At 40.7% G+C, this 57,671-nt stretch carries 55 protein-coding genes and 2 pseudogenes (1 of these 57 running past the window's edge); 34 read left to right on the plus strand and 23 right to left on the minus strand.

Annotation, left to right across the window (positions count from 1 at the left end):
- Window positions 1-144: 144 nt before the first annotated feature.
- Window positions 145-2,466: a CocE/NonD family hydrolase gene (locus tag ABJK37_RS16210; protein ID WP_348356177.1), complete on the minus strand. Its 2,322-nt coding sequence runs from the start codon at window positions 2,464-2,466 to the stop codon at window positions 145-147.
- A gap of 158 nt (window positions 2,467-2,624) precedes the next feature.
- Here ABJK37_RS16210 and ABJK37_RS16215 point away from each other — a divergent pair, with 158 nt between their 5' ends.
- A complete protein-coding gene (locus tag ABJK37_RS16215; RefSeq protein WP_348356179.1) occupies window positions 2,625-4,715 on the plus strand; it encodes a winged helix-turn-helix domain-containing protein in 2,091 nt (696 codons plus the stop codon).
- A gap of 154 nt (window positions 4,716-4,869) precedes the next feature.
- Window positions 4,870-5,772 (plus strand): DNA ligase, encoded by a 903-nt coding sequence (locus tag ABJK37_RS16220; RefSeq protein WP_348356181.1) that lies wholly within the window; start codon window positions 4,870-4,872, stop codon window positions 5,770-5,772.
- A 368-nt stretch (window positions 5,773-6,140) separates the two neighbouring features.
- Here ABJK37_RS16220 and ABJK37_RS16225 read toward each other — a convergent pair whose 3' ends face one another.
- From ABJK37_RS16225 to ABJK37_RS16250, 6 genes are all read right to left on the minus strand, one after another.
- Complete coding sequence (locus tag ABJK37_RS16225) at window positions 6,141-6,656, minus strand: ClbS/DfsB family four-helix bundle protein (protein WP_348356183.1); 516 nt, start codon at window positions 6,654-6,656, stop codon at window positions 6,141-6,143.
- 92 nt (window positions 6,657-6,748) lie between these two features.
- A complete protein-coding gene (locus tag ABJK37_RS16230; RefSeq protein WP_348356184.1) occupies window positions 6,749-7,522 on the minus strand; it encodes a class I SAM-dependent methyltransferase in 774 nt (257 codons plus the stop codon).
- Between the two features lie 43 nt (window positions 7,523-7,565).
- Window positions 7,566-7,766: a hypothetical protein gene (locus ABJK37_RS16235; RefSeq protein ID WP_348356186.1), complete on the minus strand. Its 201-nt coding sequence runs from the start codon at window positions 7,764-7,766 to the stop codon at window positions 7,566-7,568.
- A gap of 471 nt (window positions 7,767-8,237) precedes the next feature.
- Window positions 8,238-10,493 carry a molybdopterin cofactor-binding domain-containing protein gene (locus ABJK37_RS16240; RefSeq protein ID WP_348356188.1) on the minus strand — a complete coding sequence of 752 codons (2,256 nt, stop codon included), beginning with the start codon at window positions 10,491-10,493 and terminating at the stop codon, window positions 8,238-8,240.
- Entirely contained in the window at window positions 10,490-10,987 is a 498-nt protein-coding gene (locus ABJK37_RS16245) for a (2Fe-2S)-binding protein (protein WP_348356190.1), read from the minus strand. The genes ABJK37_RS16240 and ABJK37_RS16245 overlap by 4 nt, the downstream gene beginning before the upstream one ends.
- Window positions 10,988-11,208: 221 nt before the next feature.
- A complete protein-coding gene (locus tag ABJK37_RS16250) occupies window positions 11,209-11,994 on the minus strand; it encodes a Crp/Fnr family transcriptional regulator (protein WP_348356192.1) in 786 nt (261 codons plus the stop codon).
- A gap of 333 nt (window positions 11,995-12,327) precedes the next feature.
- On the opposite strand from ABJK37_RS16250, the gene dnaK reads away from it, so the two are divergent.
- The 7 genes from dnaK (at window position 12,328) to ABJK37_RS16285 (ending at window position 20,174) form a co-directional block, all read left to right on the plus strand.
- The gene (gene dnaK, locus ABJK37_RS16255; protein WP_348356194.1) at window positions 12,328-14,229 is read left to right on the plus strand and encodes a molecular chaperone DnaK; all 1,902 of its coding nucleotides are present in this window, start codon (window positions 12,328-12,330) and stop codon (window positions 14,227-14,229) included.
- A 263-nt stretch (window positions 14,230-14,492) separates the two neighbouring features.
- The gene (locus ABJK37_RS16260; protein ID WP_348356196.1) at window positions 14,493-15,317 is read left to right on the plus strand and encodes a hypothetical protein; all 825 of its coding nucleotides are present in this window, start codon (window positions 14,493-14,495) and stop codon (window positions 15,315-15,317) included.
- A 152-nt stretch (window positions 15,318-15,469) separates the two neighbouring features.
- The gene (locus ABJK37_RS16265) at window positions 15,470-17,995 is read left to right on the plus strand and encodes a YdbH domain-containing protein (RefSeq protein ID WP_348356198.1); all 2,526 of its coding nucleotides are present in this window, start codon (window positions 15,470-15,472) and stop codon (window positions 17,993-17,995) included.
- 14 nt (window positions 17,996-18,009) lie between these two features.
- Window positions 18,010-18,174, plus strand: a complete 165-nt coding sequence (locus ABJK37_RS16270) for a YnbE family lipoprotein (RefSeq protein WP_348356297.1) — start codon at window positions 18,010-18,012, stop codon at window positions 18,172-18,174.
- Window positions 18,175-18,194: 20 nt separating this feature from the next.
- Complete coding sequence (locus ABJK37_RS16275) at window positions 18,195-18,518, plus strand: YdbL family protein (RefSeq protein WP_348356200.1); 324 nt, start codon at window positions 18,195-18,197, stop codon at window positions 18,516-18,518.
- Between the two features lie 47 nt (window positions 18,519-18,565).
- The gene (locus ABJK37_RS16280; RefSeq protein WP_348356201.1) at window positions 18,566-19,627 is read left to right on the plus strand and encodes a diguanylate cyclase; all 1,062 of its coding nucleotides are present in this window, start codon (window positions 18,566-18,568) and stop codon (window positions 19,625-19,627) included.
- Window positions 19,628-19,667: 40 nt separating this feature from the next.
- Entirely contained in the window at window positions 19,668-20,174 is a 507-nt protein-coding gene (locus ABJK37_RS16285) for a GrpB family protein (RefSeq protein ID WP_348356203.1), read from the plus strand.
- Window positions 20,175-20,223: 49 nt separating this feature from the next.
- Here the strand turns inward: ABJK37_RS16285 and ABJK37_RS16290 are convergent, their stop codons facing one another.
- From ABJK37_RS16290 to ABJK37_RS16305, 4 genes are read right to left on the minus strand one after another with little or no spacing between them, the layout of a single operon-like run.
- Window positions 20,224-20,508: a cysteine-rich CWC family protein gene (locus ABJK37_RS16290; RefSeq protein WP_348356205.1), complete on the minus strand. Its 285-nt coding sequence runs from the start codon at window positions 20,506-20,508 to the stop codon at window positions 20,224-20,226.
- Window positions 20,509-20,526: 18 nt separating this feature from the next.
- Window positions 20,527-20,661, minus strand: coding sequence for a hypothetical protein (locus ABJK37_RS16295; protein ID WP_348356207.1), 135 nt, complete (start codon window positions 20,659-20,661; stop codon window positions 20,527-20,529).
- Complete coding sequence (locus tag ABJK37_RS16300) at window positions 20,661-21,590, minus strand: alpha/beta hydrolase-fold protein (RefSeq protein ID WP_348356209.1); 930 nt, start codon at window positions 21,588-21,590, stop codon at window positions 20,661-20,663. Before ABJK37_RS16300 ends, ABJK37_RS16295 begins: the two co-directional genes overlap by 1 nt.
- Window positions 21,583-22,077 carry an ATP-binding protein gene (locus ABJK37_RS16305; RefSeq protein ID WP_348356211.1) on the minus strand — a complete coding sequence of 165 codons (495 nt, stop codon included), beginning with the start codon at window positions 22,075-22,077 and terminating at the stop codon, window positions 21,583-21,585. The genes ABJK37_RS16300 and ABJK37_RS16305 overlap by 8 nt, the downstream gene beginning before the upstream one ends.
- A 319-nt stretch (window positions 22,078-22,396) precedes the next feature.
- Here ABJK37_RS16305 and ABJK37_RS16310 point away from each other — a divergent pair, with 319 nt between their 5' ends.
- The 13 genes and pseudogenes from ABJK37_RS16310 to ABJK37_RS16370 all read left to right on the plus strand — a co-directional run bounded on the left by ABJK37_RS16310 (window position 22,397) and on the right by ABJK37_RS16370 (window position 29,873).
- Entirely contained in the window at window positions 22,397-22,969 is a 573-nt protein-coding gene (locus tag ABJK37_RS16310) for a hypothetical protein (protein ID WP_348356213.1), read from the plus strand.
- Between the two features lie 14 nt (window positions 22,970-22,983).
- Entirely contained in the window at window positions 22,984-23,847 is an 864-nt protein-coding gene (locus tag ABJK37_RS16315) for a hypothetical protein (protein ID WP_348356215.1), read from the plus strand.
- A 25-nt stretch (window positions 23,848-23,872) separates the two neighbouring features.
- Entirely contained in the window at window positions 23,873-24,259 is a 387-nt protein-coding gene (locus tag ABJK37_RS16320) for a hypothetical protein (RefSeq protein WP_348356217.1), read from the plus strand.
- On the plus strand, window positions 24,259-24,741 hold the full coding sequence (locus ABJK37_RS16325; protein WP_348356219.1) for a hypothetical protein: 483 nt from the start codon (window positions 24,259-24,261) through the stop codon (window positions 24,739-24,741). The genes ABJK37_RS16320 and ABJK37_RS16325 overlap by 1 nt, the downstream gene beginning before the upstream one ends.
- A 3-nt stretch (window positions 24,742-24,744) precedes the next feature.
- On the plus strand, window positions 24,745-25,251 hold the full coding sequence (locus ABJK37_RS16330; RefSeq protein WP_348356221.1) for a DUF2730 domain-containing protein: 507 nt from the start codon (window positions 24,745-24,747) through the stop codon (window positions 25,249-25,251).
- 5 nt (window positions 25,252-25,256) lie between these two features.
- Complete coding sequence (locus ABJK37_RS16335) at window positions 25,257-26,009, plus strand: hypothetical protein (RefSeq protein ID WP_348356223.1); 753 nt, start codon at window positions 25,257-25,259, stop codon at window positions 26,007-26,009.
- A 478-nt stretch (window positions 26,010-26,487) separates the two neighbouring features.
- A complete protein-coding gene (locus ABJK37_RS16340; protein WP_348356225.1) occupies window positions 26,488-26,724 on the plus strand; it encodes a DUF4160 domain-containing protein in 237 nt (78 codons plus the stop codon).
- Window positions 26,705-26,950: a DUF2442 domain-containing protein gene (locus ABJK37_RS16345; protein WP_348356227.1), complete on the plus strand. Its 246-nt coding sequence runs from the start codon at window positions 26,705-26,707 to the stop codon at window positions 26,948-26,950. Before ABJK37_RS16340 ends, ABJK37_RS16345 begins: the two co-directional genes overlap by 20 nt.
- Before the next feature lie 193 nt (window positions 26,951-27,143).
- The gene (locus tag ABJK37_RS16350) at window positions 27,144-27,605 is read left to right on the plus strand and encodes a carboxymuconolactone decarboxylase family protein (protein ID WP_348356228.1); all 462 of its coding nucleotides are present in this window, start codon (window positions 27,144-27,146) and stop codon (window positions 27,603-27,605) included.
- Window positions 27,559-28,362 (plus strand): helix-turn-helix domain-containing protein, encoded by an 804-nt coding sequence (locus ABJK37_RS16355; RefSeq protein WP_348356230.1) that lies wholly within the window; start codon window positions 27,559-27,561, stop codon window positions 28,360-28,362. Before ABJK37_RS16350 ends, ABJK37_RS16355 begins: the two co-directional genes overlap by 47 nt.
- Window positions 28,363-28,529: 167 nt before the next feature.
- On the plus strand, window positions 28,530-28,994 hold the full coding sequence (locus ABJK37_RS16360; RefSeq protein ID WP_348356232.1) for a nuclear transport factor 2 family protein: 465 nt from the start codon (window positions 28,530-28,532) through the stop codon (window positions 28,992-28,994).
- A gap of 172 nt (window positions 28,995-29,166) precedes the next feature.
- A pseudogene (locus ABJK37_RS16365) lies at window positions 29,167-29,355 on the plus strand (type II toxin-antitoxin system mRNA interferase toxin, RelE/StbE family); the annotation flags it as partial.
- 119 nt (window positions 29,356-29,474) lie between these two features.
- Window positions 29,475-29,873, plus strand: a complete 399-nt coding sequence (locus ABJK37_RS16370) for a hypothetical protein (protein WP_348356234.1) — start codon at window positions 29,475-29,477, stop codon at window positions 29,871-29,873.
- 361 nt (window positions 29,874-30,234) lie between these two features.
- Here the strand turns inward: ABJK37_RS16370 and ABJK37_RS16375 are convergent, their stop codons facing one another.
- Window positions 30,235-30,813, minus strand: coding sequence for a porin family protein (locus ABJK37_RS16375; protein WP_348356236.1), 579 nt, complete (start codon window positions 30,811-30,813; stop codon window positions 30,235-30,237).
- A 282-nt stretch (window positions 30,814-31,095) separates the two neighbouring features.
- On the minus strand, window positions 31,096-32,052 hold the full coding sequence (locus ABJK37_RS16380; protein WP_348356238.1) for a helix-turn-helix domain-containing protein: 957 nt from the start codon (window positions 32,050-32,052) through the stop codon (window positions 31,096-31,098).
- 178 nt (window positions 32,053-32,230) lie between these two features.
- On the opposite strand from ABJK37_RS16380, the gene ABJK37_RS16385 reads away from it, so the two are divergent.
- Complete coding sequence (locus tag ABJK37_RS16385; protein ID WP_348356299.1) at window positions 32,231-34,135, plus strand: beta-ketoacyl synthase; 1,905 nt, start codon at window positions 32,231-32,233, stop codon at window positions 34,133-34,135.
- Between the two features lie 161 nt (window positions 34,136-34,296).
- Here the strand turns inward: ABJK37_RS16385 and ABJK37_RS16390 are convergent, their stop codons facing one another.
- On the minus strand, window positions 34,297-34,668 hold the full coding sequence (locus tag ABJK37_RS16390) for a hypothetical protein (RefSeq protein ID WP_348356240.1): 372 nt from the start codon (window positions 34,666-34,668) through the stop codon (window positions 34,297-34,299).
- Window positions 34,669-35,052: 384 nt separating this feature from the next.
- On the opposite strand from ABJK37_RS16390, the gene ABJK37_RS16395 reads away from it, so the two are divergent.
- Together ABJK37_RS16395 and ABJK37_RS16400 are read left to right on the plus strand one after the other, a co-directional pair.
- Window positions 35,053-35,880, plus strand: a complete 828-nt coding sequence (locus ABJK37_RS16395) for a transcriptional regulator (protein WP_348356242.1) — start codon at window positions 35,053-35,055, stop codon at window positions 35,878-35,880.
- Window positions 35,881-36,777, plus strand: coding sequence for a fatty acid desaturase family protein (locus ABJK37_RS16400; RefSeq protein ID WP_348356244.1), 897 nt, complete (start codon window positions 35,881-35,883; stop codon window positions 36,775-36,777). It abuts the gene before it with no gap.
- A gap of 87 nt (window positions 36,778-36,864) precedes the next feature.
- Here ABJK37_RS16400 and ABJK37_RS16405 read toward each other — a convergent pair whose 3' ends face one another.
- A complete protein-coding gene (locus ABJK37_RS16405) occupies window positions 36,865-38,772 on the minus strand; it encodes a S9 family peptidase (protein WP_348356246.1) in 1,908 nt (635 codons plus the stop codon).
- 200 nt (window positions 38,773-38,972) lie between these two features.
- On the opposite strand from ABJK37_RS16405, the gene ABJK37_RS16410 reads away from it, so the two are divergent.
- The 4 genes from ABJK37_RS16410 (at window position 38,973) to ABJK37_RS16425 (ending at window position 42,603) form a co-directional block, all read left to right on the plus strand.
- Window positions 38,973-39,398 carry a PaaI family thioesterase gene (locus ABJK37_RS16410; RefSeq protein WP_348356248.1) on the plus strand — a complete coding sequence of 142 codons (426 nt, stop codon included), beginning with the start codon at window positions 38,973-38,975 and terminating at the stop codon, window positions 39,396-39,398.
- 249 nt (window positions 39,399-39,647) lie between these two features.
- On the plus strand, window positions 39,648-40,040 hold the full coding sequence (locus ABJK37_RS16415) for a hypothetical protein (RefSeq protein ID WP_348356250.1): 393 nt from the start codon (window positions 39,648-39,650) through the stop codon (window positions 40,038-40,040).
- A 284-nt stretch (window positions 40,041-40,324) separates the two neighbouring features.
- The gene (locus tag ABJK37_RS16420) at window positions 40,325-41,218 is read left to right on the plus strand and encodes a DMT family transporter (RefSeq protein ID WP_348356252.1); all 894 of its coding nucleotides are present in this window, start codon (window positions 40,325-40,327) and stop codon (window positions 41,216-41,218) included.
- Window positions 41,219-41,388: 170 nt separating this feature from the next.
- Window positions 41,389-42,603 (plus strand): nucleoside phosphatase, encoded by a 1,215-nt coding sequence (locus tag ABJK37_RS16425; protein ID WP_348356254.1) that lies wholly within the window; start codon window positions 41,389-41,391, stop codon window positions 42,601-42,603.
- 229 nt (window positions 42,604-42,832) lie between these two features.
- Here the strand turns inward: ABJK37_RS16425 and ABJK37_RS16430 are convergent, their stop codons facing one another.
- Genes ABJK37_RS16430 through ABJK37_RS16440 form a run of 3 tightly spaced genes read right to left on the minus strand, consistent with a single transcriptional unit; the run spans window position 42,833 to window position 46,016 of the window.
- The gene (locus ABJK37_RS16430; RefSeq protein ID WP_348356256.1) at window positions 42,833-43,564 is read right to left on the minus strand and encodes a LytTR family DNA-binding domain-containing protein; all 732 of its coding nucleotides are present in this window, start codon (window positions 43,562-43,564) and stop codon (window positions 42,833-42,835) included.
- Window positions 43,549-44,592, minus strand: coding sequence for a histidine kinase (locus ABJK37_RS16435; RefSeq protein WP_348356258.1), 1,044 nt, complete (start codon window positions 44,590-44,592; stop codon window positions 43,549-43,551). The genes ABJK37_RS16430 and ABJK37_RS16435 overlap by 16 nt, the downstream gene beginning before the upstream one ends.
- Window positions 44,589-46,016 carry an alpha/beta fold hydrolase gene (locus tag ABJK37_RS16440; protein WP_348356260.1) on the minus strand — a complete coding sequence of 476 codons (1,428 nt, stop codon included), beginning with the start codon at window positions 46,014-46,016 and terminating at the stop codon, window positions 44,589-44,591. The genes ABJK37_RS16435 and ABJK37_RS16440 overlap by 4 nt, the downstream gene beginning before the upstream one ends.
- 509 nt (window positions 46,017-46,525) lie before the next feature.
- Here ABJK37_RS16440 and ABJK37_RS16445 point away from each other — a divergent pair.
- The 3 genes and pseudogenes from ABJK37_RS16445 to ABJK37_RS16455 all read left to right on the plus strand — a co-directional run.
- The gene (locus ABJK37_RS16445; RefSeq protein WP_348356262.1) at window positions 46,526-46,933 is read left to right on the plus strand and encodes a hypothetical protein; all 408 of its coding nucleotides are present in this window, start codon (window positions 46,526-46,528) and stop codon (window positions 46,931-46,933) included.
- A 257-nt stretch (window positions 46,934-47,190) separates the two neighbouring features.
- The gene (locus tag ABJK37_RS16450; RefSeq protein ID WP_348356264.1) at window positions 47,191-48,957 is read left to right on the plus strand and encodes a DEAD/DEAH box helicase; all 1,767 of its coding nucleotides are present in this window, start codon (window positions 47,191-47,193) and stop codon (window positions 48,955-48,957) included.
- 250 nt (window positions 48,958-49,207) lie between these two features.
- Window positions 49,208-49,330 (plus strand): annotated as a pseudogene (locus ABJK37_RS16455) (plasmid maintenance system killer); the annotation flags it as partial.
- A 553-nt stretch (window positions 49,331-49,883) separates the two neighbouring features.
- Here ABJK37_RS16455 and ABJK37_RS16460 read toward each other — a convergent pair.
- Together ABJK37_RS16460 and ABJK37_RS16465 are read right to left on the minus strand one after the other, a co-directional pair.
- Window positions 49,884-52,934 (minus strand): efflux RND transporter permease subunit, encoded by a 3,051-nt coding sequence (locus ABJK37_RS16460; protein WP_348356266.1) that lies wholly within the window; start codon window positions 52,932-52,934, stop codon window positions 49,884-49,886.
- Between the two features lies 1 nt (window position 52,935).
- Window positions 52,936-54,021: an efflux RND transporter periplasmic adaptor subunit gene (locus ABJK37_RS16465; RefSeq protein ID WP_348356267.1), complete on the minus strand. Its 1,086-nt coding sequence runs from the start codon at window positions 54,019-54,021 to the stop codon at window positions 52,936-52,938.
- A 97-nt stretch (window positions 54,022-54,118) separates the two neighbouring features.
- Between ABJK37_RS16465 and ABJK37_RS16470 the strand changes: the two genes are divergently transcribed.
- Window positions 54,119-55,030 carry a LysR family transcriptional regulator gene (locus ABJK37_RS16470; RefSeq protein WP_348356269.1) on the plus strand — a complete coding sequence of 304 codons (912 nt, stop codon included), beginning with the start codon at window positions 54,119-54,121 and terminating at the stop codon, window positions 55,028-55,030.
- A gap of 36 nt (window positions 55,031-55,066) precedes the next feature.
- On the opposite strand, the gene ABJK37_RS16475 is transcribed toward ABJK37_RS16470, so the two are convergent.
- Together ABJK37_RS16475 and ABJK37_RS16480 are read right to left on the minus strand one after the other, a co-directional pair.
- The gene (locus ABJK37_RS16475) at window positions 55,067-55,873 is read right to left on the minus strand and encodes a class III extradiol ring-cleavage dioxygenase (RefSeq protein ID WP_348356271.1); all 807 of its coding nucleotides are present in this window, start codon (window positions 55,871-55,873) and stop codon (window positions 55,067-55,069) included.
- Window positions 55,873-56,229, minus strand: a complete 357-nt coding sequence (locus ABJK37_RS16480) for a DoxX family protein (RefSeq protein ID WP_348356273.1) — start codon at window positions 56,227-56,229, stop codon at window positions 55,873-55,875. Before ABJK37_RS16480 ends, ABJK37_RS16475 begins: the two co-directional genes overlap by 1 nt.
- A gap of 137 nt (window positions 56,230-56,366) precedes the next feature.
- On the opposite strand from ABJK37_RS16480, the gene ABJK37_RS16485 reads away from it, so the two are divergent.
- Window positions 56,367-57,263 carry a LysR family transcriptional regulator gene (locus ABJK37_RS16485; RefSeq protein ID WP_348356275.1) on the plus strand — a complete coding sequence of 299 codons (897 nt, stop codon included), beginning with the start codon at window positions 56,367-56,369 and terminating at the stop codon, window positions 57,261-57,263.
- Window positions 57,264-57,427: 164 nt separating this feature from the next.
- Here ABJK37_RS16485 and ABJK37_RS16490 read toward each other — a convergent pair whose 3' ends face one another.
- Window positions 57,428-57,671, minus strand: the end of a protein-coding gene (locus tag ABJK37_RS16490) for a methyltransferase (protein ID WP_348356277.1). Its footprint extends 509 nt past the window's final position; the window shows 244 of its 753 coding nt (coding positions 510-753); the start codon falls outside the window, past its right edge — the gene reads right to left on this strand; its stop codon occupies window positions 57,428-57,430.

Consider the following 57,671-nt stretch of genomic DNA (forward strand, 5'->3'; position numbering starts at 1 on the left):
TCTCCCTTTGGGCGAGGTTTAAAAGCACCTACTCTGCGTTGCTCGAACTTACAATAGAATAACTATTGCTTCATTCGAACGCCTTGATTAGGTGATTTTAAACCTCGCTGAGCGATCAATTGTTAGGATGGATTGGTATAACTATCACATCTTCCAAGGTTTCAGTGGGATATGAATTTTGCTGTCGCTAAACCATTTAATTTCAAGAGGTTCGCCGGCATCAGCAATGGTTTCATCACTCACATCTTTGCCTGTGCCCATATTAACTTGAGCTCCGGGATTTTTATTCACGTTTAGAATCATCACCAAACGACTACCTTTTTTAATAAGTTTCGAGGTCATAGTACTATTAACAATGGGAATAATGGTTTTTTGATTGGCTGTGAGTAACTGTCGTTGACTCATATCTCGCGCATAACTAGCGCGGCTAATATATCGAGATAACGCAAATGTCTCACCATTTTCTTTTAGTTCGTAAAACTTAAAGCCGATATCCAAATCTTTCTTGTTGATTGCCAAAGCAAAATGCCCAGTAATTGAACCTGTTAATTCTTGGGAGCTTTGAAACTCTTCAGTTACAAAAACTAGACCATTGGGTTCGTTCAATTCCTTTTTAATAACTTGCCACTCTTGGGCATTGTGCTGGGTTTGTCGGTCACTCATATCAACCGATTGAGAAATATAATCGGTAGCCTCTTGCGGTTGTGTGGTCAGGAGATAATGTTTGTTGTCATCCTGTTTTGCCCCTAAATAATAGGTTACCCCTTGTTGATTGAGTTCAGTCAATGACGGTTTATGTTGCCAAGTATTACTCCCCATCAATTGATAATTAACCTTGTCTTTTACCAGTTTGGGTTTAGGTTTGTTGAATAACACGTGATCAAACCATTCAAAAGTCATTTCCTGCGTGTCTTTTTCTAACGCCACTTCATCTAATTTATAGTTACTATGATAAGAACGCGGAATACCTTGAGCTGTGCCGTGATTATAAGGACCAATCAGAAGGGCGTGATCTGCATTCTGATTGTACTGGTTATGCTGATTGAAAAAATACGCAGCAGAAATAGAAGCGCCAAAATAGCCAGTAATACTCAACACTGGAATATTGATGTTTTTAAAGTCTTGTTGATAAGGCAGCATGTTTTGATAATAACTATCGTAACTCGAATGACTTAACCATTTTTGAAACCAAGGGTTGGGAGTGCCTTCTACTTTATCAATGTCTCTAAAAGCACGGCCAGTTTCGAATAACTCATCATAGGTTTTTCGCCAGTGTTGCCAGTCGTTGTAAACTGAATGATCCATGGTTTTATTGTTAGTGACATGGAATGCCCATTGATAGTTAGGAGTGATAAAAATATTGTTTTCAACGGGCAAGCCAACAAAAGGATGGGCGGCTTCTATTGGAACAATAGTTTTTAGAGCCGGATGCATATGTTTTGCTGCGGCCCACTGGGTAAAACCCAAATAACTGCCACCATACATCACCACATTACCATCACTCCACGACTGTTTTGAAACCCAATCAATCACCGCAGTTGCATCTTCTCCGTCACGCTCCCAAGGAATGATCTTATCAGGACTTTTGGCTTTACCACGGGTATTAGCACTGACTCCAACATAGCCATGAGCGGCCGCATGCATTGCCTGTTTAATTTCCCATTTTTCGTCAGCATAAATTGTAAATTGCATGGCGCTTGCTCTTTTTTGCGTATCACCTCGTTTTCTTACCACTAGAGCAGAGATACTCGCGCCATCCGGGGTTTTGATTAACACATCAGTATCGACCACATAACGTTTGTTTTCTTCTGCAGCTATCATAGGCACCACAATTGGCAATACGCTTTGATAGGTTTTATAAAGTTGATAGTTAGAAATTAAGTCGATTGCTTGATAAACATTTAGGGTGTCGTTTTGCTGATAGTTTTTGAATAAGTGCAACATATAGTCCTGCCCCATAGGCAAGGACCAACCCATAGTCGAACTGGTTTTGTACAACTGTTCGTCTGAAATACTTTGCATCAAATGGGTAAATATTTTCGTTATTTGTTGTTCTAGGGTGGCGTTTGAAGACCCACTAGTTTGTTGTGCTTGGGTATAAAGTAAATGATGATAAAAGTTGATTGGATATTTCTGCGTCTCAATCAATTTTATAGTTTTATTATGCTGCTCGAGTATTGAACTTAGGGAAATACCCTCTTGTGCCGTCAATTCTGATGGATGGGTGGCGTCTATTTTTAGAGCAAGTGCCTTGAGTTGTTGTTTAAATTCATTTGATTGCAGTAAATCAATCGCCTGCTGTTTGCTCTGAACTTTGTGTGCTAGTAGCGCTTTTGGCGTCGCAAATTTGTGAGATTGCACGGGGTTTTCCTGTGCGCTAACAATCATAGGAATAAAAAGTACTATGCCCAAAATGTAATACTTGATCACTATGCTCACCCAAAGGCTGTATTTTGAAAATGCCATATAAAATTTTCCTGTAGTCATTGGTTAGTTTGTGCGGCTAACGATAGTTTGAAGGGGTAATGAAGTAGTGATAAATCCGTGATGAGTTGTGACTTTTGGTGACCGCTTTATATCAATGTGTTATTTTTCCGTGACTTAGCTAAATTTTTTGGAATCAGATGCGTTGGCAAATTGAAGGGTTTGTGTTTTGTGAAAAACAACAAACTTTAAAATTCGAGCAAGAAATATCGCAACTCGAGCCTATGGTGGTTGAGTTGCTCGCTTATTTTTGCCGACATACTGATGAAATAGTTAATCGAGAACAGCTCATTGAAAAGGTGTGGCGAGGACGTATCATTACCGATAATGCTGTCACTAAAGTCATCAATAAGTTGCGAAAAAATCTCAATGACGATCCAAGAAAGCCGCGCTTTATCGCCACATTTCCTAAAAAAGGTTACAGGTTTATAGCCTCTGTCTCTGAATTGCCTGAAGCTTCTTCTGGGGCGTTATTAAAAATTTCCTCACCACCGACAAATCCGGCCACACAACAAAACCATCCTCCTGTCATTTCAAAAGCTAGATTTGCTGTCGCGGCAACATTGTTGACAGTAATTATTGTGACAACAATGATCTGGATAACATTTGGGGCAATGCAAGAAAAGAAACAACGGCCGATTACCGCAGTTAAGGCGTTAACCCGCACCGCGGGAAATGATGCTTGGCCACAAGTTTCTCCCGACGGCAATTACCTTACTTATATGGAATTCACCGAAAAAAGAATTCACTTATGGATAAAGTCTTTAGTAGACGAAAAAACCATCGAAATTACGCATGATGATGATGATGATGATGAAGCCTTAGGCGTTGGTCCTGCTGCCTGGAATAGCGATGGTAGCAAACTGGTTTATCTAGTCGCATCATCCACTTCTTGCCAATACTATTTGCGTGAAATCAATGGGTTAACCCTTGGCGAAGCAAAATTGATCCACAATTGCCCCGCTGGAAGTTACGGTAGAATTAGCTTTACCCACGATGACAATAAGGTGATTTACACCGAATCAGATGGCACGCCTTATACTCTGTTCGAAATGAATTTAAGCACGGGTGCCAAACGTCGCCTAAATCAACCACAACAATTTGTTGCTGGCAATAACCAATTTGACCTTCACCCAACACAAAATAAACTGTTAATTTCTTCCCCTGATAAACAACAGTGGGAGGGCTATTACTCTCTAGACTTAGACACTGATGAATTAACCCTATTATTTAAACAAGATGCCTTCATTTGCTGCGGAATATGGGACCACAGCGGAGAACGAGTGGTGTTAATGGGAGAGCATCCTGCATATCAAATAGTCAGTTATGACCAAACAGGCAAAGACAGGCAGGTTGTCTATTCTGGAAGTCAACAACTGCGCACTCCACTAAGACACATTAACGGCAAAGACTACATGTTTATTGCCGGCTACGTGAATCAAAACGCCCTATTTTATGACATTGAAAAACAAACAGAGGTGTTTGTCGCCAACACCTCTGTAGACGATAGACTCGCGGTTTTTTCACACCACAACCAACAAATTGCCTTTGTTGGTTTAAGCACTGGAAGTGAAGAAATTTGGCTTACCGATACCCAAGGAAAGCACCTCACTAAACTCAGTAATTTTAATGATAGTCGCCATATCATCGACTTGTTATGGTCATACAACGGCAACTATTTGTTAGGCTTGGGCCTTAATCAGATTTATTTAATTGACACGAAAACTGGCCATTCAGAACCCCTAAAGATCCCACAAATAGAGATGCGTGGTGTATCTTGGAAAAATGATCACGTTTTTGCCTATAGCACTGAAACTGAAAAAGGTTGGCGGGTGAATTATTATGACATTAACACTCATCAGGTTAGCTATGAAGACGAAAAGTGGGCATTCATCCAATACTCTGCCGATCCAGATGACCTGTTATGGCAACATCAAAACGGCGAGCTATTCTTTTCATCTGAACAAGAACCAATAAACAATGAAGAACTGAAGCAATTGAGCCTAGTGGCTGGCCGCCACTTCAAGTTGAAAAAAAATGGGACTAAGTGGGCCTGGCAAAACGTTGTGAATGGAAAACGTTATTTAATGCTCAAAGAGAGTTTACAACAACCCGCTACAAAACTATTTGAGGTAGACAGTTATCATTTTGACTTCTCTAAACGAGGGTTACTTTATCATACCACTGATAGCTTGCAGGCCGATATATACCAAACAATTGCAGATGAGTAATCTTAGCTAACACCCAATTTGGTGCCCCGTAAAAACACCAAAACTCAGTGTTAGAGAACCCCTTCTAATCTCTGAGTTTTCACAAATAGATCTAACACCTCATAGTTTTTTGGACTAGGCTCAAGATTATTCAAAGACATGGACGGCAGCGAATATGGACACGACTATTTCTCGCTTGGCTTTAGTGATTTCTCACTTGGCTTTTGTAATATTTTTTACTGTTTCAGTTTTTTCCTCTGAAAAACAGCCCAATACTACTGCAAACGCAACGAACCATCTCAAACAGCAACTAGCAACCTCTTACCATAACGACATAGTAGTTAAACATTATTGGATCAGTGAAAAATTAGACGGCATTCGCGCTCGCTGGAATGGTTCGGCACTGGTTACTCGCAACAATAATGTTATTCACAGCCCTACTTGGTTTACTAAAGATTTTCCATCACAAGTTATAGACGGTGAGTTATGGTTGGCCCGCGATAGCTTTGAAAAAACAGCGTCTATTGTTTTACGCGACGCACCAACTGATGATTGGAAAAACATCAAATTCATGTTGTTCGATTTGCCTGAGCATAGCGGTACTTTTACCCAAAGATTAACTGCACTGTATGCGGTAGCCGATACTATTGCCAGCCCCAACGTAAAGGTGATCCCACAATTTAAACTAGACACTCATCAACAACTCACCGACAAGTTAGACTTTTTAGTGGCCAATGGCGCCGAAGGTCTGATGTTACATCATCAAAAAGCGTATTATGAAGACGGTAGAAGCAACAGTTTACTCAAACTAAAAAAACACCAAGACGCCGAAGCGACAGTGATTGCCCATCTTCCAGGGAAAGGTAAATATCAAGGTTTGTTAGGTTCTATGTTGGTAGAGCTAGACTCTGGCATACAATTTAAAATCGGCTCTGGCTTTTCTGACATACAACGACAAAACCCACCTCCAGTAGACTCAGTCATCACATTTAAATATTACGGACTGACCGCAAAAGGCATTCCGCGTTTTGCGAGCTTCTTGCGGGTTAAACCTGCAATGAATCCTCAATCACAGTGATAAAAATTGGCGGACTGATTAGCGCGACAAGTAACCTGAGGTCGGGTTAAGACGTGCCGCGTCCTATGAAGTAAATCCTATAAAAACAATAGGTTACAATCTTATCATTTATCTAGCCGCCAATTTAATGCATCCAGTGCTGGTATTATTGTGTTTATCAAGGCGAGCTTGTGAAGCAATAGCCAGCTATTGAGAGCAAGTTCAACAAAGATAGGCGCAATAATAGCGGTGCTGGACGGTATGGCTTATCCCGAGTTCAGGTTAAGTAAGGGATATGTTACTAAAAACACCGCTGGACTTAAACGTGCTATTTACCGAGATTGGCTGAAAAGCGCTGCCACTGTTGTTTCAGCCACAAAACACTAACGCTAGGTTACACCATGATTTTTCTTAAATTTTCTGACCTTAGCACGCATATTTTTCATTGGTGAAGAGGTATTAAATTGGATCATTTTTCCTAGTGTGTATTTTTCATACCAAGCTAGACCATACAGCTGGTAGTCGCTCAATGAGTCTATAAGAGATAAAACTTCATTGACTGTTCGTTTAAATTCGGATAGTAAATCGCCATAGCTCCAATCACGGTATTCGTAGTGAAAACTCTGCGCTAATTTACCTAATTCATTCCATTTATAACCGCTTTCTGGAAAGTCTACAGGCTGGTTTGTTGAGGATAGGCGGTACCACTTAATAACTAGCTTCCCCCAACCGATTAAATAAGCAAGTGTGTCACTCACACTGATTTCAGTTCCCTTAACGTTTCCTTCTATCCCCAGAGTTCTAGATAAATTGGTGGGAATATCTTCATAGTCTACAAGGATTTTGTCAAAGACCTGCTGAATAGCGAGTTGCAACTCGTGCTTATTAGTAGGGACTGATGCCACAAACCACTCCAATCAAATGCCGCTGACAATAACCGTAAATCATAAACGTGCTACCACTAATTGTGAATGGCCGGATATCGACGCTAAGCTTGTTAGGCAATTTTTCGAGCTTTAATGGCATAAACTAGTGGCACCTGCTGGCCTTTGTGTAACATTTGATATCCCTTGCCAGCAACATACTCAAGGTCTTCAAAGCAATCATAGGGGCTAAATGCATACTCGCCATAATGCTCGATACTTAAGCCTGCTAAAATTAACGCATTGATTACCTCATTTAATGAGTGCGCCCAAGTTAGTATGGTTGATTTAGTACCATCGCAGTTTTCTGTGTACGTCCCTTCTTCTTCAATATCAGGTTCATTTCGTGGGAAATAGCAGTAACCACTTAGTAAGTCGTTGAAGGGATGAAACTCCACAAGGTGGAACTCTCCGCCCAACACAAGTGATTTGGCAATAGTATTTGCCCATTTATTTAGATTGGGAAGCCAGCACAGTGCTCCATATGAGGTAAATACAATATCGAATGTTTGTGTATTTTGATGACCAAACTGATACACATCGTTGGCAATAAAATTAGCCTGCAATCCTAGCAGCGACTTCAGTTTATTTGCCTGTTCTATCGCCGCTGGAGATAAATCAACGCCAGTCACCTTAGCGCCTAGTCTAGCCCATGACAACGTATCCAAACCAAAGTGACATTGCAGGTGTAATAATTTTTTGCCCTCAACATTACCCACTTGCTCAAGTTCAATGGTATTAAGTGACGACTTTCCAGCTTTAAAGGCTTCAACATCATAAAACTTTGATCCCACATGAACCTGTGTTCGCTTATCCCAAGCTTCCTTGTTAATTTTCAAATAATCCATTTTGGCTCCTACTTATTAATAACGGTGACTTAGTAAACAAACCTTACCAAAGTTTTAAATTAGAGTTTTTAGGGAGTATTTTTAATAAACCTTGATTGCCTTTTACGCCATAAACTAAAAATACTATGCCCATAATGAAAATGGATATACACATGGCCGGCGATTCTACTTCGTTATATGCCATAACTGGCGACAAAACGACAAAGAGCAAACCTACAATAATTCCTAACAGTCTTATAACCATGATTTCCTTCTGTTTGTGTGTACCAATCTAAGCAGAAATTGGCGAAGTTTATATTTACGCTGCAGTGGTCACTTTAATTTACAGAGTTTAAACACGTCTTTATATACTGTTTCCACTATTTAGTATTAATGACGTGAGCTGCATAAAACTTGATATCTTGAATAAGGCCAACGTTATGACTCTAAACACTTTATCAGCCTAGCTGATTTTCTAATAAGCAATGGCAACAGCTGCCATCGATAGGCACTTTCATCACCTTTAATCCTTAGGACCTTACCCTAAAAGGTACTCCGCGTTTTATGAGTGTTCTACTGTTCGTACCCAAATCAAAATGACTAATACTAACCCGCTAAAAAACGTAACAAGCTCCTTGGGAGAAACCAAGGAGCTTGTTACATTGATGGTATCCAGTCTATCCCTAAACCATTTACTAGGCTTATTACTGGGCTTAGGCCACTAATCTAGTTGGCTCTACGCTTTAAGCTGATCACCAATGGGTAACTGCCTGATACGCTTGCCACATGCAGCAAAAATGGCGTTACACAAAGCCGGGGCATAAACAGGAGTGGCAGGCTCACCCACACCCGCCGGAGGTGCATCGCTGGGGATAATTTCCACCTCTATTTCTAATGGCGAATCACTCATGCGAGGAACACGGTAGTCGTGAAAGTTACTTTGCTGAACGCGACCTTTATCAAATGTAATGCCTTCGCTAATAGCGGCGGTAATGCCATAGATAGAGCCACCTTGTACTTGGTTAATCACGGTATCGGTATTAACAACTGTTCCGGCATCAATACTGACCCAAGACTTAATAATTTTCAGTTCGCCGCTATCTGACACTTCTACTTCAACCACAGTAGCCACATAGGTTAAAAAGCTTCTATGGGCTGCGATCCCCAAACCTCGCCCTTTAGGAAGTTTCCTACCCCATTGACTCATGTCGGCAACTTTTTCAATAACATGGCGCAGCCTGCCAATATCTAACGGGTAAGTGGCTTTATCGCCACCGTAGTTATCGTATTGTGCATGTTGCTCGGTCACATCCACAATACGATCAGGGCCAATGGTTTCCAGTAAATAGTCTTTTTGATCTCGGCCGGCTTTATGCGCGGCTTCAGCAATAAATGACTGAATAGCAAATGCGTGAAAAATATTGGATACCGAACGCATCCAGCCAATGCGGGTTTTTCCGGGCGCGGCACCGTTTTCCAACTTCATATTGGGGGTGTTAATGGGATTATCTGTAAAGCCTAAACGTAACTCGAAGCTACCAGGCACGGTCGCGCCTTCTTGAAAGGTTGAAGTAATGGGAGAAAACGCAGTGCGGTGCAAATAAGCTTCGATGGCGCCATTTTTATCTAGCGACGCTTCAATGTGTTGAGCCGATACCCCGTGGTAGAAACTATGCTGTATATCGTCTTCACGAGTCCATTGAACACGAATAGCCTGTCCGGTTTTCATTGAAATATAAGCCGCTTCTGCTGAGAAGTCGGGCTTTGACTTACGTCCAAAACCGCCACCTAACATAGTAACGTGAACGTTAATTTTCTCTTTTGGCATGCCTACCATCGCAGCCACAGTGTCCATATCGGCCTGAGGGTTTTGGGTTGCCGCCCACACGTCTACGCGATCTTTTTGATACATTGCGGTTGCGCAAGGTGGCTCCATAGGTGCTTGGGCTAAATGAGGAGCATAATAATCTGCCACCAGCTTATCACTGGCTTTGGCAAGGATACTCTTGGCATCTCCTATTTCACGCACCGACGACTGTGGTGATGAAACAGTGGCGAGTAAGCTCGCCTTAAACGTTTCTGAATTGTAATCAGCATTTTTTCCATCATCCCAAGTTACCGCCAATGCTCGGCGACCCTGTATGGCTGCCCAGGTATTTTTGGCAACAATAGCAATACCGCCTTTAGGCTGAAATAAAGGTGTGCCTTGTGATGCGGGGATCTCTATTACATCAATCACGCCATTTGTTGCTTTGGCGGCTTTTGCATCAAAACTTTTGACCTTTCCGCCCACTACAGGGGGGCGCACAATGACCGCAATAAGTGCTTTAGGTTCTAATACATCTGCAGCAAACGTCGCTTTCCCCTTCACTATGTCTTTGAGATCGATATGTTCCATGGCGGTATTGATATAACGCCATTCACTGCGTTTTTTAAGGGAAATTTTATCTAGCGCAGGCGGCGTAATGCTCAAGGCATCATTTACCAATTCGGCATAAGTCAGGGTTTTTCCTGAGCTATGGGTAACGAGGTGCTGCTCTGCAGAACAAGCGTCAATAGGCACATTCCAACGTGTCGCGGCGGCTTGTCGCATAAGGTAACGAACGCTGGCGCCCATCTCACGTAAACGTTGCATATTGTAGCGAATACTGCGGGAACCATCGGTGTTTTGATCTCCATACTTAGGATCACCCTTGCCCTGTATCACCACAATTTTGTCCCAACTGGCTTCCATTTCATCGGCCACAATTTGCGCCAGCGCGGTACGGATCTGTTGCCCCATTTCAGAGCGGTGACAGGTAATTTCAACTATGCCATCAGGGCGTAGGGCAACAAATAAATTGGCTGCTTTTGCGGTCTCTGATGATTTGGCAAGTACCCCTGCCATTGCTCTAGGGGCAGCGCCAGCAAAGTAGGTACCAAGCACTAAAGCGCCTGCCGCGGCGCTAGACTTTAAAAAACTACGACGAGTTAAATCAAAATATTGGCTCATGCTTTTTCTCCCTCAGTGTCAGGAATATAGTATTCAACACCAGCCATGGTTTTGGCCGCAGATTTAATCGCTTTATGGATCCGAGGGTAAGTGCCGCATCGACAAATATTGCCCGACATACCCTGCACAATTTCTTCATCAGAAGGAGTAGGATTACTTGCTAGTAAACTGGCGGCTTGCATCATTTGACCGCATTGGCAGTAGCCACATTGAGGCACTTTATGCTCTATCCATGCTTGCTGTACAGGATGATCACCGTCTTTACTTAAGCCTTCTATGGTGGTTATTTTACTGCCTGCTACCGCTGAAACCGGCAACACACAAGAACGCTGTGCTACACCGTTAACGTGAACAGTACATGCACCACACTGTGCCATACCACATCCGAATTTAGACCCAGTCAGTTGCAATTCGTCACGTAAATACCAAAGTACGGGGGTAGTAGGATCCCCCGAAAATTCGCGAGTTTCGCCGTTGACAGTAAACGTAATCATAGTTTTATCTCCATTGCCGTAAGTAAACGATAGTCGCACATTTGATTTACGTTGCTTGTTTAAGTTTATAAAAATGAAATGGTCGCTTTACATAAGCAGACTAATGACTCGATAACTACTAGTGACCCTAAAAACGAGTAAGTAGTTTCATTCATGTGAGTCAATAAAATAAAGGATCCGCCCACATTATTCAACACACCAGTCTTGCTGTTTAATCCTAATTAAGGTTTATGCTTTGACTGTGTTTGAGCAGGCAACAAAGGCACGTTGGGGAAAGTTTGCGGGGATTTAGCTTCTTTTTCTAACGCCTCTAAATCTTTAATGATCAGTTGATTACGTTTTTTATCTAGGGTCCCGTCTTTTTTCCATTGCTGTAATTGTTTGTTCACTATCTGTCGGACGGTTCCAGACATGCGTGCTAAAGTGTCGTCAGTTAAACCAGTCACTACATGTTGTTGCTCATCCTCTTTACCGCTGATAAAAAACTTAATTTTATTAATATGCTTTAGAATGATTCGACTTAAGCGCGTGGTGACATTGTGTAATATTAAGCTACTCGCCAACTCTTCTTTTTCGCGCATTTTTTGTGCTAAGTAGGGCATAAACTGTTGATTGAATTCAGGATAGCTCCACAACCACTGGCGCATAGTTTCCAATTTAACCGATAACAAGCGTATTTTTGTTAAAGGCGACACAATCACATCATGGGGCTGGCCATCTAAAAGCACAATCAAATCAAAACAATCACCGGCATAGAGCATATCTAACGTGGCTTCCCTACCCGTTTCGGGATTACATTGTTTAATCTCAACTTGTCCTTCAATGACCACAAAAAAGCGCTCTGTCAATAACGCAGAGTTGAAGTAGTCTCCTTTTTGCCATTCGTTAAGTTGAAATTCTTGTTGAAAATCTTCAATTAACTTTGCCGGTAAATCCGCAAAAAGGTTAGCTTGTTTAACCAGCACAGGGCTAGCTTTGTGAGGTAGATGAGAAATGTTTTTCTCCATTGTATCTGTGAATGTGCTCTGACCTAAGGGTGGTTATTCTAACGCTTTGAGGGCAGATAACCAAACCACTAGAAATCGTTAACATCCCTACTTCCTCTGCTAATCCATTGATTCTTATATTTATTAACGACTAAAAACAATTTAATCAATACTGTCATATTTGTGACAGAAGCATTTTTTTCTCTTGAGTATTATAGCGCCACTAACCAAACATCCTAAGTTAAACCAAGACATATTGCTCGGTTTCAACAAGGTTGTTTTTGTAGTCAAACTGCTTATTGGGAGACTGCCATAAAGCTTCAGACTTTTTTTATTAACTGATAGGTGATTATTATGACTAAGATTATTGGAATTGATTTAGGTACAACAAACTCATGTGTAGCTGTAATGGAAAGCGGCAAATCTAAAATTATTGAAAATGCCGAAGGTAACCGCACCACGCCTTCTATTGTGGCATACGCAAACAACGAAACTCTAGTGGGGCAACCAGCAAAAAGACAAGCGATAACCAACTCCAACAATACCTTATTTGCGATTAAGCGTTTGATTGGCCGTAAGTTTGACGACAAAGAAGTGCAAAAAGATATTGCTTTAGCACCCTATAAAATAGTCAAAGCAAAAAATGGCGATGCTTGGGTTGAAGTTAATGGTAAAGCATTGTCGCCGCAAGAAGTGTCTGCACAAATTTTGCGTAAATTGAAAAAAGATGCAGAAGCCTATTTAGGCGAAACCGTTACCGATGCAGTCATCACAGTTCCGGCTTATTTTAATGACTCACAACGTCAAGCAACCAAAGATGCAGGTAAGATTGCAGGGTTAAACGTCAAACGAATCATAAACGAGCCAACCGCGGCGGCGTTAGCTTATGGTGTAGGTAATACCAATAAGGGTGAACAAAAAGTGGTCGTTTACGATTTAGGTGGCGGTACCTTTGATGTGTCGATAATTGAAATATCTAACGAAGACGGTGAAAAACAATTTGAAGTGTTAGCCACCAATGGTGATACCTTTTTAGGAGGGGAAGATTTTGATTTACGCCTTATCAACTACCTAGTTGAAGAATTCAAAAATGATACTGGTATTGATATTCAGCAAGACTCCTTGGCACTACAACGTGTAAAAGAGGCCGCTGAGAAAGCTAAAATTGAATTATCATCGGCATTACAAACTGAAGTGAATTTACCTTACATAACAGCTGATGCTAGTGGCCCTAAACATTTAAATGTGAAGGTGACTCGCTCTAAATTAGAATCATTAGTCGACGATTTAGTGAAAAGTACCATTGCTCCATGCGAACAAGCGCTAAAAGATGCCGGTTTAAGTAAAGGTGAGATTAGCGAGGTCATTTTGGTAGGCGGACAAACACGCATGCCAAAAGTACAGGAAGCAGTTAACGCGTTTTTTGGAAAAGAACCTCGCAAAGATGTCAACCCTGATGAAGCCGTTGCTATGGGTGCATCAATTCAGTCCGGTGTGTTATCCGGGGTAGTAGATGATGTTTTACTACTGGATGTTACGCCTCTGTCATTAGGAATTGAAACCTTGGGTGGTGTCATGACCAAGCTTATTGAGAAAAACACCACCATACCATCACGTGCTTCTGAAACCTTTTCTACAGCAGAAGATAACCAAAGTGCCGTGACAGTACATGTATTGCAAGGCCAGCGCGAAATGGCAGCAGACAACAAGTCCTTAGGCCAATTTAACCTTACGGATATTAGCCAAGGCCCCCGAGGTTCAGTGCAAGTTGATGTGACCTTTGATATTGATGCAAATGGTATTTTGAAAGTATCAGCCAAAGACAAAGCAACGGGCAAGGAGCAAAGCATTGAAATTACTGCTTCGAGTGGTTTGACGGAAGATGAAATTAATCGCTTGGTAAAAGAAGGTGAACAGCACGCTGGAGAAGACAAACTTAAGCGTGAACTTGTTGAGCAACGTAATCAGGCCGATCATTTGATTCATACGGTACAAACCTCGATGGAGTCTTTAGCTGAAGAGCAACAAACCCAGCTTAAAACTTTAATCGAACAGTTGAAAATGGCGGTGAATGGAGATGATAAAGCTGCGATTGAAATGCGCCAAAAAGCGTTGCAAGACGCTTACAGCGGCATAATGCAATCACAACAGTCACAGCAACAATCGCAAACTAGTCAGCAGCAAGGACATGCAGACAAAAACAGCGCAAACGACGATATTATTGATGCGGACTTTGAAGATGTCAGCAACGGTTAATAATTGAAGCAAATATGATAAGTATTCATGATTGAAAGCACTTATCAAGTCTGTGTAAACGCCCCTAGCATTTGATGTTAGGGGCGTTTTTTGCATAAAAAATAATGCACTGTGTGAACAATCACAAAACCTACTCACTGTATATACGCCTGTCATTCGAATTTCGTTGAATCATTGCGTTGAAAAAAATGTAATATACGAATTGTTATTTTATTTGTTAGCCATTTTTCTACTCCAAGTAGAACCGATCCAAAGGAAGGACAATGAGTTCACATACATATAATTCTGAATTTTGTGGTTATCTACACTTTATTACTCTTATAGCTAGCATATGCATAGTTTGTATCACCTGTTTTGTTCTTTTAGGTACGTTTGTGGAAATCCCAGACTTTTATAGACCCATAAGCAGCGGCGAAGCAACACACCCATTGACCGCACTGTTATTTATGCTGATGAGTATTGTCATCATTGGTTTTTTGAAACGTGAAGATACTCACCCATTGGTACCAAAAATTAACGTCCTGATATTTATGTTGGCTTCAATTGCTTTAATAGATAATTGGCAAGAAATGTTCTTTTTTGATGGTTTAAACTCTTACATTGGAGCCTTTGAATATGAAAAATCGATTGGATTAGATATTCAAATTGGCGCCAACACATCCTTGACGTTTTTGCTAATTACAGCCAGTTATTTCTGCTCTTCATACGATTACAAAGGTCTAGCTCTTAGTCTAGGGCTTAGTGCGCTGTTGATAGTAGGGTTATCTTTAGTGGGATATCTGTTTAACGAGCCAAACCTCTACGGACATATGTCACTCACTACAGTCTCGTTGGGATTACTAATATGTATAATGACGACACTCAAAAATTTGAGTAACACTTTCCTATCTGACGTATTCACCTCACTTTCAAAATTTAAGATATTTGTGCTGTTTAGTATCTTATTACTAGTTCCTGTTACCGCCCAAGTATTTGTAATTTATCAATCTATTTTAGATGCACGATTATTTAGCTGGTTGCTAATCACAACACCTTGGGTAATCACGTATTTAGCGAGTCTTTATATTCTAGCTTTGGATGACGTTTAAAGGATTATTCGAGCTGGCATCGTTTTGTACTTACCTTGCTGACTTCAATGTATAATGATTCAAGGTATTTGAATTTTGTTAAGCTGAGATAAACTAACAATTCATTATGTAGTCTGAAGGTAAACGACTATGTAAATAACAACAGGAAAGTGATGGCAACTTTGTTTTGGCAAAAACGTCCCAGTAAAAAATTGTTAGCTGTTATTTTGTTGGTTGTTGCGCTGATTACAATAATTGTTTTTCGTCGCCCAATTGCCATCAAAAGTATTGAACACTTTACCCGCGCGCAGAATTTAGAGGTCTCATGTTTAGATTTTTCATTAGATTGGCAGCTAAATCTCAAGATTGAACAAGTGTGTGTGTCTTCGCCTCTAGGCAATGTATTGGTTCGTGATGCTGTTTGGTATCCCTGGTCCAACACAGTAAATATCGAAAAAATAAAGGTGACGCATCTTGAACCTTCTAGCCAGTTTGAAACAGATCCAGAGCCGAAACAATCACCAGAACCAATAACGCTACCAAACGTTCTACCCAAACTAAGGATTTCAAAAGTTGAAATCGACTCGGCGGCGTTGCTTCACCCACTCAATATAAGTGTGAATTCAGTTTCAAGCGACGAACTTCGTATCACCGGCGATATCAATGCAGATGTTAAGTTCACAAAAAACGCCCTCACAGCCACACTGCAGTGGCGTCTATCTGATCTTACAAATTGGTTACCGCAAGTGCAAAATATAGCGGCTAACAACCAGCAGTTATTAGGGCAACTCGCAGTTGATAACTCTACAATCGCAACGCATTTATTCTTTGATGGTAAAACCTTTAGCAGCAACAGCAATTTACACTTAACCAATAATGTTGAGCTTGAAAATTGCCCAATAGAGATTGTTCTTAAAGGCGATATATTAGTAGAGCTCGCGTTGTCAGAGGCAAATCTCAGATTGGATGTAAGTCAACTCGAAAACAATTTTGGTTTGACCCACTGCCCATTGTTACAAGATTATTTTGCAGACACTGACATGCCAACGTTATCTTTTTTGATGCCGCAAAAAGTGACCATAAATGAGACCCGAATTAACCTCCCGCAATTACGCATTATTGATAAACACCACCCCAGTCGCAGTATCGAGTTAGAGAAACTAGTCTATGAATTTACAGGGGAACTTAAATTTAGATACCACGTTTCGATTGCACAATCGCTACAGTCCCCCTCTATTCAAACAAGAATGTTTGAGTTACAAACTCAAGGAGATATCTCTGTTGATGTGTCTCAATTGCATACACCACAATCAGCCATACTAAAATTTAGCAACACCACCAATACGTTGGAATTAAATGATATTACCTTGGACTCGATGCACCTAGCCAGCCTCACAAGTCAGTTTTCTTTTGACTACCAAATAACAACCCCCATTTCCTTGCGGGCGACAGTAGATACTTCAGATATACAATTGGATGACCTTAAGCTACTCAAAACGACCAGCCAAATTACCGCTTCAGGGGACCCCTTTAATAACTTGCAACTGGATATAGGCACAGAGCTGTTGCAACTATCCCACCCTGATGCAAACGTGCAAAAGCTCCACAACCAGATGGTACTTACTCTTAAAGAACTATCAGGGTTGAGTTTCACTGGAAACTCAAATTTTACTGGAATCACAGCCCACAATATCAAGTTTCGACCATTAACTATGGAACATTCAGGGCAAGTCAGTTGGCCAGATAAAACAATATCTAGTGGTCATGAAATTAACTTAGAGCAAGGTTTTTCTATTGGGCTGCAACAGCAACAAAGTGAACTAAATTTACAAATACAGCAACAAGACATCAAGAATTTGCAAAGTATCACCTCGCAGTTAGATAACGCACTGACCATTAAACAAGGCGAACTCACTGCAAATATTGACTTAACTCTACCGCAGGAAAGTGAAGAATTTAGCGCCCAAGGAGCACTAGATATTCAAAAAATGTCAGCAAGCTATCAAGACTATGAACTAAGTAACATTAGTTACCAAACGCCGCTCACTTTTGATTCAGCAGGCCTTCAGTTAAGTGAATCTAGTCTACACATCGACTCAATTGATGCTGGAGTACCAATTGAAAACCTCAATGCACAATTTATTGCAAACAGCAGTGTGTTTCGTTTACAGCAAGTGCGAGGAGAAATCTTCGATGGTAGGTTTTCCACCAGTCAGTTATGGTTAGACGGTCGAGATCAGCAATTTAATGTTAAATTTCAGAATATTGATTTAGCAGAGGTTGTCGCACTGCAGCAACAGCCCGGGATCACAGTCACTGGTACCATGGATGGCAATTTACCAATGATTATCAACCAACAAGGTATTAGCATTGATGAAGGCTGGGCGTCGAGTCTATCAGGAGGAAAATTGACTATAGTAGATAACCCGTCTTTTGAATCGATTAAACAGCAGCAACCGCAACTGGCGTTATTAGAAAACCTTGATTTCACTCAACTTGAAAGTAACGTGAAATTGACTCCAGATGGTTGGATGTTTTTTGATTTCGCGCTTCAGGGTAACAACCCTGATAAAAAACAAAGTGTTAATTTTAATTACACTCATCAAGAAAATATATTTTCTTTACTTGAGTCGATACGATTAGTTAACTCAGTTGGCAATAACATTGAACAGAAAATAACCCAAGGTGATAAAAAGTGAAGATAATAGTTTTGATGCTCATGGCGATGGGGTTTCTTTTTTCTTGTACTCATACCGTACAAGTTGAAACCAAGGAGCCGATTACGATTAATATCAATGTGAAAATCGATCACGAAATTCGAGTCAAAGTGGACAAAGAACTTGATGATGTATTCAGTGACGACAGTAACTTGTTTTAAACCAATTTAGGAACAACCTCATGAAAAACTCAATAGTGAAATCTCTTATTATTGTTAGCATGCTTTTTAGCAGTATTGCTTTCGCCATAGATTTAAATGAAGCCAAAAATAAAGGCTTAGTGGGTGAAAAAGACAATGGCTACTTAGGGGTAGTGGTGGCTCAACAAGATGCTCAAGCTTTAGTTGCTGATATTAACGCCAAGCGCAAAGTGGTGTACCAAAAACTCGCCACAAAAAATGGTATCACTGTGCAACAAGTAGAAAAATTAGCGGCCCAAAAAGCCTATGACAAAACCAACCCAGGCCATTATTTGTGGGTAGGCGGCAAGTGGGTAAAAAAATAGCTTTCGACGTGTAAGCACGCGATTTCATTAAGCAACGCGAGAATTATATGCCTAATAGTTTAGAACAAAACTACCAATATCGACGCAGAGTTATGCGTGTATTATTACTGTTTGTTGTTGTTGCTGGATTTATTTTTTCTGCGGTTAATTTTTATCGAGGGCTAATACCGTTAGCAATAATGGAGTTAACTTATGCGCTATTCTCATTATTTTTATGGCAAATAATTTTAGTAACTGAACGCTTCCAAATGTGGATAACGCTTTTTCTAGTACCGTTTTTTATCATACTAGTTTACGCAATGTACGTTCCCAACTCTTCTGAATCGATATTCGTTTGGATCCTAACTGTCCCCGTAATTTCTTACCTGTTAATGGGGCGGCGTCAAGGGTTTTGGCTGTCGCTGTTCTTTATTTTCTGTGGCGTGACGGTTTATCACTTTCGATTTATCTCAGGTGACTCAGCGATAAATATTGCGGATTCGGTGAACATCATTGCAAGCGCGTGTCTTATGATATCGCTCGCCCATGTTCATGAGATCAATCGAGAAAAAAATGAGGAGCGTCTGCTTGAGTTGGCTGGAACCGACAAATTAACCGGTTTAGCCAATCGTATGAAGCTAATGGACGCGTTTAAACTTTACGCGGAATATGCCCAACGTCACGGCTCTCCTTTGTCCGTAGTACTATTTGATTTAGATTTTTTCAAAAATGTTAATGACAAACATGGCCATCATGTTGGCGATGTAACCTTACGTAATATCGCCCGTTTTATTGAAGACCGAATTCGTAAAACGGATCTATTGGCGCGATTTGGTGGTGAGGAGTTTGCTTTGCTTATTGCAGGGTCAAGCGACGAAAACTGCTTTCAACGCGTTGACCTAATAAGGCAGCAACTATGCGACACCCATTTTGATCATGAACAAACACCTCTAACAATGACGGTAAGTGCTGGCATTTCAACATTTGGAACCGACGGTACCAGTCTGGATGATTTACTAATGAAGGCTGATCAACGCCTATATTTAGCAAAGGATAATGGTCGCAACTGTGTGGTTGACGCAAATAACGAGCAAATTATCAACTTAGCGCTGAAAAAAATGCAAATTTGAATATTAGCCACCTCCGAAAAATTTAGCCTTGGAGTATGCATTGATAAAAATTGTTCCGTACAATAATACTTGGCCAACTATGTTTGACGCAGAGAAAAGATTGCTACACTCGGTGATCGGCGAATGGGTTTGTGGCTCAATCGAGCATGTCGGCAGCACATCTGTTGTTGGCTTATCTGCTAAACCTGTGATTGACGTTATGGTGGGTGTGAAATCCCTTGATGAATCCAAACCTGCAATCGATGTGTTAGTTCAAAAAGGTTACAATTATTATCCGTACAAAACTGAAGTTATGCACTGGTTTTGTAAACCCTCTCCAGAGTTTCGCACACATCACTTACATTTAGTCCCCTACAATAGTGCGCTGTGGTTTGAGAGAATTCAATTTAGAGATCACTTACGTGAAAATCCACAAGTCGCCGAAGAATATGCCGCGTTAAAACACAAACTTGCGGCTAACTATGCAGATGACAGAGAGCGTTACACGGAAAATAAATGGCCTTTTATTCAGAGTGTTTTACAGTCGGTTAATCACAATGCGGTTTAACACTAGAATCTTAGGTTGCAAATAGACAGCTAAGTTGGATTCGCCAGCCCTACTTGTTTGAATGACGTTTTGTGTCGCGAGCAGCAGCATTACTCACCAAATCATCGCTATACATTTGATAGCGCAAAACACAGGTTTTACATATGCAAGCCTTTTGTTTGTCTGCTTCAGGCAGTTTGCTTAATAAACTAGCAGGAAAAGCAATTGCACTATCCATACACCAGCACGCTTTATCTGTGGTGGCGTTGTTAACATCGACGAGTAGCTGGCCACAAGAATTATTCTCACCACACAAGGGGCAAAGGTTTGCAGCGGCACTGTTTTCTGTGTTCAAGAATCACTCCAATAAACGCTATAATTCAAATTCCACCCCATAAACTTTACGCTGTAGCACGCATAACAATCCAATACGTTCAACATACATCGATACTTTTAAAGGTTTTTCACAACACTTTAATGCTCGTTCTCTGCTTTTACTACTTTTCATTACTCAACCTTAAACAACCAATCTAATCCTTGAATTGCGGTGGTGGGAAACGCAGTTTCGTGATTTGCTCCTTGAATTGTTAACAGTTTAACCTTGGTATTCGGGAACGACCTTTTAGAGAGTTTTGACTCAAGACGTTTTGCCCCTTCAACCATATCGTGACTCGGAGAATCAAGTTCAGACGTTTCATTAGAACCAACCGCAATGAACACGTTATGTTTATTTAAATTAGGCTCTGCTTTGATATTAAGTACGTCATAACCCTTAAACCAAACCGACGGACTTCCTAAGATATAATTATCAAACATCTTAGAGTCTGTAAGTAAAATGTATGCGCCTAACAACCCACCAAGAGAGTTACCTACGAATGTTCGCGAATTACTAGCTCTGTAATTATTTTCAATGTAAGGAAAAACCGACTGTTTAATAAAACTCAGGTAGCGATCCGCTCCGCCGGTTTTATACTTCCAAGTCGCATCTTCAACCTGAGTATAATCGCGAATTCTACTCGAAGGGCCTTTAGAGCCCTTTGAATATGAAATACCCACAATTATGGCTTCTTGCATTTTTCCAGTATTCATTGGAAAGCGAGTTGCCCCGGATACCACCTGAAAACTATACCAAGCGTCCATTAAGTAAATGACAGGGTAGGATTTCTCTTTGTGCCTTTCATATGATCTTGGCAATTTTATAAAAAGTGGGTACTCCCTTTCTAAATCAATCGATTTAAGATTGATAACTGTACTTCTGGGGATTTCGAATCTGCTAGTCTCTTGTGCCTGTATGCCCCAAGCCCCAAATACCAACATAATTAGCAATACACCAAGTATCAAGCTACGCCACTCTTTATGTGGTTGATAAACTTCATCACTGCGCAACGTTACGTTTACCGGCGAAGGACTTGCAGTTAAGGAAACATTGCTAATCATTTTGCGTCACTTTTAGTAGATTGAAACCTTCGTCCGATGCAGGAGCCTTAAAATGCTGGGTTACTTTTTCAAACATTTCTGGTGTATCAGTGGCGGCTCTTTCTGGGTGCTCTTCGCGTCTTTTTGCAATCTGACTGAGACAAATATCATTTGCCAAATCAATGTATATCAGATTATGTGGAGCGTGGATCTCAGAGAAAATACTCCGAAACCAATCCCTTTGCGAAACCGTATTCGCTGGAAAGTCCATCACTACACTAGTTCCAGCACACAATATCGATTGCACCAGTTTTTTTATCTGAGGTTTAAGTAACCGTGAATATTCAATATAGTCACTAAGCGACACAATTTTATTGGGATACAGTGACGCCAGCCATTCGTCTTCACTAATCAACACCGCTTGACTTGCATGGGCAGCTTTACGTGCTTTAGTTGACTTTCCAGCCCCCATTTTTCCACAAAAAAAGGTTAAGGTTCCTTTATCCATAGTTGTTCTCCATTTCAATTCACAACACATGATTATTGATTGCATAACTTTGACAGACTAAACCACCTAGTCAGTGATGAGCAGTTATGAAAATAGTTAGGTGATTGCTGTTAATTGCTATACAAATTAGGCGTTTTTTTAGAGCATTTCATAAAGTTATGCTTATGAAAAGACTAATCTTTTTTTATTTTAAGGCAAAGCCGAAGATGAGCTTTAAACACAATTAATTTCTGGCTATTTTGAGAAAAATTACCTAGCAAACTAAAAAACTCCTCAAAGCTTTTTATAGCCAAAGTTACAAACGTAACAGGAGTGATTTATGCGCTATTTTTTATCAAACCCACATACCTTAAAAGTGTTAACCGTACTATTTGCAACAGCCATTATCAGTGGGTGTTCGTCTACCACTAAAAGTGAGCCTAGCTTGCCTATTAGTAATAACAGTCACCACGCCCCTTATATACCGACAGATTATTACCAGTCGATGGAAGACGCCTGTGAAACACAAGCAATGGACATGGACAGTTTCGCACAGCAATCCGGGCAAGCAGCGCAGTATTTAGCGTCTGCAAAAGCGATGCTGCGTTGTGTCAGTGGAATTCAATTTCCCAAAGGTCATCCAGAAGCAGACAAAGCGCTGCGATTAATGGCCATGTCAGTCATCAACCTCATTAAGGGGGGTGATATAGATGCGGCTCAGGCAGCGCTGAGAAAAACCCAATCTAAGTTTCCCGACAAAGATTTGTATTTTGCTGACTACAGCTCATTTTTTGATACCGCAACCGCTTTACTCGAACAACAAAAACTCACTCGTCATCAATTGGCCGCCCTAAATATCAGTGCTGATTTACGCACCGAAATTGAACGTCAGCAATACTGGCTAAGCCACTAACAGGAGCATGTGATATGAACACTCGTATATTTTTATCGTCGCTTATTTTAACCCTAGGCCTGAGTTGTACTGATTTAGTGCAGGCAAGCGAGGGCCGAAATTGGAACCCTGTAGCCAGTGATAAGTTAATTAAACTGCCTGCCAACATTATTGAGAAGCGTATTCAGCAAGACTTTGAAGCCTCGCCAATGGCATTACATCTAGTTGAACTTGAACAGCAAATGCAAGGCAAATTATCGCAACTTAAGTCCTTGCAGGAATTAATATCACAAAGTGAAGGCGACGAGTTAATTGACCAACGGTTTGAGTTAGTACAACAAAAATCTGAGTACTTAGACTTAATGCAAGAAACCCAAGATTTACGTCAAAACGCCTTAGCCAAAAAGCAACGCTTGTACGAAAGTGTACTAGGAAAATTACGCAGTAAAAAAGGCAATGCCTCGCAAGGGGAAGTTTATCAGCTCAAGCAGAAACAAGAACAAGCACGTCAAAGAATGCAAAAGGTGTTGGCCCAAGTAGATAACAGTTTAATTCACTTAGGCTTAGATAAACGTTCGCCTTACGCCGATGAGTTTGCGTTAAACCTCGCGAAAGTCGAAGACCTAAAAAACGCTATTTCGAAACATAAAGCCAATGCTTCCCCTACTTTAGGTGACGTAGAAGTGACCAGTGAAGAGTATGTGCGCCAGTTGTTAATGGAAGCGTCGACCGAACAGTCACTATTAGATCAAGAAGCCTTGATGTTTAGTTATATGGCGAAGCTAGTCGCGCTCGATGCACAAGCGCTGGAATATGAAATCAGCTACGGCGATGAAAATACCGAATTAACGCAACGTAATCGCACCAAACCGGCAGATGTTGCCGACATGTTTTTGTAATGCCATTTTTTAAGAGGAACGAATCATGAAAATTTCACTACTAATCGCCACACTGGCTATCCTAATTAGCCCTAATACTTCCGCTAACAGTTTGTTTAGTTTAGAGAATTTAGAAAGAGAGCGTGCTGCTTTACTAAGCACTCAACTCGATAGCTCTTTAGATTTAAATCAGCGCCAACAAAAAGTACAAACTATCTATCGTCGCTTGGTGGATATTGAGCGAATGGTATTGCGAGACGACCGAGTAACCGCAAGTCATAGCCAGCTGGCACAGAATGCTTTTAATAAATACGAACTCACATTTTTAGTACATTCAAGTGCAGAAAAAAACCTACCACCTATGTCTCACTGGATGTCTGAAATGCAATTAACTTCGAGTGGGATTTTGTCAGCTAAAGCAGGCCACAGATAATGTTAGCTCGCAAAACGCTACCACTCACCAGCAATGCCATTGGATTGTTTTTTGGTACCGGGATTATTTTATTGGCAGTCGCCAGTTATCTTACTCAAATGCCGGTGCTAGATTTAGTGTCTTGGTTGCAGAATGTCTTTAGCTGGAGTTTTGTAATCATCTTTAGCGGCTTGTTTTCTGTCGCTGTGGTAGCAGGCGCTTCCATCAAAGCTGGTAAAAATAACACCTTTTTATATGACGCTGGTTTACAAGCTGCCAATGGCATTTCGACCTTAGCCTTAACGTTTACTTTATTAGGCATCAGCTTAGGTATTGGCACGCTATCAGAGCAACCACTGACTCCTAGCTCAGTGAACGGCATTATTGGCGAGCTAACCAAACAATTTTCAATGGCCTTTATGACCACAGTAGTGGGCCTGCCTAGCTCCGCTATTTTGCGCGCTTGGGTCAGCTTACGATATACAAAAATTGAGAAGGAATAACCCATGAAAACATTATTTTTTATTGCCGCCCTAGCGGGAGCCGTCTACTTAATTATGCAAACCCCAGCAGGCCAGTCTTGGTTACAAGAAAGCGAGCCAGAATCGGATATTCAACCGACAGCCCAAAAAGTGGAACAAGTAAGCACAGAAGTAGCGCTGACACTCGAAAACAAAGTCACCGAACTCGCACACAATTTGAATCAAAAACAACAAGCACAAATCGAGCAACTTGAAGGTCGTATAGCCGAACTTGAAAATGAACTCATCATGGGACGTGTTGCCCAAAAGCAGCAAACCATTGTAGATGGTGCGGTAATTCTACACCCCTACAATCAAACTGAAGCGCCAACAGTAAACATTACTAGCAAGCAAAGCGCTGATTTAAGCACTGCTGCTCCAGACGCACTTGCCGCTAGCTCAAACAACCAGTTGCAACGCCAGCGTCAAGCGAGATTACAAGACATTGCAGATAGAATGGAAATGTCATCGTTACAAGCGTTGGTAAACTAAATTAAATGCACTTTCTGCAAAACAATAATTGGCCCGTAAGCACTGTATTACGAAGTTTGTTGTCTATCGCTTTTTTACTGTGGCTGGGGTCGGTGATGTTTCAATATGACGAAAACAGAATTGAAAATGACAAACAAGTTAACGACAAACAACCACTCAGTAATATTGTGATAGAGCAGCTAACGTTACCACCTGTGCCCAAAGCTAGCGTCAAAACACAAACAAAACCAAGACCTTTTGAACAGTCACCAGCCCCCCTAATTAAAGAAGTGACACAGTCACCCTCAGTAACCCAACAACAAGTACAACAGGTTTACGAACAGCTCAGCGATCAAGGGGTAGATATACAAATTGCCTGGCCACAAAACATGTCTCATCAACAGCAGGCCTTAAACTTTATGTACCAGTGCGCCGATATGCAATTTGCAGTGTTAAACGGCAATAACATCACTAAGGTCAACCAACCTAAACCAATTGACTACAGTGATTGGATACGTGTTGCCCAAGGCAACCTGTCAAAAAAAGAGCAGCACTGGCTTACAGCATATGCCCTTTCGGGTACCCCAATAAGATTGTTTCCACGAGAGATTGATTATCGCTTAGCACAACACTTAGCAGCCACACTAAAAGGTGCACCTTTGATTACTTTAAGAGCAGACTACCAAGTAGCCAATCAGAGGTTACTGTTGAATAATATTCAGCTTAACAACCAACCTATAAAAAGCAGCTGGCGTCTTTATCAAGGCCAATGTGATTAAGGATCCCCTTTCTACCACTCTGAAACTCCGCTTAGAGCGCTGACCGCGTGAAAAGCAAATCAAAGGCAACACGGTAGCAAACAGCAACTTTTTTCATATCGACTTATTCTAGCTCATTGGATAGGCAGATAATAAACACAGGTATAATGAAAATAGTAAAATATGTTCTTCATTGCTTTCTATTATGTAATTTGTGCAAGTCTCACTTTGCTTTTCACAAAATGGTTAAGTTATTAATGGAAAATATTCTTCACATAGCTTTTAATAGGAAGCAGAAAAGTCGGATTAAAATCAGCTCTCCTTTTGCTTTTCAATTCTGTGCGGTTTTGATGGCATGACAGAAAAAATATTTAATAAAATCAAAAGGTAAGTTCTGAAAGTGACGAAAATAGAGAAGTTACATATACGACATGGTCGATAATAAGGGTTAGCGACTTAAACATTTGCCTAGATTGGAGAGTTTCAATAGAATCAATTTATGCCTACAGTTTTAAGAATTGGTCCCTTTCGTTTCTTCTTTTATAGCAACGAAAATGGTGAACCTGCACACATCCACATACAGCGAGAGAATATGCTCGCTAAATTTTGGTTAAAGCCAGTAACTTTAGCTAGTTCAACGCGGTTTTCTCGAATAGAATTACGTAAACTTCAGCAATTAGTTGCTGAAAATAAAGAAGTATTTTTGGAGGCTTGGAATGAACACTTTATCGGTTGAGCTGCACCCACAAGCGCATACTATCAAATGCACCGATTCTGATTTAATTGTTGAATTACTGGATGGCCGTACAATTTCAGCGCCACTAGTATGGTTTCCTTTATTATCGCAAGCAACTCCCGAGCAACTTGCCAACTGGGAATTACTCGGAGATGGTGACGGTATTCACTGGCCAGAAATCGATGAAGATTTGAGTGTAGCTGGTTTATTATCAGGCACTCATTGAATCAGCAGCTAACAAAACAATAAACCACATTCGCTTCGCTCATTGGAAAAAGCCTCGCTGAGCTTTTCCCGTTATTGTAAGCGTTAATTGCTCTCAACAAGTCTCATTTGAACTGGATAGGTGTCGAAAATATTCAATACCTGTCTTGAGTCATAAGCTATCTTAGCTCTAACAACTACTAAGGAGATAAGATATGACTTTACGTGCAAACTACTTCGAACTGGCATCGAAAGCAATGCAGATTCTGATGAATCAGGAAAGCTATTTGCGTGAGCAATTTAGTGTTTCAGAAACAGTGACGATCCCGGCCTGGGAATTGATTAAGCTGAGATTGTCGCAGATCAATCAGTGCGCTTTCTGTATCGATATGCATGGCAAAGATGCTCTGAGTCAGGGTGAAAGCCAAGAACGTATTATTGGTTTAAGCGCGTGGCGTGATATGCCTTTTTACTCAGAGGCGGAGATTGCAGCACTGGATTGGGCCGAGCATTTGACCTCTGGTAAAGCAGTGGATGATCATAGCTATCAGAAAGTGGTTGAGACATTAGGTGAACAAGCCACAGTGGACTTGACTATTGCGGTTAATGCCATCAACAGCTGGAACCGGATTGCTAAAACATTTAAGCCAGAGGTGGGAAGTTATAAACCGCAATAAATTAATTAAAACGGCGTTAAATTTTCAACTGTCTCAGCCATCGGGACGGCTGTCTTCGCTTGTTCAGGGAATATGGTCTGTATCTGTATCCCAATCGAATCCGATTGTGAAGCCACTGTATTCCGATGCAGGCAGTGGCATTATTTTTAATCTTGCTGGTGACGTAATGATTGGCAATGAAACTCTAACGGAAGGTGTAATTGTGCTCCCGTTAAAGAAGAAGGCGGAGAACATTGTGCTGTCTCCAAGAGCGCAACTAGCAGGCATTCGCTTCCATCCGGCAATTGGTTATGGTGTCTTGGGGCATCACTACGACAAGCCAACGTTACTATTGCCAGAGCAAGATAAGCTGTATGGCCTCTACCAGGTTTACTCTGAACTCAGGATGCAAAAAGACAACGATAGGCAGATTGAAGCTCTGTACCTATGGGCAGAAAAAAAACTGAATTTTACCAATGTACTTCCAGACTATCTTGAAAAAGCACTAAAATGTATTGAGCAAGACGAGGCTCTTGGGCAACTAAGTGAGAGCATTGAATTGAGCCAGAGACAAGTCGAGCGCCTTTTTAAGCTCTGGCTTGGGATAACTCCAAAACATTATCAACGCATTTTAAGGGTTAAAAAGGCCATCAGTTTTTTACGGTTGCACAAAAACGTGAACCTGGCGGATACTGCTCAACAATTCGGATTTAGTGATCAAGCCCATATGACAAGGGAATTCCGCACTATTGCCTGTAGTACACCAGCGAAAGTATGAAGGGTCATTCTCTTTCAGGTTTTAGTTCTATCAATAAACTTTCTACAAAAAGTCCAGTAAACGTAAGTCCGTGCCAAGGCTCATTTAACAATCGGGGCAATTTGACTACAAAAACCTGCGGTTTTTTCCGCAAATTACTCAAGCGTTAGGTATACAAAGAGGTTTTCATGAAAAAATCTATATTAGTGTTAATTTGTTTTCTTTTTTCATTATCTAGTCATGCAAAAGATAAGTTCACATCTGAGCAATTAATTGAGAAAGCCAAAGCATTTGTAGCAGCAAAAAATGCACGTCAACAGCCCAACGCAACAATTGAAGAAATAGAAAATTATATCTCGTTACTTTCTGATGACTTCATTGATGAACACGTCAAATATAAATTTACCTATACAGACAAATCTAAACTCCGACAAGATATGATCAGCAAATTAAAAGATGAAGTCATCCATAGTTCAATAGAAATAAATGAGGTAATGGTTGGCGTTAATGTTGTTTTTGTAAAAATGACTGAGTCAGGTAAAGTTAAACCTGCTCATTTAGACAAAACTATAGAGTACAGTAAAACCAATATTGTTTCACTTGAGTTTAATCAATCAGGCTTAGTTAAACACATTCGTCGACATCACGGGTAATGTATACCATACAAGCAAATAAACCAGGACAAATACAGCTTGGCTCTTGTTCCTGCGTCGTTATTTTATCCAAGCTATATTTAGGCCTAAAATAAGGGCTTACTTTAATACTTATTTGGTGACAACAATGAGACAAGTTTTAGTTCATTGCTCAGCGAGCATATCCGAACTTATGAAAAACCCACATGTTCCATCCGCTAAATGAAAGGGATACGATTCAGTTTATAAAATCAAATTACGCACAGCAGGTTATAAATTAGCTTACGAAGTAATTGATCGTTAAGTTGTTGTTTATGTTTTAGCGGTTGGTAAGCGAGATAAAAAAGCAATTTCTAAAAAGTTAGCGTCTCGTGTTGAGTAATGCAGTATAACAAAGCAATTAACCACATTCTTTTCACTCACCGGAAAAAAGCCTCGCTACCGCTCAGTTTTTCGCGTTATTGTAAGCGTTAGATGGCTAACCAAACTAATAAGAATGTTATGAAAAATAAAGTTTTACTTGTAACCTCGTTGCTTTCTCTGTGTATTGTTGCTTGTAGTAAACAAGCTCAAGTGAAAACGGAATTCTTCATCCAACAAGATAACGTTTCTGGATATAACCTTTCAGAACTTGTCGAATCTTTAGATTCATTACCGAACCAAATTAATGGGTGTGATGCAATACGCCACGAAAATGAATTATTGCTTCAATGTTCAAAGAAAGGCTACAACTATACAAATAAACAAGTCTTAAATTCACTTTCAGATGCTCCCGCTTTTAGTTCTAAAGAAGAATTTGGACAATATAATTTTAAGTGGAAGTCAGGAACCGCCTCATGCTCAATAGCTATCGATGAAATTAATGATATTTTCGAGCTTTGGTGCAGTAAAATCACGTAATCGGGCAGTCAAGGGTCTCTAACCTTCAACCCCGAGCAGTGGAGAGGTCGCACTTGTATAATCTGCGATTAATACAGTTGTGTTTTATTTACACGAGCGTATGTGGGACCAATTTAAATGTCATGCTTGGCCGCATTTTACATCAAATGATGTGTCTTTTATCTCCTAATTTGATAGACGTAATGTAAGGAGTTATTACGAAAATGGCACGCTAATATAAATGGCTTGGTAAATTTACAGAATTGGCGTGAGTCTATGATTACAGCCACTTTATTTGAACTACTCTGTACACCCTATTTTAAAGCCTTGGATGGCTGATAAGTCATCAGTTAGGTAGCTGATGACTTATCATTCATTTCAATTAAAAACGATATTCCAAACCGAGACTCGCTTGCTTAAAATCAGTATCAAAGTTTTCATCATCTAGGTCATCAAATTCTAAACTGGTATCATAAACACTGTAGGTAGCATTTACCGCGAGGTTAGAAGTGATATTGAATGCTACCCCTCCTCCAACAAACACACTCTCATCATCAACTTTTCTGGAGTATTCTAGCGCCTGATAATCGGTTTCGGACCATAATTGACCCACTTTAAGAAATAACGAAAAAACATCATTAACTGGAAGGCTACCTTTAATAGCTGCCGTATATCCGTCAACGTCGGCGCGGGCTAAATCAGTGCCATAATCACCAAAATCAATATAACTACCTTCTAATGCAAAATACTGGTTAAACCGGTATCCGGCAATTCCTTCAAAAGCTTCTTTATCGTCATCAAAGTCATCATCACCTTCAACCCGCAGGTAACCGTAATTACCGCCTAAATAAAATCCACTATCGTTGATATCCTCACTTGAATTGCTTTGAGCAAAAGAGTTAAAAGACGCGGCAAGCGCAATGGCCGTAAGGCTAGATAGAATTTTGGTTTTGTGCTTCATTTAGATTACCTCTTAGTAAATTAAAGTGAAATTGAAGCCGCGTTAGCAGCGTTGAATTCAAATACCTAAGAGCAAAGCCCATGCCTAAAACCCAATTGAACACTTATCAATCAAAAAGGACGGTAAAACCCCAAAATTTGGCCATTAAATCATCAAAACCAAACTATTTGAGTAGCAAGCATGAAGGCTCGACAAGTCGAATCAAGACAAGATTTCATAGAGAATGTAATTTTTACAAAAATAAGCAGACAACCTCCGTTAAAAACCAACAAAGGTACAAATTCAATCCGTACTAAACAATTTAGCCCTTACTGTTGCTCGATATTCTCTTGGTGAAGTTGCCAGTAATTTTACAAACAAGGCGGTAAAATACCCGACATCTTGATAGCCTATTTTGTCTGCTACCTCGCTTACATTTAGGTTACTGGTTTGCAGTAAGTCTTTAGCGATTTCGATACGGATTCGTTGTAAGTATTGTAGTGGCGTTTGTTCTGTTGCGTTCTTGAACCGGCGGTTGAAAGTACGCACACTCATATCAAAACGAGTGGCCACTTCTGAAAGGTTAATCTGGCGGTGGTAATTATCCTGCAGCCAAATTTGCGCCTGCACTATATCTTCATCGGGGTGCTGTTTGGTACTTCCCTCGAAATAACTGGTGTTTTCATAGGAACGGCGAATTTCGTGTGAAAAATTCCGCTCTACAATACTGGCGATAGCTTCACCATAAAGTCGTTTTACAAAATACACCGTAAGGTCGGCCATAGCGTTAACACTGGCCGAGCAATATAGGTTTGTGGCCTGAGTAATAAAATATTGGCGCTTTAGTTTAATCCTTGGGTAATCCCTTTGGAATTGATCAAAATAGTGCCAATGGGTAGTGGCGGGTTTATCATTTAACAAACCCGCTTCGGCCATAAAACAACAACCTGTTCCTACCGCAGAAATCATTGCACCATTTTCATAAGCTGAGCATAACCAATCTAAAACTTGCGGATGTTTTTTAACTATTGGTCGAGGGTTTCGCCACAGCGCGGGCAAGTAGATAATGTCGCTATGCCCGACCTCTTCCAAGGTGGTATCTGGCATTAATGAAAACCCGATACTGGTTTTGACCGGCAACATATTGATCGCGGCGGTTTGAATGAATACTGGTTCGACATGATTACCACCTTGAACTCGCGCCGCACTTTCAGCCGCACGTAACATTTCAAAGGGTAAGGTTGTACTGGTAGCCAACATTTTATCGCACAGCAAAAAAGTAATTTTATGGATAAACCGTCTTCGCATTGTTGTGTTTATTTGGCCAAGATATCAAACCGTGGCTAAAACACCAAGACTTATGGCCAATATCACCCTGCCAGAACACTATATGAGGCATTACACTCCTCTACATTCTAATTCTATTGGTATGTTAAATATGTCTTTATTGCCCGTCATCGTTGGATTTGGTGGTTTTAATGCCGCTGGACGCAGTTCATTTCACCACGCTTACAAACGCATGGTGATTGAAAGCCTGCCAGAAAACGAACGTCAAGAAACCATGCTGGGCTTGGCGGCTATGATGAAACTAGTGCGCTGCGAAAATGGGATTTATATTGATGCCAACGAGCAATCATTAACGCCTGAAGAAGTCGTTTCGCGTTTTTCTGAACAAATTTTAAATTCTACCCTTATTCGTAAAATTGAAAAAAATCATTTTGATGTTGACGCGGTGCATTGGCAGAAAAACATCACCATGCACTCTAGCGATAAACAAGGAATTTGCTTTGAGTTAACCCGCAAACAACTACCCGATCCTGTACCCACTAACTGGCAGATTAGTGATATCGATGCAGACACAGTTAAAATTGAAATTATCGGTGAAGTAGAGTTCAAAGCTGATAGTTATCGAGAAAGCTCGGTAAAAGTTGCAGGGCAACTGCCATCAGGTTTTAACCCGGAAGATCATTACAATGCGCGATTTCATCCCCGAGGCTTACAAATGGCGATCATGGGTGCATCAGACGCTGTGCGCTCGTTAGGCATGGATTGGCAAACCGTAGTTAATGCAGTCAAGCCAGACGAAATTGGCGTTTACGCCAGCAGTGGTATGTCGCAACTTGATGAAAATGGCAATGGAGGCATGCTGCAGTCTCGGATAAAAGGGGCACGCGTCAGTGCTAAACAATGCCCACTAGGCTTAAATAGCATGCCAGCTGATTTTGTCAACGCTTACGTATTGGGCAGTGTAGGCCACACTAGTGCTATTGCTGGAGCCTGCGCTAGCTTTCTTTATAATCTTAGAGCAGCGGTAGAAGACATCAGCAATGGAACACGCCGAGTAGCAGTAGTAGGTAACGCTGAAGCCCCTGTATTACCCGAAATCATTGACGGTTATGCCACTATGGGCGCACTGGCAAGTGATGAAAATTTAAAACGTTTGGACAAAACTGACACAGTTGACCACCGTCGTGCGAGTCGACCTTTTGGAGAAAACTGTGGCTTTACCATTGCCGAATCAACCCAATACGTAGTGTTAATGGACGATGAATTGGCAGTTGAGTTGGGTGCCGATATTCATGGTGCGGTCAGCGATGTCTTTATTAATGCCGATGGTTACAAAAAATCCATCTCTGCGCCAGGCCCTGGCAACTACATAACTATGGCCAAAGCAGTAGCAGCCGCAAAGGCAATAGTGGGCGACGAAGCAATTCGTGAACGTTCTTTTATTCAGGCCCATGGTTCGAGTACACCTGCAAACCGTATTACAGAGTCAAAAATATTTGACGAAGTCGCCAACGTTTTTGAAATTGAAGACTGGCCTGTCACCGCACCAAAAGCATACGTTGGTCACTCCTTAGCGCCTGCTAGTGGTGAACAACTGATGGTGAGTTTAGGTGTGTTTAAACACGGCTTAATTCCCGGAATTAAAACCATAGACAAAGTAGCCGATGATGTTTTTGATGAGCGTTTGAATATATCAACTACCGACATTAATAAAGGTGCCGGCAATGTCGATGTGGCTTTCTTAAACTCCAAAGGTTTTGGCGGCAATAATGCTACAGCTTCAGTATTGTCCCCAAAAATTGTCGAGGGAATGTTGGCTAAAAAGTACAATGCACAAGTCATTGATGCTTACGAAATTCGTCGAGAGCAAGTGCGTGAAAAAGCCAACGCCTACGACCAGCAAGCTAATCAAGGGCACTTTAATACTATTTACCATTTTGGTCAGGATTTGATAGACGAAAACGATATTCAGATGACGGCCCAAGAAATTCGCTTGCCAGGTTTTGCCAATCCTGTCGACCTTAAAATAAGCAACCGTTTTAAAGACATGATGTAATTGTCAGTTGAATTAATACCAATTCATCTTATCAATTAGTCACTCAGAGAACACCAGCGATCAATTGTTGCAATGGATTGGTATAAGTCATAACCAAGTGTCCTAAAGAAACTCAGGGCACTTATCAATGAGTTATTTTGCAAATAGCAGTAGAATAAAGGTTACACTGCTGAGGGTTTAGCAGGGTGTGTTGACTCAGGTATTTTTCTGCCAAGCACAAATGAATCAATAATCGAGAGTACCCAACAACCTAGTAACAGCAAACTTGTATAATGAGGCATTTCACCCGCGCTACCACTAAGCTGCGAGGATATTTCTGCCATGACTGTGCTTACATCAAATGGGATTTCTCTGTTGACTAATTTTTCGCTAATGTCATTGGCAATGTCCATTAAGAAGCTCATCAAAGCCCACAAACATGCGACTGAAAATACCGCAAACACGCCTCCTCGTAGCTTGCTTTTTAAAAAAAAGTGACCTCCACCAGGAAAGATGAACGCCGATATTAGCGCCGCTTTTGTCGCTTTATGCATCTGCAACCTCAGTATTAATTCCCATGACTTGTATCAAACGCTCTATTTTTTGTGAAATCCTGAGTTATCGACAAACTAATTGACTTATAGTTGCCTTCACTTAATGACTTTATCCCTAGCCGGTTGCAAACTCGCTCAAATCTCAATTTAATCGTTAGGTTAGTGTCCCAATCCTTTGTAAAACGTATATTACTCTACTTTTTGCAGTAATTTTTATTTCACTTCCTTTATTGTGCTACAAAGTTTAACAAGCTACTCAGTTAACGTTTTTGAGTGTAAAACAACAACCAAAATTTTACTGCTACATAAACAAATATTACATTTATTTGCACATTCTGTATTTTACCGTAATACTGAATATCCCTTTCACGTTTGGATTAGATTATGCGCTTAAAACGTCAACTTACCCCTAAGTCCATGATTCTTAATGTGTTGCGGCAAACCCGAGGGCGTTATTGCCCTTCGTCAAAATTGATTACAGTAGGCGAGTTATTCGACTTTAAAGCTAGCACTATTAGGGTTGCACTGACACGTCTTCTTAGTGCCGGAAAATTAGAATCCGATGGTTGTGGTGGCTACCGGATGAGTTCTCAAACAGACTTACTTAGTGACTTCATTGAGCAGTGGCGACTCGGAGATTTACGAAGGGGAAAATGGCATACCGATGACTGGCTAATGGTTTTGCTACCCAGTAATCCAGACCGAGCAATGCGCACACTAAGCCAAACTACCTTGCGATTTTTTGGGTTTCGCAAGGCTAAAAACAAAGTTTGGATCCGTCCAAATAACTTACTTCCTGCTTTGAATGATTTACGAGATTTATATCGGGCCGTAGGGCTCGAAAGAGACGCTTTATTATTCAAGGCGTCAGACATTCCCTATCCCGAGCAGTTTATTTGGGAAAGTACCCTATGGAATACAGATGACTTACAATTTACCTACGAAAGGCAACTGGTCAAATTAGCAAAAAGCAAAGCGCGGATTGATAAAATGCAATTGGAAGATGCGCTTCGAGAAAGTTTCATTATTGGTGGCGAAACCATTAATTTGTTGGTTAAAGATCCATTGCTCCCTGATGAGATGTTCTGCACCCCTAAGCGCGAAGAACTGCGCCATGCAATGTGTGAATATGACGCCCGTGGTCATAAAATATGGACCCAGTTTTTAGGCGATTCAGCAACACTTAACCTCAATCAAAAAGAGGGAAAATAAATGAAAGCCCATGACATTCTCAGCAGACAAGAAATTCGTGAATTGATGACGAGAAATAACCTGCGCGCCACTTGGTTAATAGCAAGCTGCTGGGCATGGGTAATCGCAGCGATGACCTTAGTAGCGATTTGGCCAAACGTTGTTACTATCATTTTAGCGGTGTTAATTATTGGTGGCCGACAACTCAGTTTTGCGATTTTAATGCATGACTGCGGGCATAACAGTCTATTTAAATCCACTCAACTCAATCAGTTTGTTGGTACCTGGCTGGCGGCAGCGCCTGTATTTTCTGATATGCAGACTTATTCGCGTCAACACAGTATCCATCACAAAGATGTAGGCACTGCTAAGGATCCCGATTTAGGAAACTACTCGGGTTACCCGATCACTAAACCATCACTGTTACGTAAAATATTGCGAGATCTACTTGGTCTAACCGCGCTCAAGTATTGGCTTTATATACTAAAAACCAGATTACAAGCCAACAAAAGCATGATTTCAAATATTGCTTTGTGCAGAGGTTTAGCAGTCAATTTAATGATGTTTTTGGGCTGTTATTTGCTTAATGTCCCATGGTTGTATTGGGTTTGGTTTCTGGCTTACAACACCACTTATTTTTTGTTTTTGCGTATTCGCCATGTGGGTGAGCATGCCGCAGTGCCTAATCCACTAAGCAAAGATATGTTTGAAAATACCCGCACCACACTCGCAAGTTGGTGGGAAAGAATTGTAGTTTGTCCGGTTTACGTGAATTACCACATTGAGCATCATTTATTACCATCAGTACCACCCTATAATTTGCGCCAAATGCATAAATGGCTAGTAGCCAAAAATGCTTATAACAACACACCGCTGCCTTCAGGATATATCGCCATGTTACGCGGTGTGATTGTTTAATGCTTAGGATTTAACAACCAACAATATTGCCGTATCCAGCTAAAAATGGTCTCTTTTGGCCCTTTTTAGCTGTACTATTTTTTGACGTTAGGGTTGTAAATTGGCTTCCAAAAATCTAGTCAACTCGCTGTAAAGCGTTTGCTGACTTTGATTATCATCAAAGAAATGTGTACCGTTTTTTATTTCCACATATTTCACGTCTACCTTACGCTTGGCACTATCGTAAAAATCTTCGGACTGTTCACGATCGACCCGTGTATCTTTACTGCCATGAATAAGCAATATTGGCGCTTTGATTTGTTCAATGTAATTAATGGCTGAAACTTCATCCAACTGATCAACATCCTTTTCATCGTCTATATCAACAATATGGCCTGTATAGAAGCCAAAGGTATCATCGTCTTGTACCATTGTTTTCACATCAGATATGCCTGCAATACTGACGATGCAGTCGAACCTTTTGGGCTGTTGAAAGCTTGCAGTTAATGCGACATAACCACCGTAACTGGCTCCCACAATGCACGCCTTGTTTTGTGACACTCGATTCGTGCTAATCATCCAGTCCATCGCCTCATAAACGTCTTGTTGCATACGTTTTCCCCACTGAAAATAACCCGCCGCTTCAAACTCTGAGCCAAAACCTTCAGAACCTCTGAAGTTAACTTGTAAAACCGCGTATCCCAATGAAACTAAATACTGAATTTGAGGATTGAAATATTTATAGTCACGGCTATGAGGCCCGCCATGGGGATAAACAATTAGCGGCGGTTTTTTGGTGTTTTCAGGGAATGTCACATAACCCGTCAAGACTTGACCATCGGACGCAGTAAATGAATAGTTTTCAACATGTGGAAACTTAGCCTTACTCAAATATGGATACTCTGATACCCAAGCCCCACCTTTTTTGTTAGCAAAATCAAAATGCACATAAAGTGCTGGCTGATTATCACTTTCTTTCACGGCTAAAATACGTGTTTTATCGGCACTTCTACTAACAATAGTCACATGTTCTGCTTTTAGTAGTTTGCCAATGTTCTGCTCAATCACTGCGTCTTCGGGGTTAAAATAATGCTTTTTGGAAAAATCATCGCTGTAATAAATACCAATTAACTCACCCTCACTATTTCGTAGCCCCCCAGCGACATCATAATCAGGGTGACCATATACCATTGACTCGTACTCTCCAGATACAATATCGTACAACCAAACTGACTCGCGCTTTGTTTCTCTGTCAGATAATATATACGCCTTATCACCTTCCTTAGTAAGCCCAATGACATTGAACGTCTCGCCTATTCCTACAACTCTAGTGTGCAATTTGATTAACTCACTTTCAGCTTTATCTCGATACCAAATTGTGCGAGTGACCTTATTGTCTTTTTTATCGTAGGCATCTCCTAACCTAATAACTCCATTTACATCTGCGCTCCAACTATTGATGTTATGTTTATTATTCTGAATTTTCTTATATTTCCCGCTACTCAATTCCACTTTGAAAACAGCGTAGCCTTCGTCGTATTTATCATAGGTTGATACTAAGATGTGCTCTTCATCATGCTTAAGCAAAGACACTAAACGAAAGGTAATGTACTCATACCAACTCTCAGAGGTAAACCGGCGACTTGTTAGCGGAATCCCTTCTTTGTTAACTACATCAAAAGCATATAATCGGCTTACTCGATAATGTTCACCGTTGTACCACTGTGGCGAACTAGCAGAAACGATGATGTATTTATTGCCAGACCAACTAATAGAATCAACCCTATCGCGGCCAAGTTTTAGTGAAGCTAATATGTCAAATTCTGTCTTACCGAATTCTGTTACGCTAACAGTTGGCCCTTCTGGGGTGTTATAAATTAACGCTATTTTACTACCGTCTGGAGAAATTTTAGGTTGTTCAACTATCGGCAGTTGCGCATATGCAGTCCATTTTTGATTCGCCTGAGCATGGCTAAAACTAAGTAAAATGGTAAGTAGGGACAGTAATTTAAACATCGAATTCCTTATAATTAAATCCAAGTAGGTAATTTACCCTACCGAATACAAAACTCAACCTGAATTCTGATTTTTCCTTGTAAAAGACAAACAACAACTTATTCAAAAAACTAGCTTTTTAACTACTATTGCGCTCCGGTTGCATAGAGAAGAAATCGGCATTATTCTGCTCACGACCTTAAATAAGAATAAGTAATTTTATGACAAACAAAACAACAATAATTGAGCAAATCAACAACCGCGCTCCAGCGTTTCTTAAGATGTTAGGAGGTCATGTAATCGATATTGATATGGACAAAACGGCTTGTATTTTTGAGTTCAATATCAGCAAAGATTTTTGTCATTCAGTAGATGTTGTTCAAGGGGGATTTATTACCGCTATGCTTGATGCAGCTATGAGTCATGCAGTTTTTATCGGCGATCACCAAATTATCAATGTCTCTTCTTTAGAAATAAAAACCTCATATTTAGAAGTAACACGTGCCGGAACACTTCGCGTTGAGGGTTGGGTAATAAAACAAAGCTATAAAACGGCATTTATGGAAGGCCGAATTTATAACGAGGATAACATACTCACCGCTACCGCAAGTTCGGTAGCTAAAATAATACGACAACCTAAACAATAAACTTCGACTTAGCCGAACCTTAACTTAAACGGTAAGGGACATCGCACTGAGTAGGCGTGCCCTTTGACAAAACACACGCCTCATCTGCTTTTAAGTTATTTAAATCGACAATAAAACGATTGGACAGGGGGCGCTAATAACAAACAATTTCCTAACGTGAATGAAATAAGCGCATCAAGTAGATTGATTGCCCACAATTACTGTATATAATTACAGTTAAATTATTTATGCTTATACACGGTGGAACAGATGCCTGACTCCTTCATTTCACAGCCTGTTAAACTGACTCTTGATGAAATTTACAATGCGATATTGGCGCAAGAGCGTGATTACGCAACACAGCTTTACGCGCAATTGAAAGGTATGACTTTGGTCAGTGCTGGTAAAGCTATGTCGGTTATTTATCGGGTATTCCATCTTGGATATGAAGACTGTCTACAAAATGTCAGTATCGATGATATGCCTGGTTTTGAAAATAACTTACTCGTAGATGTTTGGAAAGCAGGGTTTAGTTATGCCCTGAGACTGCCTACATTTAGGATGAAGAATCAATGGGAAGATCAGAACACATTAATCTTAACTGAGGTTCAAAAATCTATAGGCGAGTCCGAAATCAACTCTTCAACTCCTTTCATGGAATAATCAACTCTGAGTAAACTTCGAGGTCATGTTTAAAATTTACCAAAACTGTAGCGGCGAGTTCATTACTTTTTTTGTGTTTAACTTTGTCATAGATACGACAAAGCTCAGCGAGAAAAACACCAATAACATTTAAACAGACATAAACTTCAATTTAATCCGTAGGGGTTATGACATAATATCCAACCTATCTCAGTGATTTTTCAAATCTAAACTCTTCTCTAGAATCGAAAACTCTATGCGCACTGAATAACTTAATGGTCGTAATTTTCTAATTGGAAGTAGATGTGAGCAATTTGCGCAGTAGTTTGTTTATGGTGTTGGCGATGGCAGCGTTTTCACTAGAAGATATGTTTATAAAAGCAACCGCTGGTTTAGTGCCGGTAGGCGAAATTTTATTGTTCTTTGGTATTGGAGGGACACTTGCTTTTATTGTCATGACACTGCGACGCAGACAAGTTGTTTTTCATCCAAAAATCATTTCTTGGCCAGTCCTGATTCGAATATTCTTTGAGGTAATTGGACGGTTATTTTATACCTTAGCTATTGTGTATACCCCTATATCCAGCGCGTCTGCGATATTGCAAGCCACACCTTTGGTGGTTGTGATGGGAGCCGCTTTATTCTTGGGAGAACGAGTAAGTTGGCAACGTTGGAGCGCTATAGCAATAGGGTTTACCGGAGTGTTAGTGATCATAAGGCCGGGCCTAGAGAGTTTCGAAATATCGTCACTATTGGCAGTTATTGGAATGCTAGGCTTTGCCGGAAGAGACCTAGCAACACGCGCCGCTTCGCCTGTTCTATCTAATTTACAATTGGGAATTTATGGCTTTTTTATACTCATCCCAACCGGCCTATTTATGTTGCTGTTTAATATTGGCTCTGTTGGCAACGAGTTAACAAATCAAGGTTTTGTATGGCCAGATATCCTATCAACACTGCTAATTTTGGCGGCAACAATTTTTGGCGTTATTGCTTACTATTGGCTAACAATAGCGATGCGTAACGGTGACGTGTCTGTTGTTGCCCCATTTAGGTATACCCGAATAGTATTCGCTCTGATTATCGGCGCGACTATATTTGGCGAAAGGCCTGATAATTTAACATTGCTTGGCATTGTTATTATTGTCGCCAGTGGTCTTTATACCTTACTAAATAGCAAATACTCTCGTAGTCGATGAATGTTACGGCAAAGTCGAAACCTGAAAATCGCAGCGGTTTTATTGTTGATATAGCGTTAAATCACAACCCAATAACCTTTAAATTGGCGCAATCCGCATGTAATCTATGGCACCAACCGAGAAACTAGTGAAAGGATTTTTTCAGAACATGAAGGACCATTTTAACCAACATGATGAATAAGATAGCGCTGTTATTTTTCAGTATTTTGACCATAAATAGTTGTACACATTCCAACCTAGTTACCCCCAAGAATGCTTGTTATATCCTGTTCGACGCGGGTAGTTCTGGGACTCGTTTATATGTTTACGAACAAAACAACACCCAACTTATCGAACATGTTGGTCCCAAGGTCGCAGCTCTTGCTGACCCAGTGCGTCGCCTAAACGGGAAAACATCAACAGATATCGAATACGTTACCGACCAAGTCGTTGCCACCTTAGATTTAATCAAAACTGATGGCTCGTTTGATGACTCTCGGCAAAAATGGACCGGGTTTGATTGGCGTTCACAATGTAACCTAGTTTCGGCAAAAGTATACGCCACTGGTGGTATGCGCATTGCTGAACAAGAAAATGCAGGTGACAGCCTGGTTTTGTGGCAAAGTTTACAACCTAAATTGGTTGCCAAAGTTGGCGAAAACGTGATGGTAGAAACGCGGACTATCACAGGATTCGAAGAAGGGCTGTTTGCATGGTTAAGTCTGAAAGATGAGTACCCTAGCAACGATTTTGGTATCGTCGAAATGGGGGGAGCATCGTCGCAAATCACCTTTCCATGTGCAGACTGTGATCCTGCTAACGATGCGGTCAATACCATTAATTTAAGTGGAAAACCGATTCAGATATATAGCTATTCTTATCTAGGGTTGGGTCAAGACGAAGCCCCTCATAGTTTGTCGCTACCTTACGCCAACACAATCCCTGCTAACTGTGCGTTTGGAATAGGTTCTACTCACGACGATTGGGCTGAAGCCAAGTGCGCTGACGATATTTTGATAACTGCGAATGGCTCAAAAACGGCGATCCGAGACCCATACAATTATGACTCTACAGGTACCAGAGGCACGACTAATACCCTACCACTGTTTCAAAAAGACATTCCGCAATGGTCGTTGACTGGCGCGTTTAATTACACCAAAGAGACTGACATTGAAAGTTGCTGTATCAACCAAAGTGATACTTGCTATCACCCCGCAACCGCTTGTTTTACGCCTATCTATCTGAATAAATACTTGCAGACGCTTAGTATCATGCCCAAAGAAGCGGATAAAAATGACGTGAGTTGGACCCGTGGCGCTGTGGTTTGTGAAACTGAAAATTGTCTTGCCCCTATAAAAAAGGCGCCGGTTTGCCGCTGGGCAGCAAAGGGGTGTTTAATTCATTAACCAGTGACTTCATACCTAGCCATTAAATATAAACTCAGCCACCGTTAGTTTGCTCGTTGCTAATTTTCCAGGTTCGCTTGTTGCGGTGACATAGAGTGAACGCTGTAGCGAATTTAAGACGCTTCTCTTAACTTGGTAGGATTTTGACTCGCTAATTTCGATTAATCATTCTACTAGACCTATTTTTGATGTAGTTAAGCGAGCGAATGAAAAACTCATTGCCCGTTATTTATAAGGCAAAGCGCCCTTTGAATAAGCTAGTTTGGCGACGGGAAACCTCAACTTTCGCACCACTTGCCATGGTGAGTTCTAACCCACCAGAACTACAAGGCTGTACTGCATTAATTTTGTCTAATTGCACAATATAACTGCGACTCACGCGAAAAAAATGTGCGTCAGGTAGACGTTTTTCAATGTGTGCCAAAGTTTTATTCAGCATAGGATGTTGGTTATCGAAATGCACTTGCGTGTAATTTCCCATAGACTCGAAACGCTCGACTTGTTCTAGCGGAATTAGCCAACATTTGGTTCCGTCTTTAACAAAAAAACGTTGTTCCATAGTCATTAATTCATCAGCAGACTCAGATTCGTGAGGAGTATGCGTGGTAGCCAAAACATTGGATAAACGTTCACAGGCTTTCGCCAAACGGTCTTGAGTAATAGGTTTTAATAAATAATCTACCGCATTATTATCAAAGGCTTCTAAGGCATATTGCTCAAAAGCGGTAGTAAATATAACCTGCGGTGCTGGCATTAATTCGGTGAGCAATTCAAAGCCATTACCGTCTGGCAAATTAATATCCAGAAATAGCACATCAACTCGGTGTTGTTGCAAATATTCACGAGCACTAGCCAAGTTTTCAGCTTCGGCCACCAGTTCAATATGGTTAATATTAGCTAATTGAGATTTCAATTCTAAACGCCCTAACCTAGAATCTTCAACAATCATTGCGCGAAACATTGTGGCTCCTCTATTATTATTTTTGCTGTAACCATTTGCTTGTTTTCAGTTAATGAAAAATGTACATTCTCCTGAAACAATAAATGTAGTCGCTGTTGAATATTCGTAATGCCAAGTCGAGTTGAGTTTGTATTGGCGGTAATAGTGCCCGGATTAGACACCTCAAGAGTTAAGCGCTTATCAGCATCAATTTTGATAGTAATGGTACCACCCTCTGAATTATTACTGATGCCATGTTTAATCGCATTTTCGACTAACAATTGTAACGATAAGCATGGCACCCGATAATGGTCTAATTGAATCCCCGTTAAATGCCAGTTCACCACTAAACGTCGCTCAAACTGCAACATATTTAACTCGATAAAACTCTTGGTTAATTCGATCTCTTGGCTTAGCGGCCAAAGTTTGTCTTGCTTGGTTTGTAAGGTCACTCTTAAAACATCTGAAAGCTGCGCTAAACTATCCCTGGCTTTATTGGTATCTTCTAAAATTAGTGCCCTAATATTATTGATGGCATTAAACATAAAGTGTGGATTGAGCTGATTTAACAACAACTCCATTTGGCTAGCCGCTAGCTGCTCTTTTAGATCTGCTTCTCTGGTAAACGCCAGTTTTAATGCCTTTTGACGTTTAAGAAGTAGATATACCGCAGACCAACACAGTAAAAATAAGAATACATTTGGGTATGACGCTAACAATTGTATTAGGGCTACATTACTCACTTCACCGAATAAAAATTCTTGGTTTGGTAACAATACTAAGCCGATAATCACTACCGCTACCAGTGATGCAAGGGCACTGCCTAATAGCGCTTGCCCTATGCCTTTGGGTAACGAACCAGTGCCTCTATCACGGTAAAAACGACGTAACATGCCACTGGCAATCATCAGTGAAACAAACAAACTCAAAGAGTTAACCAACTCGCCTAATTTATAGTGGTTAAAGTAACCACGTACAGATAAGTTGAGCAGTGTTAAGCTGCCCCAAACACCTATTTGCACCAACCAAAAGGTTGACGGTGTTCTCATAATTGCTCTAACCAATGGTAAATATCCTTGACTACTTTGGGCGACATAGTGGTTTCAATAGTTGCATATTCAGCAGGTAAACCTGTGTCCGCTGGTTGCAATAAATGATTCAAACTTGGATAAATTTTATAGGTTAACCACTGTTTATCAATAGATTGAATAAAACCATCAATATTCTGTTGCGTAGGCACTTGTAAATCCTTGCCACCACTTATGGCCAATGTAGCTACGTTTACCTTACGCAGAAACGTTTTAGGATCAGTTTTAATAAAATACTGCATCCACGGAGAGTTTAATTGCGCTAACTGCCCGTCAATTTGTGTGGGTGACATGCCACTGTCCGCTAACAACTGCTTAATTTTCTGTTGTGGCGCGTTGTTACTGACTGCTTCGATAATTTTTCGTTGTTGCTGATCATCTTTTTCAAGTTGCTCGCTATCCATTCCCCGTACTTTTTGAATAAGATACGACTGATCAATTAAAATCTGAGCACCAGAAGTGCTCGGCCCCGCTAAAGATACGAAAAAATCTGCACTGGTATCAGTATTGTTTGCCAAAGCAATTGCAGCAATTAGGCTACCTTCGCTATGACCCACATAGCCGACCTTACTATTAGCTATCCGTTGATGCGATCGCATAAATGTCAAAGCAGCTTCTGCGTCACGAGCAAAATCTGCACTCGTGGCCTTAGTATATTCACCCCCCGATTCGCCTACTCCTCTGTCATCGAACCTCAGTACTGCGATGCCATTTTTGACTAATAAATCAGCTAAAACTGCGTAAATTTTATGACCAAAAGCGTCGCCATCTCGTTCTGTTGGGCCAGAACCAGATAGTATAATAACGCTATATTTAGTGGGTCCATTTGGAATCGACAACGTTCCGGCCAAGCTGTGCCCTTGTTGTTCGTTTTTAAATAGTACCTGCTCCACTTCGTAATCAGGTGTAGCAATAGGATCTTGGGGTTTAGGTTTGCGTGCTGCAGCAGTGTTTGTTTTTGTTAATATGACAGGGGCTTTAAACCCTCCTTGTTGATATTCGCCTTTAATCTCACCATCAGTCAGCTCCCCATGGTATTGAATACCAGCGGCAGTTAAAACTAATGTTAGCTTGTTACCTTCAAGATTGACTTTATCAAAATCGAGTCCGAACTGGTTTTGTGCTGGCACATCTAAAGACGCGACCAAGCCTTTGGGTGATTGTCCAATGTTGAAAACAAATTCGATATTTTTCTGCTTACTGATTGTCAGTATACCTTGCCAATGGCCTACGAACTTTTGTTCATCAACCTTGGGTTTAGTATATGAAGTCGTATCGGACTTAGTCGTTGCTTGTGACTCAGAACCTATAGGCCCTGCATGACTGGCAAGTGCGATGCAACTAGTTAACAAAGTAGCAGTAATAGTGTGTAAGTAGCGTTTCATGTTGTGTCCCCTTGATTAAGTGGCTCTAACTTAAAACACTCAATAAATCTCAGTTGAATTTTTATATAAGCGGTAGATTAATCATGTAAACGGTATTTAAAGCCTACGGAGCAACCATTAAAACTAAACCAATCAACGCCAAAAACCCATGACCTTTTTCACTTCACATACTCCATTGCATATCATGTTAAAAAAACATCCAAGCTTTCCAGAAGTACGGCCGTACGTTTTTTGGCCACCTTATCACAGTGTAATATGAATCATCCCCATAACAAAGGCTCTCCCAACTGTATTTAACTCCTTGCAGGTAATCTTTGTTTGGACAACAAAACTTGGGCTTGGGTTTGTGTGTGCCAATGACAGATATAATGATATCTGCACTCTTAAAGTTCGACACTGTTCAGTTAGCGTTTAAGTAACCTCTTTTAGACTTTGTCATCGTCACAAGTACAACAGCTCTTACGTTTAAGTAACACCCAATTTAGGCGCTTTTCACAAGGAACCAGATTATGTACAAAGTTTATATCTCGTTAATTATTCTATTTTCAATGTCCACAACCCAAGCAAAAGAAACAAACAGGTTAACGGTGGATAGAGTAGTAACCAACAGTATTGAACTTGCTTTTCCAAACGATAAAAACATTAAGCCCAAATTAAGTGACTTTGAATTGTTTAATTACATAGTCATGAGTAATGAGGAAGGGGAGCGCTGGGCAGTTATGACCCTTAACAATACGTCAAGCGGGAGCAGAGTATTAGAACATCATCATTTAATGGCTTTATTCGCAGATGGCAACCGCTCTACTCCACTGGAGTTTAAAGTCAGTTTTCGAGGTAAAGAAACCCAATCTATCACTGTGTCGTTTGGAGAGAATAAGTTTCCAATTTTATCTATTTTTACCGAAACCGCGTCATAGTTTCTTAGGCTTATCTTCGAATCATAAAGTTAGTTCAAATTGTTCTAAATCCCTTTTTAAACAACAATAGCAGTGAATTATCGCTAACAAATATAGATGGGAAGGAATTGCCTTTTCCTTGCCCTAAAGACTGCTATTCCAAAGGACCATCTTTATATCCACACAGCAGTCTTTTTTAGTCACTCAGAATTTAGCTTTGCTCTGGCGACAATTGATTATAGGATCCGCGGCTAAAGCGACATCACACCATTTATTTAATGAGCCAAACATTCATATTACGCGATTACCAAACTCAAGCTGTTGAGGCAGCGGTTAAGCACTTTCGTCATAACAATGATCCTGCGGTGATTGTATTGCCTACCGGTGCCGGTAAAAGCTTAGTAATTGCCCAGCTAAGTCGACTGGCAAAAGGTCGGGTGATTTGTCTGGCCCATGTAAAAGAATTAGTTGAGCAAAATCATGCCAAGTTTCTGGCGACGGGTTCGCCTGGCGGTGTTTTTTCGGCGGGCTTGGGCCAAAAAACCAGTACAACCAAAACCACCTTTGCCAGTATTCAATCATTGTCTGCCAACCTAGATGCATTTCAAACCGCAGTCAGCCTGATTATTATTGATGAATGTCACCGAGTGGGCATGGATGAAAGCGGCCAATACCATAAAACCCTGACACATTTTCGCTCACTTAACCCTGATGTAAAAGTGCTTGGCCTAACCGCTACCCCCTATCGACTCGGCAGCGGCTGGATTTATCAGCATCATTACCATGGCTATACGCGGCCGAGTATCAGCGCATTTTTTAAAACATGTATTTTCGAATTACCTCTGCAGCACATGGTAAAAAAAGGCTATTTAACCCCGCCTATTCATTATGACGCGGCCATTGCCCACTATGATTTTAGTTTGTTAACTGAAAGTTTAGACGGCGAACAAAATACCGATGATATCGCCTTAAATGAGCTCATACACAAACATCCACGGGTCACCAAAGCAGTGACCGAGCAAATACTGCAGCTTAGCCAAGACCGCCAAGGCGTGATGATTTTTGCAGCGACCATAGATCACGCTCAAGAAATCTGTGGTTATTTACCAGCTGAGCGCACAGCGTTAATTACCGGCACCACAAAAATCAACCAACGTGATCAGCTAATCGCCGCCTTTAAAGCCAAACAAATTAAATACCTAGTGAATGTATCGGTTTTGACTACAGGCTTTGATGCGCCCCACGTTGATGTGATTGCTATTTTGCGTCCCACTCAATCCATCAGTTTATTTCAACAAATTGTGGGTCGGGGCTTGCGCCTTAGCCCCGGTAAAAAAGACTGCTTAGTATTAGATTACACCAATAATGGCTACAATATTTTTCAGCCAGAAATAGGCGAAAAAAAGCCCACACAAGATTCAGTAGCAGTGCAAATTCATTGCCCTCAATGCGGTTTTGCCAATACGTTTTGGGGTAGGAAAGACACTGAAGGAAATATTCTTGAACATTTTGGTCGCCGTTGCCAAGGTTTAGTTGAAGGCTCTGGAAACCCAGAAGTCGACACCCAATGCACTTATCGATTTCGCTTTAAACACTGCCCGTATTGTAACCAAGAAAACGATATCGCCGCCAGACAATGCCAACATTGCGGTGAAAAGTTAATTGACCCCGATGATATGCTGCGAAAAGCGTTAAATTTAAACAATAATAAAGTACTGCGTTGCGCCGCTATTACTCCAGAGGTGAACAAGGCCGACAAGTGCCTAAAAATCACCTACCACGACGAAGACGGCCTGACGTTATCAGAAACCTTCCGCTTTAATTACAAAAATTCGCGACAAAACTTTAACGATTTATTTGCACGAAGAATAGCCAACGGCAGTCAGTCGCTTCAGTTCAGCTCAGTTGAAGAATTGGAGCCGTTTTTACCTTACTTGCCAGCACCTGATTTTGTGATAGCCAAAAAACAAAAACATCACTGGCAAGTCACCGAACGATTATTTGATTATGAGGGGCCTTATCGAAAAGCGAATGAGCTTGGTTAACTCCTTGATAGTTTTTCCAGCAACTTGCCTTCTATCAGTTGTGCAGACCTATATCTCCAACCTAAAAGTTTACTCTACCCCCAGATACTATAATTCCGTTTATTCAATTAGACTACTTTTCAACGAACCTAGCCTCAAAGCTTAATTTGACAGGTTACATAAAAGTCAATCATCTACTGCATCCTATAAACTTAAACCTTAGCTTCTAAAGTAATGAGATTGGCATCAGTTTGTAGAAAAGAAAGGCTCAGGTGCAGGAGTTTATAGTCTAGAGGTGAATGGAAATTGGCGTATCACCTTGCAAATACAGGATGATGGAGCAGTGCTGGTGGATTACCGTGATTACCAAGGCAAATCAATAAAGGCGGTTTAACACAGACCAAATTACAAAACGATTAAGTAAACATTTAACTGGCCTCTAAAAAAAGAGATTATGGAGATTAAAATGATACAAACTAGAAAGCCATCACATCCGGGTGATGCTTTTTAAGTTCACCATAGTGGATGAACGCAAAATATCTATTACTGACGCAACAACTTATCTTGGGGTTTCAAGAAAAGCATTAAGCGAGTTTACAAACGGCAAAGCAAAATACTCTCACGCTATGGAGGCTTTATGAATCAACTGGAACAGGCGTTTCTATTTGGATAAACATACAAGCAAAGCTTGACACTTAGGAAGCTGAAAACATGCCCCTTCTCGATAATATCCAAGCTATACCTGATCACAAGGTTGCTTAAAAACTCTTCAAAAAGACACCAAAATCAATGGTTACTTTAGCAGCCTTAACGGCTCCTTAGGCAATGTGACAATCATGGCGTCTATTGGAATTGGTAGAAGAGAAGCTATAAAACCCAAACCTAAGTTGTAATACTCAGTGACAAATGTCCTCCAGCTTAGCCAGAAGACATCTCACTGAATTAGCTTATTTAACCGGCTGGATCTTAAATACCAGGCTATATAGTACAGGAACAAAAATCAACGTAAGTAAAGTAGAAAACCCTAAGCCACACATAATCACCACAGCCATACTGCCAAAAAAGGCGTCAAACAGTAAGGGGATCATGCCCAATATAGTAGTAATAGCAGCCATACATACAGGCCGAACACGACTGACAGTGGCATGATATAACGCGTTATAAGGCGCGTGTCCTTGTTCCAATTCAACCTTTATCTGCTCAACTAGCACTATGCCATTTTTTATGATCATGCCAGACAGACTTAACAAACCGAGTAAGGCCATAAAACTGAAAGCATAACCGGTAAACAATAATCCGTAGCTCACTCCAATCATTGCTAAGGGTACGCAAGCCCATATAATGCCTGCGGTGCGCGCTGAATTGAACAACAGGACAGTAATAATGAACATCACTAAATACCCCATCGGTAACGAGCCAAACAATGCTTTTTGAGCATCACTTGATGATTCGTGCTCGCCACCCCATTCCATTTTATAACCCCGAGGAATAGCGATGGCTTCTATTGGTCCACGGATCCGTGCAAATAACTTGGCGGCTGTTTCATTGCCCAAAATGTCATGATCCGCCATGACGGTAATAGTACGCTTACGATCTCGCCTAGCAATAATGGGGTCTTCCCAAGCCACATTAAATTCGCTAACCACTTGAGTTACTGGAATAAACTGATTGGCCGAAGAACTAAATATTTGAAGATCTCTTAAATTATCGACACTTAAACGTTCTTCTGCAGGTGGGCGATTAATGATAGGTAACAATTGAGTACCATCACGGTAAACACCAATAGTTTTACCACTAAAACTGGTCAATAGCAGGTCATCAAGGTCAGCTTTGCTCACCCCGACACGACGAGCGGTGGCCTCATTGAAGTCAGGACGAATCACCTTAGTACGTTGACGCCAATCATCGCGCACATTACGTACACCACTATCGGTTTTCAAAATCACTTTAGCTTGTTCAGATAAAGCTCTGAGCACCGTCGCATCAGGCCCAGAAAATCTGACTTCAATCTTAGCGTCTGTAGATGGACCCACTTCCAGCAGTTTAATTTTGAAAAAGACATCACTATGCTCTAATTGCATATAGTCACGTAGTCTAGGTAATTCACTTTGCAAGCTATCTAAATCGGACATCCGAACAGCTATTTGAGCATAAGTTTGGTAGGTTTTTTCAGTCTGGTAAGTCAGTAAAAAACGTAAAAAACCTTGGCCAATAGTTGTGGTGACCTGTTCTACACCCGCTTCTTGTAACAAGTGGGATTCAATATCCTCCATGATTTTGGCATTTTCACGGATATCAGTTCCTGCTTTATGCCACACATCCATCATAAAAATAGGCGTAGTAGAAGGAGGAAAAAATGCTTGCTTCACACTGCCAAAACTAACAATCGCACCAATAAATAAAGCAACTAAACCTAAGATAGTTGTTTTGCGCCATGCCAGTGCAAAAGATAGCAATGCCCCAAACCACTTAAAAACTACCCCTGTATACAATTCTTCAGGTTCATCGAGTTGGACTTTTTCAGTAAACATTAATGAAGCAAAAAATGGCGTAAGCGTAATGGCCGTAAGCCAACTTAGCAGCAAGCTGACCAATAACACCCAAAACAAACTACCAGCAAATTCCCCAGTTGCATCACTTGACAAACCAATAGGAGCAAAAGCCACAACTGCAATAACGGTAGCGCCCAATAAAGGCCATTTATTTTGTTTAACCACCGCCGTCGCAGCTTCAACTTTAGTCAGCTTTCGCTGTAAACCAATCAATATGCCTTCAGTTACCACTATGGCATTATCGACCAACATCCCTAGAGCAATGATTAATGCCCCTAACGAAATACGTTGCAGACTAATGTCCATTTGCAGCATAAATATCAAGGTACCCATAACCGTTAGAAATAGGATCAAGCCTATTAACAGCCCCGATTTTACTCCCATAAAAATCAACAAAACCACAATAACAATCGCAACGGCTTCAAGTAAATTAATCAAGAAACCTTTAACCGACTTATCCACTTCTTGCGATTGGTTATAAATAAAATTGGTTTCCATGCCAACGGGGCGCATATATTCCAACTCTGTTAGGCGTTGTTCTATGCGCTCTCCTACTTCAACAACATTCACGCCTTCACTAAAAGACATGCCTATAATAATCGACTGCTGACCATTGTAATGGACCAAATTTGCCGGAATCTCTTGATAATCACGATAAATATTAGCCACATCGCCCAAGTAAATCAGTTTATTAGAGCCCGCAGAACTAATCACTAAATCAGCCAGTTCGTCCACAGATTGAAATTCGCCGGTAGGATTAAAACGCACATAATCGGTGTCAATTTTGACTTTGCCAGCATTAGAAACTTGGTTTTGTGTCGATAATAAAGTGCTGATGCGACTTGGATTAATCCCTAATGTGCTTAGCTTTGATCTAGAAATTTCGACTATAACTTGTTCTTGCTGCTCTCCCTGCAACATCACTTTACCTATGCCATCAACTAGCACCAGTTCGCGTTTTAAATATTTGACGTAATTTTTTATATCATCGTATTCATAACCCTTTCCAGTCACTGCTAACATCATGCCAAATACATCGCCAAAGTCATCCTTAACCATGGGTGCGGTAGCGCCAGATGGCAGGCTAGCAGTCAGGTCATTCATTTTACGTCTAAGCTCATCCCATATCTGGCGTAAATCATCTTTACGGTAGTGACTTTTCATTTCTACCATAATTTGTGACAAACCTGAGGTGGAGATAGACTTCACATTTTTAACGTAGGGTAATTCTTGAAGAGCATTTTCTATAGGGGAAGTCACTTCTTCTTCCACTTGACCCGGTGCAGCACCAGGATAAGGCGTAACAATCATTGCCTGTTTAATGGTGAACTGCGGATCTTCCAGACGACCCATTTCCATAAAAGCCATGACGCCACCAATCAATAGAATCAGTGTAACCATCCAACTGGTGGTTTTATTCTGAATAAAATAACGAGCGATATCCATATTACAGGCCTCGCTCTTTATGCCAAATACTCACAGTGTCATTTTCAGAAAGTAACTGTACGCCAGCAGATACAATACTGTCGCCGTAATTAAGACCAGAAATTACGTTAAAACCATTTTCATTAAAACCATCAAAAGTCACTTGCACTTTTTCTAACTGATTTTTTGCATTAATGCGCCATACATAGCTATTTTCTTGCCCGTTACTCACCTCACTAAAAATCGCAGCGCTAGGTATGTTCCAGCCCCCTTGCTTCGATTTCATCACCTTATCTAACTCAATAGAAACCGTGGCTGACATGCCAGGAAGAATATTAAAGTCAACCGGTTTAGGTAATGAAAATACCACTTGATAACTTTTGGTTGCGGAGTTCGCTTCAGTATCAAATTCTTTTAACTTGGCACGAAAAACTTTACTTTTATCCGCTTCAAACCGCACTTCGGGTTGATATGTAGTCGTTTCATCAATATTAGATACCACATCTTCTGGCACCTGGATTGCTACATCGATTGTTTCACTTTTTTGTAGCGTCACTATAGATTGTTTAGCCGTGATATTTTCAAAGTTTTGTACAAAACGCTGGGCTATTTGCCCAGTAAATGGTGCATGTAATTCGGTATATGCAACGTTAGCTTTTGCCACTTTTAATGCCGCATCAGTCACTTGTAACTGCGACTTAGCTTCGTCAAAACCAGAACGAGAAACCAATTTTTCACTTAATAATTTTTCTGAACGAGTAAACTGGGATAAAGCGAGGTCATAATTGGCCTGCGCACTTTCTAGTGCTAGTAGGTAGTCGCTAGGATCTAGCTTGGCTAACAATTCGCCTGTTTGCACTTGTGCGCCAGGCAGTACCAATAATTGCTCAAGTTGCCCCGACACGCGGAATGCTAAAATTGCATCTTCACTCGCTTCAACTATGGCAGGAAAATTACGGTATTTTGATTGCCCTTCGTCTTTAAGGGTGATTGCCTTAACTAATTTGGCCGGCTCACTAGTGACTTTGTCATTCGCATCTTGACACCCCAATAACAGCGCGGCAACTAGCAGTCCGATAACAATATTTTGACTTAATTTAAAATTCACTCTGGCATACCCCTATTAATAATTGTTCGCATTATGAATGCAAAAGAAATAAAATAAAATTTAATAAGATTCATCAAGACATTAAATAAAATTTATTATGACCTTAGAGCAAATCAGAGTGTTCATCACTGTTGCCCAGCTTGGCAGTATTGCCGCTGCTGCCGAGACATTGCACAAAACACAGTCTGCACTATCAATCGCTTTGAAGCGCCTGCAAGACGAACTCAACATAGAACTATTTCATCGTCAACAGTATAGGTTATCTCTTACCGTTGCTGGTGCGAAGTTACTACGGCATTGTGAATATTTAGTGAAACAACAAAATCATGTGTTAGATATTGCTAAGCACCTTGCCAATGGTATAGAAAGTAAGATAGATGTTATCTACGAAACGGTGTGCCATGACGAAGCGATTTTTTCGGCGATTAGTAAAGCTCATCAACGTTTTCCATTAACTGAATTCTACTTAAGTTCTGAAAATAACTTACGCTCCATCAAACGGTTGATAGACGGCGAAGGTGATATCGCCATATCACCATGGATGGATCAATTTAATGAACTAGCAGATTTTGAAACCCTGCCTTTTAGTCGTTTTAAAATTATTATCGCTGCACATAAAAAGCAATTCCCCAAAAATGAACCACTGCCTAAATCTGTGACAGAACTAGAATACCTGCCTCTTTTAATGCCCCAAAGCCTGATTTTTCAATTAGATTTAGAACGTTTATTAGGCTTTGTTTCGCCGTTACAGATCCGAACAAATGATCTCTGGGCGCAAAAAGCCATGCTAATGAACGGCGGCGGTTGGGGTTGTATTCCCTCACACCTTATCGAACATGAACTGAAAACAGGTGAGTTATTGGAGCTAAAGCTCGAAGAAATTAGTTATGACGCGTATGTTGAAACCAGAATTATAAAATTGTTAAATCATAGTTTAGGGATCGCTGGAAAAGAGATGTGGCAAACATTGGCAAGCAAAGCTGCAAATTTTAACTTGAATTCCGAATAAGCCTAACCAAGCTCAGCTTACTCTATATTGGGTAAGTTATTGCCACATAAACGCAGAGATTTTTTTATCAAACAATTGTCCACTGAAGACTTTTTCTGCAGGTTTATCTTGCGCTATCGATGCCCCAAAACAAACATGAAGTGGCAGCAAGTGTTCTTCTCTTGCATGACATTTGCGAGCAGAGGGCGCGGTTTCCCATTGAGCTAAGCGCTGTTTAGTTTGTGTAAAATCCCCATCAGTAAGGGTATCTGTCAGCCATTCATCAAAGTTTACACTTTCTTGGTGAGTCCCTTTGGAATTATGAAATGACATACCGGAGCCCACGATCAAAACACCTTGTTCTCGAAGTGAAGTCAGTGCCGCGCCTATTTCTATATGTTCTAAGGCATCCATTGAACGCAGCAGGGATACCTGTACTACTGGGATATCAGCTTTTGGATACATCAACATTAATGGCACAAACGTACCATGGTCATAACCTCGGTCAGGGTCTAAAGCGCAGCCAATACCTTTATCGTCGAGTAAACTAGCTATGTGACCGGCAAGTTTAGGCTGCCCAGCCGCAGGATATTGGTATTCATAAGTTTCTTGCGGAAACCCGCCGTAGTCATAAATCATTCTTGGATTAGGCGACGAAGAAATAGTCGCGATATCTGACTCCCAATGTGCACTAATTATCACTATGGCTTTAGGCGCAGTAATATTTTTATGTACATTGCTTAAAAATGCGCACAGCTCTTTGTGGGTTATATCACCAAGAAGCGGCATCGGCCCGCCTCCATGAGGGATATAAATCACAGGCATCAACGAAGACTGCTTTAGACTTACATTACTAGTGGTCATTAAATTACGACATCTCTACGACGATTCACAATTATGTTTATTAAAAATAAAGCCAAAATAACGGCAGGTATTGCGTTGGCAACTGCGTCATATACAACATGGAAGTAAGCTGCCCCAGCCATTATCAACAACAAACCTGATGCTGCAGAGATACTTAGTTGTTTGATCCAAATTCCAATTGCCCCAGCCAGCTCGCATGCCCCAATGAAATAACCAAACCAAATAGGTAACCCCATTGCAGCAAATGACATATGCAGTTGCTCTACCCCCGCCAATTTACCCATACCTGCGGCTGCAAATCCAACAGTTGCTAACCCTAATGATGCGTACATTGCATATTTTCTAATATCGCTCATATATTTCTCCCGTGTGATTACGTTAAACCAAGTCATTGCTTAGTAGATAGGGAAAGATTAAGGCAACTTTAAATTAATTAATATTGAATGTTTTAACATAACTCGTAAACTATTAGTTTATGAGTTGGGGTAATATCATGAAACTTGAACAGCTTTCTATGTTTGTCACAGTTGCCGAGCTTGGATCATTAAGTAAAGCCAGCGCTAAGCTAAATAAAACGCAACCAGCTATTAGCCAGAGTATACGACAGCTTGAAAACTCTTTTAAATTAGCCTTATTTAATCGCTCTGCTTACCGATTGGAACTGACCGAAGCAGGCAAAGCGTTATATCACAAAGCCGCTCTTTTATTAGATGACGCGTCGGCACTGCAAAAAACAGCTCAACACCTAGCGCAAGGCAATGAAGTTAGCATCACAATAGCGATTGAGGCTTCATTTAACTTAAAAGGTATCTTGCCTTTACTTGCAAGTGTGCAAAATCAGTTTACAAATACACAAATCATCATAAAACAAGAATATTTAACAGGGGCCTTTCAAGCGATTCAAAATAATCAAGCCACACTGTGCATTAGCCCTTCACCAGACAACCTAGTGCAACAGACACAAATTGAGAGTCATTTCCTTACGAATGGCTCGTTAATCAATGTAGCTGCACCGGCATTAATTAATCGTCACTCCATGTTAAAGACAAGCCAAGCGTTGTTAAATGAGTATCAGATCATTGTGCAAGATTCAGGGACCGGCTCCAAAGATATTGAGTGGGGAGTTCAAGAAGGCCAGCGCCGGTGGTATGTGAATGATTTTTCAACAAAAAAAATGTTAATAGAAAACGCCATGGGGTGGGGGAAACTACCCAGCCATGTTGCTGAGCGGAGTCTTAAAAATGGCACTATAACTAGACTGGATCTAAGTGATGTAAAAACTGAACTTAACGTTAAATATTATATTATGAAAAACAAATTACAGCCTCTGGGGCCCGTCGCCAATGCTGTTTGGGAACAATTCACACATTACACGTTCAACCTTTTTTGAGAATGAGTGGGCAGTTATCATTGACGATTGATATAACAGCTACCGCAAGCACAGTCGCTAAATTACATCGAAAATCTAAAACATAAACAATAAAAACGCCCTAAAAAGTATTCGGGCGTAAAGATTACTTTTATCAGTTTTTTGATGGGTAATAAGTACCCCTTTTATTTGGGTTTTCTAAATACCAAGATAAATCGATCAGTATTACCTGTCACTGTTTTACGACCTACTTCAAACGTTAATGTATCATCTGGGCGGTAGAACCTATCCGATGACTTTTCTAGAATAAACCCGGCAGCTTGCACTTCAATTATCACTTTTACAGCATCTTCGCGTCTTCTAAGCTCCTGAGTTTCTGGTGCCATATGACGACGGCTATGATCGACAATGACATAAATACCACCTGGT

The organism is Paraglaciecola sp. (assembly GCF_039964565.1).
Taxonomy (GTDB): domain Bacteria; phylum Pseudomonadota; class Gammaproteobacteria; order Enterobacterales; family Alteromonadaceae; genus Paraglaciecola.

Excerpts from the sequence above, each read along its gene's own strand:
- ABJK37_RS16410 (WP_348356248.1), top strand. The coding sequence starts at position 38,973 with ATGACAAACAAAACAACAATAATTGAGCAAATCAACAACCGCGCTCCA.
- ABJK37_RS16395 (WP_348356242.1), top strand. The coding sequence starts at position 35,053 with ATGCGCTTAAAACGTCAACTTACCCCTAAGTCCATGATTCTTAATGTG.
- ABJK37_RS16470 (WP_348356269.1), top strand. The coding sequence starts at position 54,119 with ATGACCTTAGAGCAAATCAGAGTGTTCATCACTGTTGCCCAGCTTGGC.
- ABJK37_RS16450 (WP_348356264.1), top strand. The coding sequence starts at position 47,191 with ATGAGCCAAACATTCATATTACGCGATTACCAAACTCAAGCTGTTGAG.
- ABJK37_RS16330 (WP_348356221.1), top strand. The coding sequence starts at position 24,745 with ATGAAAACATTATTTTTTATTGCCGCCCTAGCGGGAGCCGTCTACTTA.
- ABJK37_RS16270 (WP_348356297.1), top strand. The coding sequence starts at position 18,010 with ATGCTCATGGCGATGGGGTTTCTTTTTTCTTGTACTCATACCGTACAA.
- ABJK37_RS16240 (WP_348356188.1), bottom strand. The coding sequence starts at position 10,493 with ATGAGCCAATATTTTGATTTAACTCGTCGTAGTTTTTTAAAGTCTAGC.
- ABJK37_RS16400 (WP_348356244.1), top strand. The coding sequence starts at position 35,881 with ATGAAAGCCCATGACATTCTCAGCAGACAAGAAATTCGTGAATTGATG.
- ABJK37_RS16275 (WP_348356200.1), top strand. The coding sequence starts at position 18,195 with ATGAAAAACTCAATAGTGAAATCTCTTATTATTGTTAGCATGCTTTTT.
- ABJK37_RS16460 (WP_348356266.1), bottom strand. The coding sequence starts at position 52,934 with ATGGATATCGCTCGTTATTTTATTCAGAATAAAACCACCAGTTGGATG.
- ABJK37_RS16445 (WP_348356262.1), top strand. The coding sequence starts at position 46,526 with ATGTACAAAGTTTATATCTCGTTAATTATTCTATTTTCAATGTCCACA.
- ABJK37_RS16345 (WP_348356227.1), top strand. The coding sequence starts at position 26,705 with ATGAACACTTTATCGGTTGAGCTGCACCCACAAGCGCATACTATCAAA.
- ABJK37_RS16250 (WP_348356192.1), bottom strand. The coding sequence starts at position 11,994 with ATGGAGAAAAACATTTCTCATCTACCTCACAAAGCTAGCCCTGTGCTG.
- ABJK37_RS16235 (WP_348356186.1), bottom strand. The coding sequence starts at position 7,766 with ATGGTTATAAGACTGTTAGGAATTATTGTAGGTTTGCTCTTTGTCGTT.
- ABJK37_RS16380 (WP_348356238.1), bottom strand. The coding sequence starts at position 32,052 with ATGTTGGCTACCAGTACAACCTTACCCTTTGAAATGTTACGTGCGGCT.
- ABJK37_RS16405 (WP_348356246.1), bottom strand. The coding sequence starts at position 38,772 with ATGTTTAAATTACTGTCCCTACTTACCATTTTACTTAGTTTTAGCCAT.
- ABJK37_RS16310 (WP_348356213.1), top strand. The coding sequence starts at position 22,397 with ATGCGCTATTTTTTATCAAACCCACATACCTTAAAAGTGTTAACCGTA.
- ABJK37_RS16485 (WP_348356275.1), top strand. The coding sequence starts at position 56,367 with ATGAAACTTGAACAGCTTTCTATGTTTGTCACAGTTGCCGAGCTTGGA.
- ABJK37_RS16210 (WP_348356177.1), bottom strand. The coding sequence starts at position 2,466 with ATGGCATTTTCAAAATACAGCCTTTGGGTGAGCATAGTGATCAAGTAT.
- ABJK37_RS16280 (WP_348356201.1), top strand. The coding sequence starts at position 18,566 with ATGCCTAATAGTTTAGAACAAAACTACCAATATCGACGCAGAGTTATG.
- ABJK37_RS16260 (WP_348356196.1), top strand. The coding sequence starts at position 14,493 with ATGAGTTCACATACATATAATTCTGAATTTTGTGGTTATCTACACTTT.
- ABJK37_RS16320 (WP_348356217.1), top strand. The coding sequence starts at position 23,873 with ATGAAAATTTCACTACTAATCGCCACACTGGCTATCCTAATTAGCCCT.
- ABJK37_RS16215 (WP_348356179.1), top strand. The coding sequence starts at position 2,625 with ATGCGTTGGCAAATTGAAGGGTTTGTGTTTTGTGAAAAACAACAAACT.
- ABJK37_RS16315 (WP_348356215.1), top strand. The coding sequence starts at position 22,984 with ATGAACACTCGTATATTTTTATCGTCGCTTATTTTAACCCTAGGCCTG.
- ABJK37_RS16415 (WP_348356250.1), top strand. The coding sequence starts at position 39,648 with ATGCCTGACTCCTTCATTTCACAGCCTGTTAAACTGACTCTTGATGAA.
- ABJK37_RS16435 (WP_348356258.1), bottom strand. The coding sequence starts at position 44,592 with ATGAGAACACCGTCAACCTTTTGGTTGGTGCAAATAGGTGTTTGGGGC.
- ABJK37_RS16430 (WP_348356256.1), bottom strand. The coding sequence starts at position 43,564 with ATGTTTCGCGCAATGATTGTTGAAGATTCTAGGTTAGGGCGTTTAGAA.
- ABJK37_RS16295 (WP_348356207.1), bottom strand. The coding sequence starts at position 20,661 with ATGAAAAGTAGTAAAAGCAGAGAACGAGCATTAAAGTGTTGTGAAAAA.
- dnaK (WP_348356194.1), top strand. The coding sequence starts at position 12,328 with ATGACTAAGATTATTGGAATTGATTTAGGTACAACAAACTCATGTGTA.
- ABJK37_RS16230 (WP_348356184.1), bottom strand. The coding sequence starts at position 7,522 with ATGGATTATTTGAAAATTAACAAGGAAGCTTGGGATAAGCGAACACAG.
- ABJK37_RS16335 (WP_348356223.1), top strand. The coding sequence starts at position 25,257 with ATGCACTTTCTGCAAAACAATAATTGGCCCGTAAGCACTGTATTACGA.
- ABJK37_RS16350 (WP_348356228.1), top strand. The coding sequence starts at position 27,144 with ATGACTTTACGTGCAAACTACTTCGAACTGGCATCGAAAGCAATGCAG.
- ABJK37_RS16375 (WP_348356236.1), bottom strand. The coding sequence starts at position 30,813 with ATGAAGCACAAAACCAAAATTCTATCTAGCCTTACGGCCATTGCGCTT.
- ABJK37_RS16305 (WP_348356211.1), bottom strand. The coding sequence starts at position 22,077 with ATGGATAAAGGAACCTTAACCTTTTTTTGTGGAAAAATGGGGGCTGGA.
- ABJK37_RS16440 (WP_348356260.1), bottom strand. The coding sequence starts at position 46,016 with ATGAAACGCTACTTACACACTATTACTGCTACTTTGTTAACTAGTTGC.
- ABJK37_RS16340 (WP_348356225.1), top strand. The coding sequence starts at position 26,488 with ATGCCTACAGTTTTAAGAATTGGTCCCTTTCGTTTCTTCTTTTATAGC.
- ABJK37_RS16265 (WP_348356198.1), top strand. The coding sequence starts at position 15,470 with ATGGCAACTTTGTTTTGGCAAAAACGTCCCAGTAAAAAATTGTTAGCT.
- ABJK37_RS16325 (WP_348356219.1), top strand. The coding sequence starts at position 24,259 with ATGTTAGCTCGCAAAACGCTACCACTCACCAGCAATGCCATTGGATTG.
- ABJK37_RS16245 (WP_348356190.1), bottom strand. The coding sequence starts at position 10,987 with ATGATTACGTTTACTGTCAACGGCGAAACTCGCGAATTTTCGGGGGAT.
- ABJK37_RS16385 (WP_348356299.1), top strand. The coding sequence starts at position 32,231 with ATGTCTTTATTGCCCGTCATCGTTGGATTTGGTGGTTTTAATGCCGCT.
- ABJK37_RS16300 (WP_348356209.1), bottom strand. The coding sequence starts at position 21,590 with ATGATTAGCAATGTTTCCTTAACTGCAAGTCCTTCGCCGGTAAACGTA.
- ABJK37_RS16220 (WP_348356181.1), top strand. The coding sequence starts at position 4,870 with ATGGACACGACTATTTCTCGCTTGGCTTTAGTGATTTCTCACTTGGCT.
- ABJK37_RS16370 (WP_348356234.1), top strand. The coding sequence starts at position 29,475 with ATGAAAAATAAAGTTTTACTTGTAACCTCGTTGCTTTCTCTGTGTATT.
- ABJK37_RS16480 (WP_348356273.1), bottom strand. The coding sequence starts at position 56,229 with ATGAGCGATATTAGAAAATATGCAATGTACGCATCATTAGGGTTAGCA.
- ABJK37_RS16360 (WP_348356232.1), top strand. The coding sequence starts at position 28,530 with ATGAAAAAATCTATATTAGTGTTAATTTGTTTTCTTTTTTCATTATCT.
- ABJK37_RS16425 (WP_348356254.1), top strand. The coding sequence starts at position 41,389 with ATGATGAATAAGATAGCGCTGTTATTTTTCAGTATTTTGACCATAAAT.
- ABJK37_RS16475 (WP_348356271.1), bottom strand. The coding sequence starts at position 55,873 with ATGACCACTAGTAATGTAAGTCTAAAGCAGTCTTCGTTGATGCCTGTG.
- ABJK37_RS16390 (WP_348356240.1), bottom strand. The coding sequence starts at position 34,668 with ATGCATAAAGCGACAAAAGCGGCGCTAATATCGGCGTTCATCTTTCCT.